62 protein-coding genes and 1 tRNA gene (2 of these 63 only partly in view) are annotated in these 54880 nt (G+C 73.2%); 40 read left to right on the top strand and 23 right to left on the bottom strand.

What is annotated here, in order from left to right; translation table 11 throughout:
* The 6 genes from L6241_RS05460 to L6241_RS05435 form a co-directional block, all read left to right on the top strand.
* Window positions 1–847 carry the 3' portion of a DUF445 domain-containing protein gene (locus tag L6241_RS05460; RefSeq protein ID WP_368245287.1) on the top strand. It extends 410 nt beyond the left edge of the window, so the window shows 847 of its 1257 coding nt (coding positions 411–1257); its start codon lies off the left edge, out of view; the stop codon is at window positions 845–847.
* A 56-nt stretch (window positions 848–903) separates the two neighbouring features.
* Window positions 904–1341 (top strand): VOC family protein, encoded by a 438-nt coding sequence (locus L6241_RS05455; RefSeq protein ID WP_368245286.1) that lies wholly within the window; start codon window positions 904–906, stop codon window positions 1339–1341.
* Window position 1342: 1 nt separating this feature from the next.
* Window positions 1343–1942 carry a helix-turn-helix domain-containing protein gene (locus tag L6241_RS05450; protein WP_368245285.1) on the top strand — a complete coding sequence of 200 codons (600 nt, stop codon included), beginning with the start codon at window positions 1343–1345 and terminating at the stop codon, window positions 1940–1942.
* 75 nt (window positions 1943–2017) lie between these two features.
* Window positions 2018–2956, top strand: coding sequence for a hypothetical protein (locus L6241_RS05445; RefSeq protein WP_354588406.1), 939 nt, complete (start codon window positions 2018–2020; stop codon window positions 2954–2956).
* Window positions 2957–2958: 2 nt separating this feature from the next.
* Window positions 2959–3321: a hypothetical protein gene (locus L6241_RS05440; protein WP_368245284.1), complete on the top strand. Its 363-nt coding sequence runs from the start codon at window positions 2959–2961 to the stop codon at window positions 3319–3321.
* Window positions 3322–3372: 51 nt separating this feature from the next.
* Window positions 3373–3445: transfer RNA gene (locus tag L6241_RS05435), tRNA-Lys, on the top strand.
* A gap of 15 nt (window positions 3446–3460) precedes the next feature.
* Here L6241_RS05435 and L6241_RS05430 read toward each other — a convergent pair.
* Window positions 3461–4192 (bottom strand): FadR/GntR family transcriptional regulator, encoded by a 732-nt coding sequence (locus L6241_RS05430; protein WP_368245283.1) that lies wholly within the window; start codon window positions 4190–4192, stop codon window positions 3461–3463.
* Window positions 4193–4338: 146 nt separating this feature from the next.
* Here L6241_RS05430 and L6241_RS05425 point away from each other — a divergent pair, with 146 nt between their 5' ends.
* The 9 genes from L6241_RS05425 to L6241_RS05385 all read left to right on the top strand — a co-directional run bounded on the left by L6241_RS05425 (window position 4339) and on the right by L6241_RS05385 (window position 12490).
* A complete protein-coding gene (locus L6241_RS05425; protein ID WP_368245282.1) occupies window positions 4339–6099 on the top strand; it encodes an L-lactate permease in 1761 nt (586 codons plus the stop codon).
* Window positions 6096–6896 carry a (Fe-S)-binding protein gene (locus tag L6241_RS05420; protein WP_251718145.1) on the top strand — a complete coding sequence of 267 codons (801 nt, stop codon included), beginning with the start codon at window positions 6096–6098 and terminating at the stop codon, window positions 6894–6896. The genes L6241_RS05425 and L6241_RS05420 overlap by 4 nt, the downstream gene beginning before the upstream one ends.
* Window positions 6893–8356: a lactate utilization protein B gene (locus L6241_RS05415; RefSeq protein WP_368245280.1), complete on the top strand. Its 1464-nt coding sequence runs from the start codon at window positions 6893–6895 to the stop codon at window positions 8354–8356. Before L6241_RS05420 ends, L6241_RS05415 begins: the two co-directional genes overlap by 4 nt.
* Window positions 8353–9003, top strand: a complete 651-nt coding sequence (locus L6241_RS05410) for a lactate utilization protein C (RefSeq protein WP_368245278.1) — start codon at window positions 8353–8355, stop codon at window positions 9001–9003. Before L6241_RS05415 ends, L6241_RS05410 begins: the two co-directional genes overlap by 4 nt.
* 14 nt (window positions 9004–9017) lie before the next feature.
* Window positions 9018–9749: an enoyl-CoA hydratase/isomerase family protein gene (locus tag L6241_RS05405; protein WP_163562421.1), complete on the top strand. Its 732-nt coding sequence runs from the start codon at window positions 9018–9020 to the stop codon at window positions 9747–9749.
* A 59-nt stretch (window positions 9750–9808) separates the two neighbouring features.
* Window positions 9809–10357: a hypothetical protein gene (locus L6241_RS05400; protein ID WP_368245276.1), complete on the top strand. Its 549-nt coding sequence runs from the start codon at window positions 9809–9811 to the stop codon at window positions 10355–10357.
* A 237-nt stretch (window positions 10358–10594) separates the two neighbouring features.
* A complete protein-coding gene (locus tag L6241_RS05395; protein ID WP_368245274.1) occupies window positions 10595–10792 on the top strand; it encodes a hypothetical protein in 198 nt (65 codons plus the stop codon).
* A 78-nt stretch (window positions 10793–10870) separates the two neighbouring features.
* Window positions 10871–11494 carry a DUF47 domain-containing protein gene (locus tag L6241_RS05390; RefSeq protein ID WP_068269979.1) on the top strand — a complete coding sequence of 208 codons (624 nt, stop codon included), beginning with the start codon at window positions 10871–10873 and terminating at the stop codon, window positions 11492–11494.
* Window positions 11495–11497: 3 nt separating this feature from the next.
* Window positions 11498–12490 carry an inorganic phosphate transporter gene (locus L6241_RS05385; RefSeq protein ID WP_191562964.1) on the top strand — a complete coding sequence of 331 codons (993 nt, stop codon included), beginning with the start codon at window positions 11498–11500 and terminating at the stop codon, window positions 12488–12490.
* A 102-nt stretch (window positions 12491–12592) separates the two neighbouring features.
* Here the strand turns inward: L6241_RS05385 and pstB are convergent, their stop codons facing one another.
* From pstB to L6241_RS05345, 8 genes are all read right to left on the bottom strand, one after another.
* Window positions 12593–13372 carry a phosphate ABC transporter ATP-binding protein PstB gene (pstB, locus tag L6241_RS05380; RefSeq protein ID WP_123093575.1) on the bottom strand — a complete coding sequence of 260 codons (780 nt, stop codon included), beginning with the start codon at window positions 13370–13372 and terminating at the stop codon, window positions 12593–12595.
* 28 nt (window positions 13373–13400) lie between these two features.
* Window positions 13401–14519, bottom strand: a complete 1119-nt coding sequence (gene pstA, locus L6241_RS05375; protein ID WP_368245271.1) for a phosphate ABC transporter permease PstA — start codon at window positions 14517–14519, stop codon at window positions 13401–13403.
* Window positions 14519–15463, bottom strand: coding sequence for a phosphate ABC transporter permease subunit PstC (gene pstC, locus L6241_RS05370; RefSeq protein WP_368245269.1), 945 nt, complete (start codon window positions 15461–15463; stop codon window positions 14519–14521). Before pstC ends, pstA begins: the two co-directional genes overlap by 1 nt.
* Window positions 15464–15558: 95 nt before the next feature.
* A complete protein-coding gene (pstS, locus tag L6241_RS05365; RefSeq protein WP_368245267.1) occupies window positions 15559–16671 on the bottom strand; it encodes a phosphate ABC transporter substrate-binding protein PstS in 1113 nt (370 codons plus the stop codon).
* Between the two features lie 201 nt (window positions 16672–16872).
* Window positions 16873–17832 (bottom strand): NUDIX domain-containing protein, encoded by a 960-nt coding sequence (locus L6241_RS05360; protein ID WP_368245265.1) that lies wholly within the window; start codon window positions 17830–17832, stop codon window positions 16873–16875.
* Window positions 17832–20081, bottom strand: a complete 2250-nt coding sequence (locus tag L6241_RS05355; RefSeq protein ID WP_368245263.1) for an RNA degradosome polyphosphate kinase — start codon at window positions 20079–20081, stop codon at window positions 17832–17834. The genes L6241_RS05360 and L6241_RS05355 overlap by 1 nt, the downstream gene beginning before the upstream one ends.
* 7 nt (window positions 20082–20088) lie before the next feature.
* Window positions 20089–20976, bottom strand: coding sequence for a mycothiol synthase (mshD, locus tag L6241_RS05350; RefSeq protein ID WP_368245261.1), 888 nt, complete (start codon window positions 20974–20976; stop codon window positions 20089–20091).
* Complete coding sequence (locus tag L6241_RS05345) at window positions 20973–21665, bottom strand: response regulator transcription factor (RefSeq protein ID WP_068269953.1); 693 nt, start codon at window positions 21663–21665, stop codon at window positions 20973–20975. The genes mshD and L6241_RS05345 overlap by 4 nt, the downstream gene beginning before the upstream one ends.
* A 42-nt stretch (window positions 21666–21707) precedes the next feature.
* On the opposite strand from L6241_RS05345, the gene L6241_RS05340 reads away from it, so the two are divergent.
* Together L6241_RS05340 and L6241_RS05335 are read left to right on the top strand one after the other, a co-directional pair.
* On the top strand, window positions 21708–22535 hold the full coding sequence (locus tag L6241_RS05340) for a hypothetical protein (RefSeq protein WP_368245257.1): 828 nt from the start codon (window positions 21708–21710) through the stop codon (window positions 22533–22535).
* 81 nt (window positions 22536–22616) lie between these two features.
* A complete protein-coding gene (locus L6241_RS05335; protein WP_368245255.1) occupies window positions 22617–23111 on the top strand; it encodes an FABP family protein in 495 nt (164 codons plus the stop codon).
* A gap of 30 nt (window positions 23112–23141) precedes the next feature.
* On the opposite strand, the gene L6241_RS05330 is transcribed toward L6241_RS05335, so the two are convergent.
* Complete coding sequence (locus L6241_RS05330) at window positions 23142–24161, bottom strand: LCP family protein (RefSeq protein ID WP_229299900.1); 1020 nt, start codon at window positions 24159–24161, stop codon at window positions 23142–23144.
* 55 nt (window positions 24162–24216) lie between these two features.
* On the opposite strand from L6241_RS05330, the gene L6241_RS05325 reads away from it, so the two are divergent.
* The 7 genes from L6241_RS05325 (at window position 24217) to L6241_RS05295 (ending at window position 28821) form a co-directional block, all read left to right on the top strand.
* Window positions 24217–24654 (top strand): Fur family transcriptional regulator, encoded by a 438-nt coding sequence (locus tag L6241_RS05325; protein WP_368245253.1) that lies wholly within the window; start codon window positions 24217–24219, stop codon window positions 24652–24654.
* A complete protein-coding gene (locus L6241_RS05320) occupies window positions 24651–25679 on the top strand; it encodes a folate-binding protein YgfZ (RefSeq protein ID WP_368245252.1) in 1029 nt (342 codons plus the stop codon). The genes L6241_RS05325 and L6241_RS05320 overlap by 4 nt, the downstream gene beginning before the upstream one ends.
* Window positions 25680–25874: 195 nt before the next feature.
* Entirely contained in the window at window positions 25875–26399 is a 525-nt protein-coding gene (locus L6241_RS05315; RefSeq protein ID WP_229299902.1) for a helix-turn-helix domain-containing protein, read from the top strand.
* A gap of 23 nt (window positions 26400–26422) precedes the next feature.
* The gene (locus tag L6241_RS05310) at window positions 26423–27040 is read left to right on the top strand and encodes a hypothetical protein (protein ID WP_368245251.1); all 618 of its coding nucleotides are present in this window, start codon (window positions 26423–26425) and stop codon (window positions 27038–27040) included.
* A 34-nt stretch (window positions 27041–27074) separates the two neighbouring features.
* Window positions 27075–28055 (top strand): asparaginase, encoded by a 981-nt coding sequence (locus L6241_RS05305; RefSeq protein WP_368245249.1) that lies wholly within the window; start codon window positions 27075–27077, stop codon window positions 28053–28055.
* A 2-nt stretch (window positions 28056–28057) separates the two neighbouring features.
* Window positions 28058–28516 carry a D-aminoacyl-tRNA deacylase gene (gene dtd / locus L6241_RS05300; RefSeq protein ID WP_368245247.1) on the top strand — a complete coding sequence of 153 codons (459 nt, stop codon included), beginning with the start codon at window positions 28058–28060 and terminating at the stop codon, window positions 28514–28516.
* The gene (locus L6241_RS05295) at window positions 28513–28821 is read left to right on the top strand and encodes a DUF2516 family protein (protein ID WP_068269924.1); all 309 of its coding nucleotides are present in this window, start codon (window positions 28513–28515) and stop codon (window positions 28819–28821) included. Before dtd ends, L6241_RS05295 begins: the two co-directional genes overlap by 4 nt.
* On the opposite strand, the gene L6241_RS05290 is transcribed toward L6241_RS05295, so the two are convergent.
* Complete coding sequence (locus L6241_RS05290; RefSeq protein ID WP_368245246.1) at window positions 28810–29613, bottom strand: class I SAM-dependent methyltransferase; 804 nt, start codon at window positions 29611–29613, stop codon at window positions 28810–28812. The two genes, L6241_RS05295 and L6241_RS05290, sit on opposite strands and share 12 nt — an antisense overlap.
* 33 nt (window positions 29614–29646) lie before the next feature.
* On the opposite strand from L6241_RS05290, the gene L6241_RS05285 reads away from it, so the two are divergent.
* From L6241_RS05285 to L6241_RS05270, 4 genes are read left to right on the top strand one after another with little or no spacing between them, the layout of a single operon-like run.
* The gene (locus L6241_RS05285) at window positions 29647–30435 is read left to right on the top strand and encodes a hypothetical protein (protein WP_368245244.1); all 789 of its coding nucleotides are present in this window, start codon (window positions 29647–29649) and stop codon (window positions 30433–30435) included.
* A 20-nt stretch (window positions 30436–30455) separates the two neighbouring features.
* Window positions 30456–31697 (top strand): D-inositol-3-phosphate glycosyltransferase, encoded by a 1242-nt coding sequence (gene mshA / locus L6241_RS05280; RefSeq protein ID WP_368245601.1) that lies wholly within the window; start codon window positions 30456–30458, stop codon window positions 31695–31697.
* Window positions 31694–32254 (top strand): YbjN domain-containing protein, encoded by a 561-nt coding sequence (locus L6241_RS05275; RefSeq protein ID WP_368245243.1) that lies wholly within the window; start codon window positions 31694–31696, stop codon window positions 32252–32254. Before mshA ends, L6241_RS05275 begins: the two co-directional genes overlap by 4 nt.
* Window positions 32255–32263: 9 nt before the next feature.
* Window positions 32264–32995 carry a phosphoglyceromutase gene (locus L6241_RS05270; protein WP_068269912.1) on the top strand — a complete coding sequence of 244 codons (732 nt, stop codon included), beginning with the start codon at window positions 32264–32266 and terminating at the stop codon, window positions 32993–32995.
* 186 nt (window positions 32996–33181) lie between these two features.
* Here L6241_RS05270 and phoU read toward each other — a convergent pair whose 3' ends face one another.
* Complete coding sequence (gene phoU, locus L6241_RS05265) at window positions 33182–33841, bottom strand: phosphate signaling complex protein PhoU (RefSeq protein ID WP_191680643.1); 660 nt, start codon at window positions 33839–33841, stop codon at window positions 33182–33184.
* A 165-nt stretch (window positions 33842–34006) separates the two neighbouring features.
* On the opposite strand from phoU, the gene L6241_RS05260 reads away from it, so the two are divergent.
* Window positions 34007–35185 carry an ATP-binding protein gene (locus L6241_RS05260; protein ID WP_354588426.1) on the top strand — a complete coding sequence of 393 codons (1179 nt, stop codon included), beginning with the start codon at window positions 34007–34009 and terminating at the stop codon, window positions 35183–35185.
* Window positions 35182–35862, top strand: coding sequence for a response regulator (locus tag L6241_RS05255; RefSeq protein WP_368245240.1), 681 nt, complete (start codon window positions 35182–35184; stop codon window positions 35860–35862). Before L6241_RS05260 ends, L6241_RS05255 begins: the two co-directional genes overlap by 4 nt.
* Window positions 35863–35963: 101 nt before the next feature.
* Here the strand turns inward: L6241_RS05255 and L6241_RS05250 are convergent, their stop codons facing one another.
* The gene (locus L6241_RS05250) at window positions 35964–36488 is read right to left on the bottom strand and encodes a hypothetical protein (protein ID WP_123093556.1); all 525 of its coding nucleotides are present in this window, start codon (window positions 36486–36488) and stop codon (window positions 35964–35966) included.
* A gap of 127 nt (window positions 36489–36615) precedes the next feature.
* On the opposite strand from L6241_RS05250, the gene L6241_RS05245 reads away from it, so the two are divergent.
* Window positions 36616–37098, top strand: a complete 483-nt coding sequence (locus tag L6241_RS05245; protein WP_068269899.1) for a CarD family transcriptional regulator — start codon at window positions 36616–36618, stop codon at window positions 37096–37098.
* 10 nt (window positions 37099–37108) lie between these two features.
* Window positions 37109–37822 carry a 2-C-methyl-D-erythritol 4-phosphate cytidylyltransferase gene (ispD, locus tag L6241_RS05240; RefSeq protein WP_368245238.1) on the top strand — a complete coding sequence of 238 codons (714 nt, stop codon included), beginning with the start codon at window positions 37109–37111 and terminating at the stop codon, window positions 37820–37822.
* Here the strand turns inward: ispD and L6241_RS05235 are convergent.
* Window positions 37761–38882 carry an NAD(P)-binding domain-containing protein gene (locus tag L6241_RS05235; protein WP_368245236.1) on the bottom strand — a complete coding sequence of 374 codons (1122 nt, stop codon included), beginning with the start codon at window positions 38880–38882 and terminating at the stop codon, window positions 37761–37763. The genes ispD and L6241_RS05235 overlap by 62 nt on opposite strands.
* A gap of 57 nt (window positions 38883–38939) precedes the next feature.
* Here L6241_RS05235 and ispF point away from each other — a divergent pair, with 57 nt between their 5' ends.
* From ispF to L6241_RS05220, 3 genes are all read left to right on the top strand, one after another.
* Window positions 38940–39425, top strand: a complete 486-nt coding sequence (gene ispF, locus L6241_RS05230) for a 2-C-methyl-D-erythritol 2,4-cyclodiphosphate synthase (RefSeq protein ID WP_368245234.1) — start codon at window positions 38940–38942, stop codon at window positions 39423–39425.
* 76 nt (window positions 39426–39501) lie between these two features.
* Complete coding sequence (locus L6241_RS05225) at window positions 39502–40563, top strand: hypothetical protein (protein ID WP_368245232.1); 1062 nt, start codon at window positions 39502–39504, stop codon at window positions 40561–40563.
* Entirely contained in the window at window positions 40560–41219 is a 660-nt protein-coding gene (locus L6241_RS05220) for a hypothetical protein (protein WP_368245230.1), read from the top strand. The genes L6241_RS05225 and L6241_RS05220 overlap by 4 nt, the downstream gene beginning before the upstream one ends.
* Window positions 41220–41222: 3 nt before the next feature.
* Here L6241_RS05220 and L6241_RS05215 read toward each other — a convergent pair whose 3' ends face one another.
* Entirely contained in the window at window positions 41223–41942 is a 720-nt protein-coding gene (locus tag L6241_RS05215) for a type 1 glutamine amidotransferase (RefSeq protein WP_368245228.1), read from the bottom strand.
* Window positions 41935–42291, bottom strand: a complete 357-nt coding sequence (locus tag L6241_RS05210; protein ID WP_123093549.1) for a hypothetical protein — start codon at window positions 42289–42291, stop codon at window positions 41935–41937. Before L6241_RS05210 ends, L6241_RS05215 begins: the two co-directional genes overlap by 8 nt.
* 129 nt (window positions 42292–42420) lie before the next feature.
* Between L6241_RS05210 and L6241_RS05205 the strand changes: the two genes are divergently transcribed.
* On the top strand, window positions 42421–43509 hold the full coding sequence (locus L6241_RS05205) for an S-(hydroxymethyl)mycothiol dehydrogenase (protein ID WP_368245227.1): 1089 nt from the start codon (window positions 42421–42423) through the stop codon (window positions 43507–43509).
* Entirely contained in the window at window positions 43509–44159 is a 651-nt protein-coding gene (locus L6241_RS05200; protein WP_368245226.1) for an MBL fold metallo-hydrolase, read from the top strand. The genes L6241_RS05205 and L6241_RS05200 overlap by 1 nt, the downstream gene beginning before the upstream one ends.
* Window positions 44160–44385: 226 nt before the next feature.
* Here the strand turns inward: L6241_RS05200 and L6241_RS05195 are convergent, their stop codons facing one another.
* The 4 genes from L6241_RS05195 to L6241_RS05180 are packed head-to-tail and all read right to left on the bottom strand — an operon-like array spanning window position 44386 to window position 48525.
* Window positions 44386–44646, bottom strand: coding sequence for an HPr family phosphocarrier protein (locus tag L6241_RS05195; protein WP_368245225.1), 261 nt, complete (start codon window positions 44644–44646; stop codon window positions 44386–44388).
* 18 nt (window positions 44647–44664) lie between these two features.
* A complete protein-coding gene (locus L6241_RS05190; protein ID WP_368245223.1) occupies window positions 44665–46758 on the bottom strand; it encodes a fructose-specific PTS transporter subunit EIIC in 2094 nt (697 codons plus the stop codon).
* Window positions 46759–46798: 40 nt separating this feature from the next.
* Complete coding sequence (locus tag L6241_RS05185) at window positions 46799–47761, bottom strand: 1-phosphofructokinase family hexose kinase (protein ID WP_368245222.1); 963 nt, start codon at window positions 47759–47761, stop codon at window positions 46799–46801.
* On the bottom strand, window positions 47758–48525 hold the full coding sequence (locus L6241_RS05180) for a DeoR/GlpR family DNA-binding transcription regulator (protein WP_068269863.1): 768 nt from the start codon (window positions 48523–48525) through the stop codon (window positions 47758–47760). The genes L6241_RS05185 and L6241_RS05180 overlap by 4 nt, the downstream gene beginning before the upstream one ends.
* 199 nt (window positions 48526–48724) lie before the next feature.
* Here L6241_RS05180 and ptsP point away from each other — a divergent pair, with 199 nt between their 5' ends.
* The 3 genes from ptsP (at window position 48725) to rlmB (ending at window position 52868) form a co-directional block, all read left to right on the top strand.
* Window positions 48725–50422 (top strand): phosphoenolpyruvate--protein phosphotransferase, encoded by a 1698-nt coding sequence (gene ptsP, locus L6241_RS05175; RefSeq protein ID WP_368245220.1) that lies wholly within the window; start codon window positions 48725–48727, stop codon window positions 50420–50422.
* A gap of 62 nt (window positions 50423–50484) precedes the next feature.
* Window positions 50485–51918 (top strand): cysteine--tRNA ligase, encoded by a 1434-nt coding sequence (gene cysS / locus L6241_RS05170; protein WP_368245218.1) that lies wholly within the window; start codon window positions 50485–50487, stop codon window positions 51916–51918.
* Window positions 51918–52868, top strand: a complete 951-nt coding sequence (gene rlmB / locus L6241_RS05165; protein WP_368245216.1) for a 23S rRNA (guanosine(2251)-2'-O)-methyltransferase RlmB — start codon at window positions 51918–51920, stop codon at window positions 52866–52868. Before cysS ends, rlmB begins: the two co-directional genes overlap by 1 nt.
* Window positions 52869–52892: 24 nt before the next feature.
* On the opposite strand, the gene L6241_RS05160 is transcribed toward rlmB, so the two are convergent.
* From L6241_RS05160 to L6241_RS05150, 3 genes are all read right to left on the bottom strand, one after another.
* Complete coding sequence (locus L6241_RS05160; protein ID WP_251718216.1) at window positions 52893–53495, bottom strand: RDD family protein; 603 nt, start codon at window positions 53493–53495, stop codon at window positions 52893–52895.
* Window positions 53492–54739, bottom strand: coding sequence for a DUF4032 domain-containing protein (locus L6241_RS05155; RefSeq protein WP_368245214.1), 1248 nt, complete (start codon window positions 54737–54739; stop codon window positions 53492–53494). Before L6241_RS05155 ends, L6241_RS05160 begins: the two co-directional genes overlap by 4 nt.
* 105 nt (window positions 54740–54844) lie before the next feature.
* On the bottom strand, window positions 54845–54880 hold the end of the coding sequence (locus tag L6241_RS05150) for an ABC transporter ATP-binding protein (protein WP_368245212.1). Its footprint extends 1068 nt past the window's final position; 36 of the gene's 1104 nt are visible here — the last part of the coding sequence; its start codon lies beyond the right edge, outside the window; it ends in the stop codon at window positions 54845–54847.

Genomic DNA, 54880 nt, shown 5'->3' with positions numbered 1-54880 from the left:
GCTCACGGGGATCGCCCGCGCCGGTCGCCCGGCCCTGGAGCGCATGTCCGACGAGGACGTCGAGGACTTCCTCACCTCGCTGCTCCTGCCGCGCCTGGCCCGCGAGCCGATCAGCCCGATCGCGGGCTCGCTGCTCGACTCCGTCGTCGCCCACGGCACCCACGCCGGGCTCGTCGACCTCGGGCTCGACCAGGTCGGTGCCTGGCTGGCGGAGAACCCCGAGGCCTTCGCCGACGTCGTCGGCGAGAAGGCCCCGTGGTGGACCCCGCCGTGGCTCGACGACCGCGTCATCGGCTGGGGCTACAAGCAGGCCGTCGAGTGGCTCGCCGAGGTGCGCAGCGACCGCGACCACCCCGCCCGCAAGGCGCTCGACGACCTCCTGCGCCGGCTCGCCGACGACCTCCAGCACGACCCCGACGTGCAGGCCAGCGCCGAGCGGCTCAAGGAGGCGCTGCTCGCCCACCCGCAGGTGCCCCGCAGCGCCGTCGCGATCTGGCAGTCGCTCAAGGTCGCGCTCGTCGGCGCGATGGAGGACCGCGACAGCTACTTCTGGTCCCGCGGCGAGGAGCTGCTCGCCCACCTCGGCGAGCACCTCGAGCAGGACCCGGCCTGGCGCGACCGGCTCGAGGGCCATCTCGGCGAGGCCGTCGCCTTCGCCGTGAACACCTACGGCGACGAGCTCGCCCAGGTCATCTCCGTCACCGTCGGCCGGTGGGACGCCGACGAGGCGAGCAGCCGCATCGAGCTCTACGTCGGGCGCGACCTGCAGTTCATCCGGATCAACGGCACGGTCGTCGGCGCCCTCGTCGGTCTCGTCATCCACGCCGTGAGCCAGCTCGTCACGTAGACCGGAGGACGGATGCGCACTGGTGTGCGCACGTGATGTGCACTAACGTGCTCGTCATGAGCGAGAACGAGCGCACCCGTCCCCCCTTCCACCTGGCCATCCCGGTCCACGACATCGAGGTCGCCCGGCACTTCTACGGCGAGGTCCTCGGCTTCGGTCGCGGCCGTGAGGACGAGCGCTGGACCGACTGGGACCTCGAGGGTCACCAGCTCGTCACGCACATGGTCGACGACCACTCGAACGCGGTCGCGGGCCACAACCCCGTCGACGGGAAGATGGTCCCGGTGCCGCACTTCGGCCTCGTGCTGCCGGTCCCGCGCTTCCAGGAGCTCGCTGCGCGCCTCCAGGGCGCCGGTGTCCAGTTCGTCATCGACCCCTACGTCCGCTTCGAGGGCACCCCCGGCGAGCAGTGGACGATGTTCTTCCTCGACCCCTCCGGCAACGCCCTCGAGTTCAAGGCCTTCGCCGACCTCGACCAGCTCTTCGCGGTCTGACGTGGGTGCGGAGCGGACCGACGAGGGGGCGCTGAGCGAGGGCTTCCTCGCGCAGGTCGGCGCCCGGGTGCGGTCCGCCCGCACCGAGCAGGGCCTCACCGTCCAGCAGCTCGCCGACCGCGCCGAGATCAGCCGCCGTCTGCTCACCCAGGTCGAGCACGGCCAGGCCAACCCGAGCCTCGTCTCGATCACCCGGGTCGCCCGGGCTCTCGGGACCGAGCTCACCGAGCTGCTCGACCCCCTTCGCCCCAGCGGTGCGATCTCGGTCGTCGAGGGGGGCGCGGAGGTCCTCGTGTGGTCCGACGAAGGGGGCAGCAGCGCCCACCTTCTTGTCGCGACGAGCCACGGGCGGGCCGCCGACCTGTGGCGGTGGCGTCTCGAGCCCGGCGCGGGCTACCAGGGGCTGGCCGACCCGGCCGGCTCGCAGGAGCTCTTCCACGTCCTCGAGGGTGAGCTCACCCTCACCGCGGACGACGACCGGGTCGTCGTCCGTGCCGGCTCCTCCGCCCGGCTGCTCAGCGACCGGGCCTACCGGTACGCCAATGCCGGCGCGACGGCGTGCGTCTTCGTGCGCACCGTCGCCCTGTCCGGCGCCCGCTGAGCCGCTCGCCGGTCGAGGTGGCACGGCCCTGTGAGCCTCGAGACCACGACCTGTCCCTCCTGAGAGACTGCCGCCATGGGGCTCTTCGACCGATGGCAGCGACCGACCCCGCCCCCGACGGGCGGCCACGAGGGGTCGGTGCTGCCGGCGCTCGCCCCTGACGCCGCGGACCGGCTGCTCGCCCTTACCCGATCGGAGCTCGCGAGCCGCGGGCTGGAGGCGACGATCGACGCCGGGGCCCTGCAGCTGGCGGGCGGTCAGGTCTTTGGGCTGCACAACCTCTCCGTCGTCGCCGCCGGCACCCGTGAACGCCGGTGGCCGCAGGTCGTCGCCTCCCACCTCGACGCGCTGCTCAACCCGCCCGACACGAGCGGCCCGCCCGACCCTGGTCAGGTCCTCGCTCAGCTGCGGACCCGCACCGAGATCCCGACCCAGCCGGCCTACCCGGCCCAGGAGCCGCTGCCGGGGGTCATCGCGATGATCGCCCTCGACTTCCCGGACCACGTCGTCGAGTCCGTCGACCTGCCCGACGGCATCCCCGACACGGCGACCGCGATGACGCTGGCGCGCAGCAACCTGCGCGAGCTGCCTCCGCCGGAGCACCAGAGCTACTGCCCCGAGGAGGACGACCCCACCTCGCAGGTGCACCTCTTCGTCACCGACGACTTCTTCGGCGCCGCGCGCCTGCTCGTCCTCGACGAGCTGCTCGAGCGGGCCGGGGTCGAGGTCGGCCCGGGCGGCGTCCTGCTGTGCGCGCCCTGCCGCCACGTCCTCGTCGTCCACCCGCTGGTCGGGCCTGGCGTCCTGGCCGCGCTGCGCTGGATGGTCGCCTTCGCCCGCGGTGAGCACGAGACCCAGCCCGGCCCGGTGAGCCCCCACGTCTTCCACCGGGCCGCCGACGGGCAGGTCGTCCAGGCGACCCAGGTCGACGAGGCGGGGCACATCTCCGTCGTCGCCGAGGACGGTCTCGCCGACGCCCTCACCGAGATCCTCGGCGAGCCCGAGGACGACTAGCGATGGACGAGCCGGCCCCGACCAGCTCCTTCGCGGCGCTCGGGCAGGGCACGTGGTGGGTCGACGTCGAGGACCGGCCGCACCGGCTCGCCGAGATGAGCGACGAGTACCTGAGCAACGTCATCGGCCACCTCCTCGTGCACGCCGACACCTATCGCACGTGGTGGCAGGTGGGTGCGACCCATGACGACACGGCGACGATCGCCGAGGGCCGGTGGGCTGCCGAGCTCGTCGCCCGGTCGGCCGGTGCGCCGGCCCCGTGGGAGATCACCTCGGCGGCCTGGCTCGAGGCCACACCGCTGGTGCGGGCGCTGCGCGGCGAGCTGCGCAGACGCCACCCGGAGCCGCCGCCGGTCCTCGACTAGGCTCGGCCGCGCGGCTCGGGGAGCCCGGCCCAGATCGGCCCGGTGCCGCAGGGGCCTCTAGCTCAGTTGGTAGAGCTACGGACTTTTAATCCGTTGGTCGTCGGTTCGAGCCCGACGGGGCCCACCGGCGACGGGGTGGTCACGCCCCCGTCGACAGCGCCGCCCAGGCGGAGCGGATGTGGGTCTCGACCTGCTCCTGCGCGGCGTCCCCGTCGCCCGCCGCCACGGCGTCGAAGATCGCCTGGTGGTCGCGCCGCAGCTTGTCGGCGACGTCGTCCCAGGACGCGAGGGTGCGGAAGCGGTCGAGGATGGGCAGCTGCATCGACTCGCGGATCGCGGCGGTGAGGTCGGTCGCGAGCCGGTTGCCGGCCGCCCGGGCCAGCGCGACGTGGAAGGCCGTGTCGTGGTCGTTGAAGACCCGGCGGTCGACGTCGGGGTCGGCCATCGTCTCGAGCAGACCGCGCATCGTCTCGAGGTCGTCCTCGGTGGCGTGCGCGGCGGCGAGCCGCACGCTGAGCCGCTCGAGCGCGATGCGCACCTCGAGCACGTCCGGCAGCTCGAAGTGGGTGAGCGAGACGTGCAGGCGCAGCAGTCGCCCGAGGGCGTCGCTCGGGACCGAGGTGATCGTCGTCCCCCCGGCCGCCCCCGCCCCGACGGACGAGCGCACGACGCCCTGCGCCTGGAGGGTGCGCACGGCCTCGCGGACCGCGGAGCGGCTCACCTCGAGCTGCTGGGCCAGCTCGCGCTCGGCGGGCAGCTGGTCGCCGACGCCGAGGTCGCCGGCGAGGATCCGCTCCTCGACGCAGGCGAGGACGACCTCGAAGGCGCGTCGGCTCTCGCGGGCCTCGGGCAGGGGATGAGCGGTCGTCACCGACCGATCATCGCACGACGAGCGGTCAATGGTCCGACCATTCTTGACGGCGGGACGCGGCGACCCCTACCGTCTTCTCCAGTCGAATGGTCTGACCATTCGGTGCGCCGACTCAACGCCGCGTCCAGCGCCCTTCGGAGGCCCCCATGACCGCACCAGCCGCATTCCAGCCCGACCTGTCACCGGTCGCCGACAGCCTCCTGCTGTCCGCGCTCGCCGCCCTGCTGCCGCTCCTGACCGTCTTCACCACCCTCGGGGTGCTTCGGTGGAAGGCCCACTGGGCCGGGCTCAGCGCCGTCGCGGTGGCGGTCGCCGTCGCCGTCCTCGCCTTCGAGATGCCGGTCCACCTCGCGGTGCTCTCGGCATCAGAGGGAGCGGTCTTCGGCCTCTTCCCCATCATGTGGATCGTCTTCACCGCGATCGTGCTCTACCAGGTGACGGTGAGGTCGGGCCGCTTCGAGGACCTGCGGGCGACCTTCCACCTCATCTCCGACGACCCCCGGGTGCAGGCGATCATCATCGCCTTCTGCTTCGGCGGCCTGCTCGAGGCGCTCGCCGGCTTCGGCGCACCCGTCGCCATCACCGGCGTCATGCTCATGGCGGTCGGCTTCTCGCCGCTGCGCGCCGCCGCCGTCGTCCTGCTCGCCAACACCGCGCCCGTCGCCTTCGGCGCCATCGGCACCCCGATCATCACCGCCGGCGCCCTGACGAAGATCCCCTACACCGAGATCGGTGCCTACGTCGGTCACCAGACCCCGGTCATCGCGATCTTCGTGCCGCTGCTCCTCGTCCTCATGGCCGACGGCCGCCGCGGGGTGCGCCAGACCTGGCCGATCGCCGTCGTCGTCGGTCTCGCCTTCGCCGTCGCCCAGTGGGTCTCGGCGACGTGGATCTCCGTCGAGCTCGCCGACATCGTCGCGGCGCTAGCCGGCCTGGCCGCCGCCGTCGTCTTCCTGCGCGTGTGGCAGCCCACCGGCCGTGAGGAGGCCCTCGAGGCGCTCGAGGTCGAGCGGCAGCGCGACCTCGCCCTCGTCGGGGCGAAGGGGGACGCGTCGACCGGCACCGCGTCGACGGGCACCCCCTCGACCGGCGCGGTCGACAAGGCCGGCACCGACCACTCGGTCTCCGTCGCCGAGCTCGACGCCCGCGCCCGCTCCCTCACCCCGGGCCGCATCGCCATGGCGCTCTTCCCCTACGTCCTCGTCATCGCCGTCTTCTCCGTGGCCAAGCTCGTCCCCGTCGTCAAGGAGTGGCTCCTCGGCACCGACGTGAAGATCGCCTGGCCGGGCTTGTCCGGCGAGGTCCTCACCGCCGCCGGCACCCCGAGCACGGCGACGACGTACACCTTCGCCTGGCTCAGCTCGCCCGGCACGCTCCTGCTCCTCACCGCGCTCGTCGTCGCCCTCGTCTACCGGGTCGGCGTGAGCGGGCTCGGCGCGGAGATGGCGGCGACGGCCCGCCAGATGCGCTTCGCCTTCCTCACCGTCTCCAGCGTGCTCGCCCTCGCCTACGTCATGAACCTCTCCGGCCAGACCATCGCCATCGGCACGTGGATCGCCGGGGCGGGCGGGGCCTTCGCCTTCCTCTCCCCGCTCCTGGGCTGGATCGGCACCGCCGTCACCGGCTCGGACACGAGCGCGAACGCGCTCTTCGCCACCCTGCAGCAGGCCGCCGCGCAGGAGGCCGGGCTCGACCCGACCCTGCTCGTCGCCGCCAACACCTCCGGAGGAGTCGTCGGCAAGATGATCAGCCCGCAGAACCTCACGATCGCGGCCACCGCCGTCGGTCTCGTCGGCCGCGAGGCCGACATCCTGCGCAAGGTGCTGCCGTGGAGCGTCGGGCTCATCCTCGCCGTCTGCCTCCTCGTCGGGCTTCAGTCGACGATCCTTGCTTGGATGCTGCCATGAGCGCGCGCACCCCTCAGCAGGCGACCGGGCAGCCCGGCACCCCGACGACCACCGGTCTGCGGGTGGGGCTCTTCGCCACCTGCTTCAACGACACGATGTGGCCCGAGACCCCCAAGGCCACCGTTCGCCTCCTCGAACGGCTCGGCTGCGAGGTCGACTTCCCGCAGGCACAGACGTGCTGCGGCCAGATGATGACGAACACCGGGTACGCCGACCGCGCGCTGCCCCTCGTGCGCCGCTTCGTCGACGTCTTCGGCGGCTACGACGCGGTCGTCGCCCCCTCCGGGTCGTGCGTCGGGTCGGTGCGCCACCAGCACCGCACCATCGCGGCGGCTGCCGGTGACGCCGACCTCGTCGCGCAGGTCGACGCCGTCGCCCCGAAGGTCTACGAGCTCTCCGAGCTGCTCGTCGACGTGCTCGGCGTGACCGACGTCGGCGCGTACTACCCGCACCGCGTCACCTACCACCCGACGTGCCACTCGCTGCGCATGCTGCGGGTCGCCGACCGGCCCCTGCAGCTCCTCCGTGCGGTGCGCGGGATCGACCTCGTCGAGCTCCCGGGCGCGCAGGAGTGCTGCGGCTTCGGGGGGACCTTCGCGATGAAGAACTCCGACGTCTCGGTCGCGATGGGCACGGACAAGGCCCAGCACGTCGTCGAGACCGGCGCCGAGGTCGTCGTCGCCGGCGACAACTCCTGCCTGGCCCACATCGGCGGGATCCTCGGCCGTCAGCGCACCGGGGTGCGCACGATGCACCTCGCGGAGATCCTCGCCTCGACCGAAGGGGACCCCGCATGAGCGCCGGACCGGTCCAGCAGACCTCGCCGACCTTCGTCGGCATGCCGGCCTTCCCCGAGGCCGCCCGCGAGGCGCTGGCGAACACCCAGCAGCGCGCCAACCTCCACCACGCGACGCGCACGATCCGCGCGAAGCGCGCCGGCGTCGTCGGCGAGATCGAGGACTGGGAGGCCCTGCGGGTCAGCGGCGCCGAGGCCAAGGACGAGGCGCTGCACCACCTGGGCGACTACCTCGAGCAGCTCGAGGCGAGCCTCACCGCCGCCGGCGCCACCGTGCACTGGGCTCGCGACGCGGCGGAGGCCAACGCGGTCGTCGTCGAGATCGCCCGCGCGAAGGGGGCCGACGAGGTCGTCAAGGTCAAGTCGATGGCCACCCAGGAGATCGAGCTCAACGAGGCGCTCGAGGAGGCCGGGATCAGCGCCTGGGAGACCGACCTCGCCGAGCTCATCGTCCAGCTCGGCCACGACCGGCCCAGCCACATCCTCGTGCCCGCGATCCACCGCAACCGCAGCGAGATCCGCGAGATCTTCGCCCGTGAGATGGGGGAGGTCGGGCGCCCGGCGCCCGACGACCTCACCGACGACCCTGCCCGGCTCGCCGAGGCCGCCCGGCTGCACCTGCGCGAGAAGTTCCTCCGCGCGAAGGTCGCCGTCTCGGGCGCGAACTTCGCCGTCGCCGAGACCGGGACGCTCGTCGTCGTCGAGTCCGAGGGCAACGGCCGGATGTGCCTCACCCTGCCCGAGACGCTCGTCAGCGTCGTCGGCATCGAGAAGGTCCTCCCCACGTGGGCCGACCTCGCCCCGATGCTCCAGCTGCTGCCGCGCTCGAGCACGGGGGAGCGGATGAACCCGTACACGACGATGTGGTCCGGGGCGCACGACGGCGACGGGCCGCAGGACGTCCACGTCATCCTGCTCGACAACGGTCGCAGCCACGTCCTCGCCGACGCCCTCGGTCGTCAGGCCCTGCGCTGCATCCGCTGCTCGGCCTGCCTCAACGTCTGCCCGGTCTACGAGCGCACCGGCGGGCACGCGTACGGCTCGGTCTACCCCGGACCGATCGGCGCGGTGCTCAACCCCCAGCTGCGCGGCACGGCGAGCGAGGTCGACCAGTCCCTGCCGTACGCGTCGAGCCTGTGCGGGGCGTGCTTCGACGCCTGCCCGGTGCGCATCGACATCCCCGAGATGCTCGTCCAGCTGCGCGGCGAGGTCGCCCAGCAGGGCGGCCACCGCGTCGAGTCCGCGGCGATGAGCGCCGCGGCCTGGGTCCTGTCGGACCCGCGCCGGCTCGCCGCCGCGCAGAAGGCCGCAACGGTCGCCGGACGGCTCGTCGGCGACCGCACCATCCGCTCGGTCCCGGGCCTGGGCGCGTGGAGCGACGCCCGTGACGTGCCGACACCGCCGAAGGAGACCTTCCGTCAGTGGTGGGAGCGCGAGCGCGCAGAGGGGGGCGACCGATGAGCGCCCGTGACGAGATCCTCGCCCGCGTGCGGGCGGCGACCGCCGACATCACGACGACGAAGGGGGAGCGACCCGCCCCCGTCGCCGTGGAGGAGACCGCGTCGAGCCCGGAGGCGACGCTCGAGCTCTTCGTCGAGCGGGTCGCCGACTACCGCGCGAGCGTGCTGCGCGCCCAGGAGCACGAGGTCGCCCACGTCGTGGCCGGCGCGCTGCGCGACCTGGGCCGGACCTCGGTCGTCCTGCCCGACGGGCTCGACCCCGCCTGGCGGGCCGCGCTCGAGCAGGTCGCGACCGTCGTCCCCGAGGGTCGGGGGGCCTCGGCGGGCGCGCTGGACGCCGTCGACGCGGTCGTCACCGCGAGCGCTCTGGGCATCGCGGTGACCGGCACGATCGTCCTCGACCACGGGCCCGACCAGGGCCGCCGGGCGCTCACCCTCGTGCCCGACTGCCACGTCTGCGTCGTCCGCGCCGACCAGCTCGTGCACGACGTGCCCGAGGCCGTCGAGCGCCTCGGCGGCGAGGCCCACCGGGGCCGCCCGCTGACCTGGGTGAGCGGGCCGAGCGCGACGAGCGACATCGAGCTGCAGCGGGTCGAGGGGGTGCACGGGCCGAGGACCCTCGTCGTCGTGCTCGTCGAGCACTCCTGACTAGGCTGTCCGACGTGTCTGACAACCGCGCCTACGTGACCTACTCCGCCTCCGACGGCGTCGCGCACATCGAGCTGGCCCGGCCGGAGTTCGGCAACACGCTCGACCTGACGATGACCCACCAGCTGCGCGACGCGGTGCAGCGCGCGCTGCGCTCGCACACGGTGGACGTCCTCGAGCTGACGTCGACCGGCGGCGACTTCTGCGTCGGCACGGACACCGAGGCCGCCCGTCAGGCGGACGACCCGACGACCCAGGTCTTCGAGCAGGCCGCCGCGCTCGACGAGATGTTCGGCATCCTCAACGCCTCGACCAAGCCCGTCATCGCCGGGGTGCAGGGGCTGGCCGCCGGCTCCGGCCTCGGCATCGCGCTCGCGGCGGACATCTGCCTGTGCACGCCCGACGCGACCTTCCGCGTCGCGCCCCACGGCGGTCTCGGCGCCCCCGACCCGGGCCTGGCCTGGCAGCTGCCGCGCGCCATCGGCCAGCAGCGCGCCCTCTCCTTCGCCCTCGGCCGGCGCACCATCGACGCGACGACCGCGGAGAGCTGGGGCGTCGTCACCGTCGTCGAGGGCGACCTCCCGGCCGCGGTCGACGGGATCGCCCGCTCGCTCACCGGCGAGGGCCTGTGGGCCAACGGCGAGACCCGTCGCCTGCTCCGGGCGTCGTGGGACACCGACCGCACCTCGCTGGCCCAGTCCGAGGCCGCGACGATGGTCCGCGCGATGCTGCGGGCGAAGGTCTGACCCTGACCGGCGAGGAGCCCCGGCGCCCGCGCCGTCCGCTGCACTACGGACCGCAGGCCATGGAGGCGCACGGCGGCACGACCCCCGGCCCGGCCGAGGCGGCCGAGGCCGCTCACGCCGCGGCGATGCTCGTCGTCGACGCGGGCCGCAGCGCCGACCCGCAGGTCGGCGCCCGGCTCGTCGGGCTCGTCCAGGAGGTCGGGCTCGACACCCTCGCCGAGCTGTGGTCGCACCGCCCGGCCCGCAGCCTGCCGGGTGCGCTGTGGCGGCTCTACCTCGTGCGGGAGTGGGTGCAGCGCAGCCCCGACAGCGCCAGCCGGGAGTACGCGACCGGCATGCACGTCGCACCCGTCGAGCACGTCATCGCCGGTGTCCCCGACCCGCCGGAGCCCGGCGAGGTGCGCGAGATGATCGACGGCGTCCTCGGCGGGGCCTTCCACCGCGACCTCGACGTCGCCCTCGACCGGTGCGCGGCCTTCTGCTCCGTCGCCGCGACCGGGCGGGCCGCCGACGAGCGCTCCGACGTCGGGTCGGCCGCGGCCCTGGCGACCACCGCCGACGACCTCGCGGCCTGCGCCGTGCTCTGGCGGGCCGGCCAGCTGCTCTGACGGGGGTGCGCGTCCGACCGGCTGGAGGCCGGTCACCCCCGTCCGGGAATGCTCCCCGGGGGAGAGGCGTTAGTCTCGTCTGTGCGCCGGGTCGCGGTAGCCCCGGGTCCCAAAAATAGCCGCCACGAGCGGCCTCGTGCCGAGAGGCGCTCCCGGCCCGGCGCACATCAGACCGTTCGCCGCACGGAGGGGCCGTCGCGACGCCGACGCCCCGCAGCAGGCTCCTACCGTGGTCGCATGTCCACGACAGAGCAGGGTGCCGACGAGGCAGATCCCGGTGTCGTCGCCCCGGGCCATGACCGAGAGCTCGTCCGAGCCCTCATCGAGGTCGCGCGTGACGCCGACCACCCGCTGAGCCAGTCCGAGATCGACGCGGCGCTCGGCGTGCAGCCCGGCAGCAGCCCCGACGGCCGGCCCCGGACGACCTCCGGCTGAACTCCGGGTTAGCAGGAGGTGTCGGGGAGCGCCTACGCTTGCGACGACCGTCTGCCCCTCACGCACCGGAGCTCCCCCGTGGCCTTCCGCCTCACCCCGTCGGACACCTCTTTCTTCGACCTCCTCGCGACGGCCGCGCAGCACGGCGTCGAGGCCTCGCGCCTGCTCACCGACCTCCTCGGGGCGCGCGGCGAAGAGGCGCTGCGGATCACCGAGCAGCTGCGTGACGTCGAGGCCGCGGCGGACGAGACCACCCACGAGGTCGTCCGCAAGGTCAACGCCGCCTTCATCACCCCCTTCGACCACGTCGACATCGTCGAGCTCGCCGCGGCGATCGACACCTGCGTCGACGAGATCGAGAGCGTCGGCTTCCTCATCGGGCTCTACCGGATCCCGGACCTGCCCGCGGACGTCGTCGCGGTCATCGAGATCATCTCTCGCATGGCGCAGGTGACCGCCGACGCGATGCCCCGGCTCCAGTCGATGAAGTCGCTCGACGACTACTGGATCGAGGTCAACCGCCTCGAGAACCAGGCCGACCAGCTCTACCGCCGGCTGCTCACCCAGATCTTCGACGGGTCGATCACCGACCCGATCCAGGTCGTGCAGCGCAAGGACCTCATCGAGGGTCTCGAGCGCGCGGCCGACTCCTTCGAGGTCGTCGCCCAGCACGTCGAGATGATCGCCGTCAAGGAGTCCTGACCGGTGGACTGGCTCCCCGTCGCCCTCGTCGTGCTGCTCGCGATGGGGTTCAACTACACGAACGGCTTCCACGACGCGGCGAACGCGATCGCGACCTCGGTCTCGACCCGCGCGCTCACCCCGCGCGCCGCGCTCGCCATGGCTGCCGTCGCCAACCTCTTCGGCGCCTTCTTCGGCACGAAGGTCGCCCAGACCGTCGGCAAGGGCATCATCGACGCGCCCTCCGGCACCCTCGGCCTGAAGATCTGCGCCGCGGCCCTCGTCGGCGCCATCGTCTGGAACCTCCTCACGTGGTGGTTCGGCCTGCCGTCGTCCTCCTCGCACGCGCTCATCGGCGGGCTCGGCGGCGCGGCCCTCGTCGGCGGCGGCGTCGTGCACTGGCTCGGGATCTTCGAGAAGGTCGTCGTCCCGATGGTGCTCAGCCCGATCATCGGCGTCATCGTCGGCTACCTCGTGATGACGACGATCCTGTGGGCCTTCCGCCACTCCCACCCGGGCCGCACGCGACGCGGCTTCCGCATCGCGCAGACCGGGTCAGCTGCCGCCATGGCCTTCGGCCACGGCATGCAGGACGCCGCGAAGACCGCCGGCGTCGTCGTCCTCGCCCTCACCGTCGGCGGCTTCCAGACCGTCGGCGACGACTCGATCCCGCTGTGGGTGCTCGTCATGAGCGCCGTCGTCATCAGCGCGGGCACCTACGCCGGCGGGTGGCGGATCATGCGCACCCTCGGCCGCCGGATCATCGACCTCGGGCCGCCGCAGGGCTTCGCCGCCGAGGCGACCGCCGCGGCGATCCTCTACACGGCGACCGCGCTGCACGCCCCCATCTCGACGACCCACGCGATCACCTCGGCGATCATGGGCGCCGGCGCGACCAAGCGCCTCAAGGCCGTGCGCTGGGGCGTCGCGAAGTCCATCGTCGGCGGCTGGGTGCTCACCTTCCCCGGCGCCGGCATCTCCGCCGCGGTCACCATGGGCCTGCTGCGCCTCTTCTGAGACGACGGGGGAGCGAGCTCCCCGTCGCCCGCCGGCACGACAAGAGGGCCGGTCGCACCTCCCTGCAGGTGCGACCGGCCCTCGGCCTGGGTGCCGGCCCGGTCAGCCGAAGCGGCCCGAGATGTAGTCCTCGGTGGCCTTCTGGGACGGGTTGTTGAAGATGTGGGTCGTCTCGTCGTACTCGACGAGCTGGCCCGGCTTGCCCGTCGCCTCGAGGTTGAAGAAGCCGGTCATGTCCGAGACGCGCGCCGCCTGCTGCATGTTGTGCGTGACGATGACGATCGTGTACTCGTCCTTGAGCTCGTGGATGAGGTCCTCGATGGCGAGGGTCGAGATCGGGTCGAGGGCCGAGCACGGCTCGTCCATGAGGACCACGTCGGGCTTGACCGCGATCGTCCGCGCGATGCACAGGCGCTGCTGCTGGCCGCCGGACAGGCCCGAGCCGGGCTTGTCGAGCCGGTCCTTGACCTCGTTCCACAGGTTGGCGCCCCGTAGGCTCGACTCGACGAGCTCCTCGGCGTCCGCCTTCTTGATCTTCTTGTTGTTCAGCTTGACCCCGGCGAGGACGTTCTCGCGGATCGACATCGTCGGGAAGGGGTTGGGGCGCTGGAAGACCATGCCGATCTTGCGTCGGACGTTCACCGGGTCCACCCCCTTGCCGTAGAGGTTCTCGTCGTCCATGAGGACCTGCCCGTCGACGTAGGCGCCGGGGATGACCTCGTGCATGCGGTTGAGCGAGCGCAGGACGGTGGACTTGCCGCAGCCGGACGGGCCGATCATGGCGGTGACGCTGCGGGGCTGGATGACCATGTTGACCCCTGCGACGGCCTTGAAGTCGCCGTAGTAGATGTCGAGGTCGCGGATGTCGATGCGCTTGGACACGTCGTTTGTCTTCCTTCTGCAGGCCGGGTCAGCGGCCGGTCTTGGGGGCGAAGTACTTGCTGATGAGCCGGGCCACGATGTTGAGCAGCATGACGATCGCCATGAGCGTCAGCGCAGCGGTCCACGCGAGGTCGAGGCTGTCCTGCTTGTTCAGGCCCGGGCTGGAGTACGAGCTGTAGGCGAAGAGCGGCAGGGCCGACATCGAGCCCTCGAAGGGGTTGAGGTTGACCCCCTTCGCCGCGCCCATCGTGATGAGCAGCGGCGCGGTCTCGCCGATGACGCGCGCGATCGCGAGGGTGACGCCGGTGGCGATCCCGGCGATGGCGGTCGGGAGGACGACCTTGGTCACGGTGAGCCACTTCGGCACGCCCAGCGCATAGCTCGCCTCACGCAGCTCGTTGGGCACGAGGCGCAGCATCTCCTCGGTGGAGCGGACGACGACGGGGATCATGAGCACCGCGAGCGCGACCGCACCGACGATCCCGGCCTGGTAGGCCGGCCCGAAGAAGAGGGTGAAGAGCGAGATGGCGAAGAGGCCGGCGACGATCGAGGGGATGCCGGTCATGACGTCGACGAAGAAGGTCAGCGCCTTGGCCAGCCTGCTGCCCCGCCCGTACTCGACGAGGTAGATCGCCGCGAAGATCCCGATCGGGATCGAGATGACGGCCGCCAGGCTCGTGACGATGAGGGTGCCCATGATCGCGTGGTAGGCACCACCGATCTCGCCCGCCCCGACCCCGCGCATGGAGAAGGTGAAGAACTCGCCGTCCAGCCGGTTGACCCCCTTCGAGACGATGGTCCAGATGACCGACAGCAAGGGGGTGAGCGCGAGGAGGAACATCGTCGTCACCACCGCGGTGACGAGGCGGTCGGTCGCATGCCGGCTCCCCTCGGTCACCCGCGAGGCGGTGTAGATCGCGACCGCGTAGACGAGCGCGGCGACCGCCATGACGCCGAGGAGGTTGAAGCCCCACACCAGGGTCACGAGAGCGGCACCGGCGAGGACGGAGCCTGCCAGGACGGCCCAGCGGACTGCCTGGCTCAGTCCGCCGGCCTGCGTGCCGGACCCAAGGCCGCTCGACCCGGTGAGCGTCTGGCCGGTGGTCGTCGGGGCCGCGTCGGGGGCCTTGTCGTCGATGTCGGTCATCAGTTGGCTCCGGAGAACTCGGACCGGCGCGAGATGATCCACCGGGCGAAGATGTTGACGAGGAGGGTGACGGCGAAGAGCGCCAGCCCGGAGACGAAGAGCGTGCTGCGCTCGACGCCGAAGGACTCGGGGAAGTTCAGTGCGATGTCCCCGGCGATCGTGCCCGAGGCGTTGGAGCTGAGGAGCTCCCACGAGATGACCGAGCCGCTTGCCGACAGCACGATGGCCACGGCCATCGTCTCGCCGAGGGCCCGGCCGAGACCGAGCATCGCCCCGGAGATGACGCCGGACTTGCCGAAGGGGATGACCGCCTGGCGGATCATCTCCCAGCGGGTCGCGCCGAGGGCGAGGGAGGCCTCTTCGTGCAGCCGCGGCGTCTGGAGGAAGACCTCTCGGTTCACCGCGGTCATGATCGGCAGGATCATGATGGCCAGGACGATCCCGATCATGAGCATCGTGCGACCCGTCACCGTGACGTCGCCGCCGAAGGGCGGGAACCACCCGAGGTTGCGGTTCAGCCACCCGAAGGCCGGCACGGCGTTGCCGGCGATCTGCAGGCCCCACAGACCGAAGATGATCGACGGCACGGCCGCGAGCAGGTCGATGACGTAGCCGAGACCGGCGGCCAGACGACGCGGGGCGTAGTGGGTGATGAAGAGCGCGATCCCGATCGACAGGGGCATCGCGATGAGCAGCGCGATGATCGACGAGTACAACGTGCCGAAGATCAGGGGCGCGACATAGCTCGGCAGGCCCTCGCCCCCGCGCACGTCGGCCGAGTCGGCGGTCACCGCGGGAAGCGCCATGTAGACGAGGAATGCGGCGACGGCGGCGAGGGTCAGGAGGATGAGGATGCCGGACCCGACGGACAGGCCGGAGAAGATCCGGTCGCCGCGGCGGGTCACCGCCTTCGCGGGGCCGCTGGTGGGGGTTGTCGTGCTCACGTGGGGTCCTCAGGGGATCAGGGAGAGGGGCAGACCGACGGCCCCGGACGGGTGTCCGGGGCCATCGATGCGTGGTCGAGGAGCGTCCAGGGGACTCAGTCGACCTTGATGTTGCTCAGCGCGCTCTTGGCGTTCTCCTGCGCGGTCTCGGAGAGCGGGGCGTTGCCGGCAGCCTCGGCGGCGGCGTCCTGGCCCTCCTGCGAGGAGATGTACTCGAGGTAGGCCTTCGTCGTGGCGGCCGCCTCGGCGTCGTCGTAGTCGGTGCACGCGATGGCGTAGGACACGAGGACGACCGGGTAGACGCCGTCCCCGGCGTTGGCCTGGTCGAGCTCGACGGCGAAGTTGGTCTTGCTGCCCTCGTCGGTGCGCTTCGCGGTCTCGAGGACCCTCGCCGCGGCCTCGGGGCTGTACTCGATGAACTCGTCACCGGCCTTCACCTTGGCCGCGCCGAGGTCACCGATCTGCGAGGCGTCCGCGTAGCCGATGGTGCCCTCACCGGCGCCGATGGCGTCGACGACACCAGAGGTGCCCTTGGCCGCCTCGCCGCCCTTGACCGGCCAGGCGTCACCCGGCTCGTGCGGCCAGTTCTCCGGCGCAGCAGCGGCGAGGTAGTTCTGGAAGTTCTCGGTGGTGCCCGAGTCGTCAGAGCGGTTGACCGTCGTGATCTTCGTCGAGGGCAGCTCGGCGTCGGGGTTGTCCGCCTTGATCTTCGCGTCGTCCCACTGGGTGATCTTGCGGTTGAAGATGTCGGCCATGACCTCCGGCGAGAGGTTGAGCTCGTCGACGCCCTCGAGGTTGTAGGCCACGGCGATCGGGGAGACGTAGACCGGGAACTGGATGGTCTCGCCGGTGCACCCCTTGTCCTTCGCCTGCGCCATCTCCTCCTCGTCCATCGCCGAGTCGGAGCCGGCGAAGTTCACCGCGCCGTTGATGAACTTCTCCCGGCCGGTGCCGGAGCCGTCCGGCGAGTACTCGACGGTGGCGTCGGGGTTGGTGTCGGTGAACTTGGCCATCCACTCGCCCTGGGCCTTCTCCATCGAGCTGGCGCCCGCGCCCTTGATGGACCCGGCGGCAGAGGAGCCGGAGCTCTCGCTCGAGCCGCCGGCGCTGGAGGAGGTCTCGTTGGCGGCGCCGCAGGCGGCCACGCCGAGGACGAGGGACATCGCGGCGAGGGACATGCCACCGCGCTTCATCGTGGAGCTCTTCACGAAAGGGCCTCTCTGAGGTTCTCGCCCGGTCCTGGGCGAAGGGAGTATGAGGACGGCACCCGTGCCGTACACCGAGGACGCTAGGGAGCGTCGGTGACCGGATGGTCGGTCGACGGTGAACGAGCAGTGAACGGTGGTTGCACAGAGCATCCCCAGGCCGCCCTCAGGAGGCGGGACCACCCGCACCTGGGGTATCGCGGCTCAGGCGCGGTCCTCCGGGTGGTGCCGCTCGGCGGCGACGACCCGGGCGTCCGCCCCGGTCCCGACGACGTGGCAGACGAGGACCTCCCCCTTCGCCATCCCGTCCTCGGCGTGGTCCTGCAGGACCGCGCGGGCCAGCGTGCGCTGACGCCTCGGCCCGTCGACGCGGGCGAGGAGGGCGGTGACGAGGTCGGGCAGGACGGGTCCGTGCGAGACGAGGGCGGCGGGCGTGCCGCGCTCGAGCAGCCGCTCGAGGTGGTGGACCGCGCGGGTCGGGTCCTCGGCGTAGCCCTCCTCCGACAGGCCGGGCTTGAGCCGCAGCCGGGTGCCGGTGCTCTGCACGAAGGGGGAGACGGTGCCGGCGGCGCGTACGGACGGCGAGCTGACGACCCGCTCGACCCCGAAGGCCCGCAGCAGGGGCACGAGCTCGTCGGCCTGACGCAGCCCGCGCTCGTCGAGAGGGCGAAGGGAGTCCTCCCCGGTCCACCGGGAGCGGGGGTGGGCCTTCGCGTGCCGTACGAGCGCGAGCGGCCACGTCGTGAGGGTGCGGGCGGCGTCGGCCTCGACGAGGGCCTCGAGCTGGTCGAGGTCGCGGCGGTAGGTCAGCCGGCGCCGGGCGTCCTCGACGCCGAGCCAGGCGATCTCGTCGATCTCGTGCTCGAGCAGGCCGCGCCCGCCGACGACCTCGGCGCACCAGTACCGGACGTCCTTGACGACCGGCTCGCCGCAGCGGTCGCGCATGCGGTAGGTCGAGGAGGGCAGCGGCCGGCCGAGGCGCACCTCGAGACCGGTCTCCTCGTGGGTCTCGCGGGTCGCGGCGACGGGGAAGATCTCGCCCGGGTCGAGCTTGCCCTTCGCCCACGCCCAGTCGTCGTAGCGCGGGCGGTGGACGAGCGCCACCTGCAGGTGCCCGCGCCGACGACGCCACGGGAGCGTGCCCGCGGCGCAGACGACGGGCATCAGCGGCGCGCCTTGCGGCGCCGCTTCGCGTACATCGCGATGAGCTGGGCCTGCACGTCGGGCAGCAGCTCCTCCTCGCCGCGGTGCTGGCGGGTCCACCGGCCGTCGCCGCGCAGGCTCCAGTGCGCGTAGTCCCTGGACATCCCCTTCGCCATGAGCTCGAAGAGCTCGTCGACGTGCCGCGGGTCGCGCATCCGCACGAGCGCCTCGACCCGGCGGTCGAGGTTGCGGTGCATCATGTCGGCGCTGCCGATCCACGCCTCGCGGTGCTCGTCGGTGCCGAAGACGAAGACCCGGCTGTGCTCGAGGAAGCGCCCGAGGACCGAGTGGACCCGGATGTTCTCCGACAGGCCCTCGACGCCGGGGCGCAGCGCGCAGATGCCCCGCACCCACACGTCGACGCGGGCGCCGGCCTGACTCGCCCGGTAGAGCGCGTCGATGAGCTCCTCGTCGACCATCGAGTTGACCTTGATGCCGACGTAGCCGTCCTCGCCGGCACGGGCGCGCTCGGCCTCGCGCTCGATGCGCTCGACGAGACCGGGTCGCAGCGAGCGGGGGGCGACGAGGAGGCGCTTGAACTTGCTGCGCGGCGCGAGCCCGGAGAGCTGGTTGAAGAGGCGGGTGAGGTCCTCGCCGACCTCGGGGTCGGCGGTGAGCAGACCGAGGTCCTCGTACAGGCGCGCGGTCTTGGGGTTGTAGTTGCCGGTGCCGATGTGGCAGTAGCGGCGCACGCCCTCGGCCTCCTGGCGCACGACGAGCGAGAGCTTGCAGTGGGTCTTCAGCCCGACGATGCCGTAGACGACGTGCACCCCGGCGTGCTCGAGCTTGCGGGCCCACTCGATGTTGGCCTGCTCGTCGAAGCGCGCCTTGATCTCGACGACCGCGAGGACCTGCTTGCCGGCCTCGGCGGCGTCGATGAGGGCGTCGACGATCGGGGAGTCGCCGCTCGTGCGGTAGAGCGTCTGCTTGATCGCGAGGACCTTCGGGTCCGCGGCCGCCTGCTCGACGAAGGCCTGGACCGAGGTCGAGAAGGAGTCGTAGGGGTGGTGGAGCAGGACGTCCTGGCGCGAGATCTTCGCGAGGATGTCGCGCGGCTTGGCCGACTCGGTGGGGGCCAGCTCGGCGTTCGTCCGTGCGACGAAGGGGGCGAAGTGCAGGTCCGAGCGGTCGATGTCGGCGATCGTGTTGAGCCCGCGCAGGTCGAGCGGGGCGGGCAGGCGGTAGACCTCGTCCTCGTGCACGGCGAGCTCGCGGGTGAGCAGCTCCATGACGTGGTCGTCCATGCCCTCCTCGACCTCGAGGCGCACCGGCGGCCCGAAGCGGCGCCGGGTGAGCTCGCGCTCGAGCGCGGTGAGGAGGTTCTCGTTGTCGTCCTCCTCGACCTCGAGGTCCTCGTTGCGCGTCACCCGGAAGGTGTAGTGCTCGTGCACCTCCATGCCGGGGAAGAGCTGGTCGAGGTGCGCCGCGATGACCTCCTCGAGCGCGAGGAAGCGGGCCTCGAAGAGCTCCGCGGTGACGCTGGTCTGGGCCGGGCGGACGGCGAGGAAGCGCGGCAGCGACGGCGGGACCTTGATCCGGGCGAAGTGCTCCTTGCCCGTCTTGGGGTTGATGAGCACGACGGCGAGGTTGAGCGAGAGCCCCGAGATGTAGGGGAAGGGGTGCGCCGGGTCGACGGCGAGCGGGGTGAGCACCGGGAAGATCTCGTGGGTGAAGATCTCGCTGACGCGGGCCTGCTCGGCGTCGTCGACCTCCGACCACGTGATGATCGAGATGCCCTCCTCGACGAGGGCGGGGCGCACCGACTCCTCGAAGATCCGGGCGTGGGCGGCGGTGAGGTCGTGCGAGACCTTCGAGATCTGCTCGAGGACCTCGCGCGGCTCCAGGCCCGAGGCGCTGCGCACGGCGATGCCGGTGGCGATACGGCGCTTGAGCCCGGCGACCCGGACCATGAAGAACTCGTCGAGGTTGCTCGTGAAGATCGCGAGGAAGCGGGCCCGCTCGAGCAGCGGCATGTCGGGGTCGGCCGCCATCTGCAGGACCCGCTCGTTGAACTGCAGCCACGAGATCTCGCGGTCGAGGAAGCGGTCGGCCGGCAGGCCGTCGGGGGCGGGCGGCGTCGCGCCGGTCGCGCGCACGAAGCGCCCGTTGGCGGCGCGGGGACGCAGGTCGGGGCTGTCGCCGGGGGAGGAGGTGACGGTCGAGATCTCGCTGCGACCCGTCTCGGACTCGGTCGAGGGCTCCGCGCTCATGCGCCCATCATGGCAGCGCGTCAGCGGTGGCACGCGCGTACATCGAGTGCACCGCGTGACGACCGAAGCCGGCGCTCGCGTAGGTCGCCAGCGCCGGCGCGTTGTCGCCCTCGACGTAGAGCTCGACGGTGCTCAGGCCGAGGCCCGCGAGGTGCGCCAGACCCACGGCGGTGACGTAGCCGCCGAGGCCGTGGCCCTGGTGCTGCGGGCTCACCCCGACGACGTAGACCTCGCCGATGCCGCTCGCCGGGTCGGCGACCTTCGTCCAGTGGAAGGCGGCGAGGTCACCCGTCGCGTCCTCGACGAGGAAGAGACCGGCGGGGTCGAACCACGCCTGCTCGGTGCGCTGCGCCAGGCCCGCCCGGTCGAGGCGTCCCTGCTCGGGGTGGTGGGCGAAGGCCGCGGCGTTGATCGCGAGGAGGGCGTCCTCGTCCTGCCCGGGGCGGAAGGTGCGCAGGGCGAAGCCCTCGGGCGGGGGCGGCGCGTCGGGCACCCCGGCGAGCGGGCGGCGCAGCACGAGCAGCTCGCGCACGCGGGTCAGCCCGAGCCCGGCGGCGAGGGCCTGGGCGGCGGGCAGGTCGCCGTGCGCCCACAGCCGGGCCTGCGGCTCGCGGTCGAGGACCGCGCGGGCGAGCTCGGTGCCGAGACCGCGCCCGCGCTCGTCGGGGTGGACGACGAGCTCGGCGGCGCCGTCGGGGGCGATCCCGGCGTACCCGGCGAAGGGGGGACCCACCGGGCTCACGAGGTGGGTGCCCTCCTCGGTGCCCAGGCGCAGGAGGAAGTCCTCGCCGAGCGGTGCGACGCCGTCGGCCTGGGCGGCCGCGTCCGCGAGGGCGCGCACGCCCTGGGCCCCGGTCTCGTCGAGGGTCGTCGGGCGAGGGCTCTCGCGGGTCATGAGGTGGTCTCCATCTCCTCGGCATCGGTGGCGTCCGGCACGAAGCGGTACCCGACGTTGCGCACGGTGCCGATGAGCACCTCGTGGTCGACGCCGAGCTTCGCCCGCAGCCGGCGCACGTGGACGTCGACGGTGCGGGTGCCGCCGAAGTAGTCGTAGCCCCAGACCTCCTGCAGCAGCTGGGCGCGGGTGAAGACCCGCCCCGGGTGCGTCACGAGGTACTTGAGCAGCTCGAACTCCTTGTAGGTGAGGTCGAGGGGCGTGCCGTCGAGGCGCGCGGTGTAGCTCGCCTCGTCGATGCTCACGCCGCCCGCGGCGATCTCGTCGTCGACGTCGGCGTTGGCGCGGCCCATCGCCAGGCGGATGCGCGCCTCGACCTCGGCCGGCCCGGCGGTGTCGACGACGACGTCGTCGACCGACCACTCGGCGGTGACGGCGGTCAGGCCCCCCTCGGTGAGGATCGCGATGACCGGCGCGGAGGACCCGGTGGCGTCGATGACGCGGCACAGGGTGCGCGCCTGGATGAGCTCACGGCGGGCGTCGACGAGGCAGACGTCGATCTCCGGGGCGTCGACGAGGGCGGACGCCTCCGCGGGGAGGGTCCGTACGTGGTGCCCGAGCAGCGCCAGCGCCGGCAGCACCTCGGCGCTCGGCGCCAGGTCGTCGGTGAGGAGCATGAGCCTGGCCATCACGCGTCAGTCTACGAAGGGGGCGTCGGATATGGTCGGCGCGTGTCGAACCCGGAGACCGCGCCGACCCGCGCCTCGCGCCGAGGTCAGCACGCGACCCGCTCCGAGCTGCCCGCCAGCGAGCCCTCCCGGCCCCGTCCGGTCGTCGCCGCGGCGAGCATCGTCCTCGGTCTGGCGCTCGCCCTCGCCGCCGGTGCCGCGTCCCCGATCGGTCTCGTGCTCGTCGTCACCCTCGCCTCGCTCGCCGTCGCCGCGGGCCTGCCCCGGCTCGCCGGGGTGCTCGCCCCGACGGCCTCCGGGCTCGTCGTGGCTGCGACCGCGATCGGCCTCGCGGGCGCCCGGCTGGCCACCGACACCGAGCCGCTGCTCGAGGTGGCGCCCGTCGCCGCCGGCATCGGCATCGTCCTCATGTGCCTCGTGCCGCTCGTGCACGCCCGCGCCCGTGCCCAGCTCACGCCGTGGCTCACGGCGACGGCCATGGGCATCGCCGTCGCCCTGTGCGGCATCGTGCTGACGATCGTCGAGAGCGACGAGCGAGCCCCGGTCGTCGTCGCCGGCGTGGCCGTCGCCGTCTCGGCGCTCGTCGACCTCGCGCTCGAGCGGCCCCGGCTGCACGTGTGGATGCTGCCCGTCGCGATGGTCGCCGGCGGTGCCGCCGGGCTCCTCGTCGAGCTCGTCGTCAACGGCGAGGTGCTCCTGTGGGCCGTCCTCGTCGGTGTCCTCAGCGCCGGTGTCGCGCTCGCGGTGCGCCGTCTCGTCTCGCGCCAGCAGGCCCTCGAGCACCCCGTCGCCGCGCTCGCCGCCGGGGCGACCTCCGTGCTCGTCGTCGGCCCGGTCGTCCTCACCCTCGCCCGCACCTTCCTGGGCTGACCCCCCTTCGCCCGAGATCTCGACACGCGCGCTGGTTGCAACCCGGGCGGCTGCCAACTTCTCGGGTCCTAGGCTGGCGCCGTGTTCACCATCGACCCCACCCTGCACCCGGACATCGCCCCCCTGGCCTGGCTCGTCGGCCGGTGGGAGGGGGCCGGCGTCGTCGGCTACCCGACGATCGAGTCCGCGAACTTCGGGCAGGAGATCATCTGCACCCACGACGGGCGGCCCTTCCTGCGGTGGGAGTCGCAGACCTGGCTGCTCGACGACGCGGGCGCCCGGGTGCGCCCGCTCGCGACCGAGCTCGGCTTCTGGCGGCCGGGCGGGCAGGGCGAGGCCGAGCTGCTGCTCAGCCACCCGACGGGCATCGTCGAGATGTACTACGGCAGCGTCGAGCCGGCCCGCGTCGAGGTGCGCACCGACGGCGTCATCCGCAGCCCGCACGCGAAGGAGTACGCGGCGGCCTCACGGATGTACGGCTACGTCAACAGCAACCTCATGTGGGTCATGGACATGGCCGCGGTCGGCCAGCAGCTGCAGAGCCACGTCTCTGCCGAGCTCAAGCGCGTCGACTGAGGCGCTCGTCCCACCCCGGCGACGGGGGGATCAGCGCGCCTCGTAGGTGTCCATCTCGTCGGCCTTGAGGGCGTCGCCGAGCTCGGCCATGCCCTCCTCGTCGAGGACGTCGATGGAGGCCCCGCCCGGGCTCGTGCCGTAGCCGGAGAAGGGCGCGGTGATGAAGTGGATGTCGTCGCCGCGGATGCTGCGCAGGGCGAGCGCCTGGTCGCGGATCTCCTTGCTCGTCAGGGTGTCGTCGACGACGGAGTTCGACGTGCCGGCCTCGACAAAGCTGGAGAACTTCATCGGGTTGAGCAGGACGCCGGGGGAGAGGGCCTTGGTCATGATCGCCTTCATCCAGGCCTGCTGGCGCTGGCCGCGCGAGATGTCGCCCTCGCTCAGCTGGTAGCGCTCGCGCACGAAGCCCAGGGCCTGCTCGCCGTCCAGGTCGTTCCACCCCTTCGTGATGGCCACCCCGCCGTTGCCGCTGGAGCCGCTCGCCTCCTCGGCGTAGACGCGCACGCCGCCGACGGCGTCGGTCATCTGCTTGAAGCCCTCGAAGTCGGTCTTGGCGACGTGGTCGATCTTCACCCCGACGAGGTCCTGGATGGTGCGCACGAGCAGGGGCGCCCCGCCGTAGGCGTAGGCCGCGTTGATCTTGTCCTCGCCCTTGCCGGGGATCGGCACGTACAGGTCGCGGGGGAAGTGCACGAGGTAGACGCCGCTGCTGTCGGCCGGCACGTGGACGAGCTGGATGACGTCGGCGCGCGACGCGGACTCGCCGGGGCGGGCGTCGGAGCCGATGACGAGGTAGTTGGTGCCGCGGCCGCTCACGAGCTTCGTGCCCTCGCTCGTCGTGCCCTCCTGGCCGTCCTCCTGCGTCGGCAGGAGCGGCTCGCGGGCGATGTCGTCGACCTTCGTGCTGAGGTAGCCGACGTAGCCGGCGACCCCGGCGAGGACGAGGACGACGACGCTGGCGATGACCAGCAGGGCGCGTCGCAGCCGCCGCTTCTTCTTCGGCGGCGGGTCCCGCTGGTCGTCGGGCTCGTCGAGGAGGTCGTCGATCACCCGGCCGAGTCTAGGTGCGGCACCTGGGATCTCGTCGGCGTCTAGATTTGTCGGCATGGCTGCCACCGACCCGCTCGGCGCGCTCGTCCGCTCTCGCGGGCTGCGGCTCACCGCTCCGCGCCGCCGCGTGCTCGGGGTGCTCGCGCGGGGCGAGCACCTCACACCCGAGGTCCTCACCCACCTCGTCGGACGCGACGGTGGCGCCGAGCTGCCGCCCTCGACGATCTACCGCACGCTGCAGAGCCTCGAGGACGTCGGCATCGTCACGCACACGCATCTCGACCACGGCCCGCCGACTTACCACCTCGCCCGCCCGCACGGCCACCTGCACCTCGTCTGCCGCAGCTGCAAGGCCGTCCTCGAGGCCGAGGTGCAGCGAGCCGACCCGCTCGTGGCAGCCTTGAGGCAGGAGACCGGCTTCCGCGCCGACCCGACGCACATGGCGATCCACGGGTACTGCGCCAGCTGCTCCGCGAGCGAAGGAGACAGATGAGCACCCCCAGCCCCCTGCTGCAGTCCCCGGGAGCCGTCGCCGGCGAGGGCCGTGACAGCGCCGTCGCCGCCCACTACGGCGACCCGATGCGCGAGCAGCGCCTGCTCGCCGAGGGCCTGGCCGCCGTCGACCTCGGCCACCGCGGTGTCATCACCCTCGCCGGGTCGGCCCGCCTGTCCTGGTTGCACTCGCTCACCACGCAGCAGGTCGCCGACCTCGCGCCGCGCACGAGCGCCCAGACCCTGATCCTCACGCCGAAGGGCCATGTCGAGCACGACCTGCACGTCGTCGACGACGGCGAGCAGACGTGGATCACCGTCGAGCCGGGCACGCACGAGGCGGTCGCCGGCTGGCTGGACTCGATGCGCTTCATGCTCGACGTCTCGGTGACCGACCGCACGGGCGAGTACGTCGTCCTCGGCGAGGCGGGGTCGCGCGAGAGCGGCGAAGGGGAGCCCCTCGCCTGGGTCGACCCGTGGCCGGGCCCCGTGGGTGACACCTTCGAGTACGGGCCGCCGAGCGAGGAGCACCCGGGCCGGCTGTGGCGCACGCGCGAGCTGCTCGTGCCCGCCGGCGAGGTCTCGTCGGCCGTCGGCGACCGCCAGCTCGCCGGTCTGTGGGCCTGGGAGGCCCTGCGCGTCGCGGCCTGGCGCCCCCGGCTCGGCGCCGAGACCGACCACCGCACCATCCCGCACGAGGTCGACTGGCTGCGCAGCGCCGTGCACCTGCACAAGGGCTGCTACCGCGGCCAGGAGACGGTCGCCCGGGTGAAGAACCTCGGCCGCCCGCCCCGCCGTCTCGTCGCGCTGCACCTCGACGGCTCCGGGCACCTCCTGCCCTCGGCCGGCGAGCCGCTGCGCCTCGGCGAGAAGGTCGTCGGCCACCTCACCTCCGTCGCCCGGCACCACGAGGACGGCCCGATCGCGCTCGGGCTGGTCAAGCGCAACGTCGACCCCACCGCGACCCTCGCCGCCGGCGAGGAGCATCCCGTCGCCGCCGCCCAGAGCGTCGTCGTCGCCCCCTGACCTCACCCCCTTCGCGGGTCGAGGTGATCGGGCGAGCCCGGGCTCACCCGGATACCTCGACCCAGGCGAGGCGCGCTCGCGGCCCGGCCCGGCCCGCCGAGCGGCACGACCGACGTCCAGCGGCCCAGGGTGAGGTCGGTCACGTCGGGTGCCTGGAGTTTGCATTGTGCTTGCTCTGGCAAGCACACTGGGGTCATGGCACGAAATCCGTTGGGAGACCTGGGCAACGGCCTGGGTGACTACCTCCGCGAGCAGCGGCTCAGCGCCCGCCTGTCGGTGCGCCAGCTGAGCGAGCTCGCCGGGATCTCCAACCCGTACCTCTCGCAGATCGAGCGGGGGCTCAAGCGACCCAGCGCCGACATCCTCCAGCAGATCGCGAAGGGGCTGTCGATCAGCGCCGAGACCCTCTACGTGCAGGCGGGCCTGCTCGACCCGGACGAGGAGGCCCCGGCCGAGCGCCCGACCGCCCGTGAGGCGATCGCCGCCGACCTGCGGCTCACGAGCCGGCAGCGCCAGACCCTCATCGACATCTACGACTCCTTCGTCGGGTCGCCGGCGGACGCCCCGGCGCCGCCCCGCCCGGAGAAGACCGCCGCCCGCTCGCGGGAGGCCACCCCTTCGTCGACGACGCCGAAGAAGCGCACGACCACGCCCCGGAAGCGCACCAGCGCCACCCGGACCTCGAGCGCGACGTCGCGCTCCACGAAGACCACGTCCTGATCACAGCAGCAAGGAGCACCACCATGACTGTCACCACCACCGTCAAGAAGGTCGTCACCGACTACCCGTACGCCGCCCTCGGCGCCACCGACCTCGCGGTCGAGCGCGTCCGCACGGCGAGCGCCCGCGTGGAGTCGCTGCGCGACGAGGCCCCCGCGAAGGTCCAGGCCCGCATCTCCGGCGCCCCCGCCGCGGCCCAGAAGTCCTACGCCGACCTCGCCGCCCGTGGCGAGAAGCTCGTCGAGCGCGTCCGCAAGCAGAAGGCCACCCAGGACCTCGCCGGTCAGGCCCGCGCCACCGTCGCCCTCGGCAAGGGCCTGGTCACCACGGCCCGCGACGCGGTCGCCGAGGTCGAGCGCTCCGCCAAGGCCACGCTGACGATCGGTCGCAAGGAGGCCGCCAAGGCCGCCGACGCCGTCGCCGAGTCGGTCGAGGTCACCGTCGACACCGACGCCGCGCAGAAGGCCGTCAAGGACTCCGCGAAGCGCACCCGCACCGCCGCCAAGCGCACGACGACGACGGCGAAGAAGGGCGCGACCCGCACCCGCTCCACCGCGAAGTCCACCTCGACGAGCGCCCGCAAGACCGCGGCCAAGGCGACCACCGCCACCAAGAAGGCCGCCGAGAAGGTCGGCGACTGACGCCCTTCGCACCGGGCGGTTATCGTCAGGGCCCGTGAGCACCACGACCCCTGACACCACCGCCCTCGACGAGGCCCCCGTGCTGGTCCACGTGACCCGCGGGGGCCTCGTCGAGTCCGCCCACCACGGCCGCGTCGCCGCGGTCGACGCCGGCGACCGGACCCGCCTCGCGGTCGGCGCCACCGCGGCGGCGGTCTACCCGCGCTCCACCCTCAAGCCGATCCAGGCGCTCGCGATGGTCGAGCACGGCCTCGACCTCGCCCCCCACCACCTCGCGACGGTGTGCTCGAGCCACTCCGCGCAGGAGCGTCACCTCACCGCGGTGACCGAGATCCTCGCGAGCGTCGGGCTGGAGATCTCCGCCCTGCAGAACACCCCCGCCCTGCCCATCGGCGAGCTCGAGCACGCGCAGTGGCTCGCCGCCGGTCGCGCCCCCGAGCCGATCGCCCAGGACTGCTCCGGCAAGCACGCCGGCATGCTCGTCACCTGCGTCGTCAACGGCTGGTCGACGCACGACTACCTCGACCCCGAGCACCCGCTGCAGCAGGCCGTCATGGAGGTCGTCACCCGCGAGATCGGCCCGATCACGACGGCGAGCGTCGACGGCTGCGGTGCCCCCCTGCCTGCCATCCCGCTCGACGGGCTCGCGGCAGCCTTCGGCCGGCTCGCCGGGGCCGAGGAGGGCACGGCTCGTCGCCGCGTCGCCGACGCGATGCGCGCCCACCCCGAGCACGTGGGCGGCGACGGCCGCGAGGTCACCGACCTCATGGCTCGCACGCCCGGCCTCGTCGCCAAGGACGGGGCCGAGGCGGTCTTCGCCGCGGGCACGGCCGACGGTCTCGGCGTCGCCGTGAAGATCAGCGACGGCGCCCCCTTCGCCCGTGCGCGCACCGCGGTCCTCGCGGCCGCGCTGCTGCGCCTCGGCGTCGACTCGCCGGCCACCCGAGAGCACTCCACCTCGCCGACGCTCGGCCACGGCCGCCGCGTCGGCGAGGTCCGCGTCGTCGGTCTCTGAGCGTGCGCACCGTCCTGCAGCGGGTGACCTCGGCCCAGGTCCGCGTCGACGACGAGGTCGTCGGCGCGATCGGCCCCGGTCTCGTCGCGCTCGTCGGCGTCACCCACGGGGACGGGCCGGACGAGGTCGCGACGACCGTGCGCAAGATCGCCGAGCTGCGCCTCTTCGCGCCCGAGGGCGACGGGGGAGAGCGCTCGGTCGAGGAGACCGGCGGCGAGGTCCTCGTCGTCAGCCAGTTCACCCTCCACGCCGACGTGCGCAAGGGGCGGCGGCCGTCGTGGGGCGCCGCCGCGCCCGGCCCGGAGGCCGAGCCGGTGGTCGCGGCCGTCGCGGACGGCCTGCGCGAGCGCGGGATCGGCGTCGCGACCGGTCGCTTCGGCGCGATGATGGAGGTCTCGCTCGTCGGGGACGGCCCCGTCACCATCGTCGTGGACGTGCCCCCCGTAGGCTCGCCCGCATGAACACCGTCGCGATGATCCAGGGGCTCGTCGTCATGGGCCTCGGCGTGATCGCCGTCGCCATCGAGGTCTACGCGCTCGTCCACGCGGCGACGCAGCGCGCCGACGCCTTCGTCGCTGCCGGCAAGCAGACCAAGCCGATCTGGCTGGGCATCCTCGCCGTCGCGGTCCTGCTCGGGGTCGCCACCTTCGGCGGCCTGGGTCTCTTCGGGCTCATCGGCGTCGTCGCCGCCGGGGTCTACCTCGCCGACGTCAAGCCGGCCATCGACCAGGTCATGGGACGGGGCAGCGGGCGCTCACGCTGGTGACGCCGGCGCGACCGGCTCCCACGCGAGCGTGAGCTCGCCGAGCCGCCAGCGCCGCGGCCCGTCGAGCACCGGCCAGCGCCGGGCGAGCAGCCCGAAGGCCTCGACCGCGTGCGCCCGGGCGCCGTACGTCGCCCACCCGGCGGTGCGCGCCCAGGCGTCGTCGAGGTCGCGCAGCAGGTCGTGGACCCCCTCGCGGGGGACGTTGCGGTGGATGAGCGCCTTCGGCAGGCGCTCGGCGACGACCGACGGGGGCGTCGCGTCGAGGTCGAGGTCGCGCAGCCGCCACGAGAGGGTGAGGCTGCGCGGTCCCTCGCGGTCGAGCATCACCCACGAGCCCAGCCGGCCGAGCTCGCTGCACGTGCCGTCGACGACGACCCCGTTCTCGTCGAGCGCCGCCTGCAGACCGGCCCACGCCTGGCCGACCTCGCCCTCGTCGTACTGGCGCAGGACGTTGAAGGCCCGGATGACGCGCGCGGGCGGCGTCGGCACCTCGAAGCCGCCGAGGACGAAGCGCAGACCGGGCCGGGCGAGCGGCTGGGCCGCCGCGACGCGGTCGGGCGAGATCTCGACGCCGACGACGTCGAGGTCGTCGCGCACCGTGGCCAGCCGGTCGGCCCACTCGCGGGTCGTCGTGCCGAGCCGGCCGTAGCCGAGGTCGACCATGACGGGAGGGTCGTCACCGAGCCGGATGCGTGCAGCCTGGGTGCCGACGAGCCAGCGGTCGGCCCGGCGCAGCCTGTTCGGAGCCGTCGTGCCGCGCGTGGGGGACCCGACGGGGCGCTGGCTGGGCACGGGACCAGGGTAGGCGGCGCCTATGGTGGCCTGGTGCGTGTCAGGGAGCGTCGGGTCAGCTGGAGCATGCTCGCGCTCGTCGCCTCCCTCGCCGGGGCCGCGCTGCTCGGCGCGATCGGCTGGGTGCCCTCGCTCATCGGCAAGGACAGCGGGGTGCAGGCGGTGACGCCCGGCATGCTGACGATCGCCGACGGCGTCGGCGGGGTGATCACCCTGGGCGAGGGCCGAGCCGTCGCCCTCGACCAGAGCGGCCTGCGGATCACCGACGGCGACGACGTGCTCTACCGCACCGTCCGCGGCGGGTCCCCGGTCTCGGCGCTGCGCGGCAGCCTCGACGACTCCGGCGACTCGCCGCGCGAGGACGTCGAGGAGGCCGTGTCCGACCTGCGCATCGACCGGGTCGGCGTCTCGCCCGGCATCGCGCGCTACACCGGCACGCTGTCCTCCGACGGGCGCTCGCTGCCGACTGTCATCACCGTGACCTTCGACGACCGCTGGGTGCGCCTCTACGTCGACGTGCAGGGGGCCGACGCGGTCGTCCTGCACGGCGCCGAGGAGCTCGGCTCGCTCGGCTACCCGCCCGCGCTCCCCGACCGGCTGCTGCGCGGTCGTGCGTGGTGGGTCGAGCCCGGCATCGGCCGGGCCACCCCGGTGATGACGAGCGACCGCCGCACCGACCAGGCCCTCGGCCCCGACGGGGTGGCCCGCGCGGTCGACCTGCGGCGTCGGGGCCACACCGACCTGCACGCGTGGGGGTCTGTGCTCGACCTCAGCGTCACGAGCTCGGCCCGGCCCGAGCCGGAGCCCGAGGAGGAGTCGTGAGCCGGCTGCGCCGCGTCGCGATGCTCAGCGTCCACACCTCGCCCCTCGCCCAGCCCGGCACGGGCGACGCGGGCGGGATGAACGTCTACGTCCTCGAGACCGCCCGCGAGCTCGCCCGGCGCGGCGTCGAGGTCGAGATCTTCACCCGGCGCACGGCGGCGGCCGACGACGACGTCGTCCACGTCGAGCCGCGCGTCGTCGTCCGTCACGTCCTCGCCGGGCCGTACGAGGGGCTGGCGAAGGAGGACCTGCCCGGTCAGCTGTGCGCCTTCACCGCCGGTCTCATGCGCGAGCTCGCCGCGCGCGAGGAGGGCTACTACGACGTCGTCCACTCGCACTACTGGCTCTCGGGGCAGGTGGGCTGGCTCGCCGCGGAGCGCTGGCAGGTCCCGCTCGTGCACACGATGCACACCATGGCGCGGGTGAAGAACGCCAGCCCGGCGCAGGGCGACGCCCTCGAGCCCCCGGGTCGCGAGATCGGCGAGGCGCAGGTCGTCGCCATCGCCGACCGGCTCGTCGCGAACACGCAGACGGAGGCCCGCCAGCTCGTCGAGCTCTACGACGCCGACCCCGACCGCGTCGCCGTCGTGCCCCCGGGGGTCGACCTGCGCACCTTCGTGCCCGGTGACCGCGACGCCGCTCGCGACCACGTCGGGGTCGCCCGTGACGCCGTGCTCCTGCTCTTCGTCGGCCGGATCCAGCCGCTCAAGGCGCCCGACGTGCTCGTGCGCGCGGCCGCCCGCGTCGCCGAGCAGCGCCCCGACCTGCGCGACCGGCTCGTCGCCGCCGTGCTCGGCGGGGCGTCGGGCAGCGGGCTGTCGGCACCCACGTGGCTCGGCGACCTCGTCGACGAGCTGGGGCTGCGCGACGTCGTGCGGCTCGCGCCGCCGGTGAGCCGACCCGATCTCGCGCGATGGTTCCAGGCCGCCGACGTCGTCGCGGTGCCCTCCTACAACGAGTCCTTCGGCCTCGTCGCCGTCGAGGCCGCGGCGAGCGGGGCGCTCGTCATCGCCGCCCGGCGCGGCGGGCTGCCCGACGCCGTGGGCGACGGCGGCGTCCTGCTCGACTCGCACGACCCCCAGGTCTGGGCCGACGCCGTCCTCGGGGTCGTCGACGACCCGGACCGGGCCCGCCGGATGCGCGAGCGCGCGGTCGAGCGCTCGTCGAAGATGGGCTGGGAGCACACCACCGACGCCCTCGTGGGCGTCTACGAGGACGCGATCGCCGCCGCCCGCCAGGCGCGGCACGAGGAGGCCCGATGAGCACGCCAGGCACCACGCCCGAGGACCGGGGCGACGACACGGCCGCGGCCCGTGCCGCCGTCGAGTCCTACCTCGCCGGGGGCGACGTCGAGTGGGAGCGCGGGGCGCGCGACGGCGAGTTCGTCGTCACCCTGCCCGGCGAGCACAAGCTGCGCACCGTCGTCTCCCTCGTCGTCGGGGAGCGGGCGCTGTCGGTCTCCGCCTTCGTCATCCGCAACCCCGACGAGGGGCACGAGCAGGTCTACCGCTACCTGCTGCGCCGCAACCTGCGCATGCCGTGGCTCGCGTACTCGGTCGACTCCTCCGGTGACGTCTACGTCTCCGGGCGGCTCCCCCTTCGCTCCGTCGACGACGAGCTCCTCGACGGGCTGCTCGGCGTCGTCCTCGAGGCGGCCGACGGCCCCTTCGACGAGCTGCTCGTCATGGGCTTCCTGTCCTCGATGCGCAAGGAGTGGGACTGGCGGGTCAAGAACGGCGAGTCGCTGCGCAACCTCGAGGCCTTCCGCTCGGTCCTGCAGCGCCCGGACGACCCGGCGCCCGCTGCACCCGGTGACTAGGCTGGCGTCATGCCGACACTGATCCTGCTGCGCCACGGGCGCTCGGACTGGAACGAGAAGAACCTCTTCACCGGGTGGGTCGACGTCGACCTCATCGACCGCGGCCGTGAGGAGGCCGTGCGCGGCGGGCAGCTGCTCGCCGAGTCGGGGATCCTGCCCGACGTCGTGCACACCTCGGTGCTGCGCCGGGCGATCACGACCGCCAACCTCGCGCTCGACGCGTGCGACCGGCACTGGGTCCCGGTGCGCCGCGACTGGCGTCTCAACGAGCGCCACTACGGCGCGCTGCAGGGCCTGGACAAGGCCGCGACCCGCGAGAAGTACGGCGACGAGCAGTTCATGCTGTGGCGCCGCAGCTTCGACACCCCGCCGCCGCCGATCGAGCCCGACGACGAGTACGCGCAGACCGACGACCCGCGCTACGCCGGCATCGACGTGCCGCGCACCGAGTGCCTCAAGGACGTCATCGAGCGCTTCATGCCGTACTGGGAGGGCCCGCTGGCCGAGGACCTGCGCGCCGGGCGCACCGTGCTCGTCGTCGCCCACGGCAACAGCCTGCGCGGTCTCGTCAAGCACCTCGACGGCATCAGCGACGAGGACATCGCGGGGCTGAACATCCCCACCGGCATGCCGCTCGTCTACGAGCTGGGCGACGACCTCATGCCCACGGGTCCCGGCCGCTACCTCGACCCCGAGGCCGCCGCCGCCGAGGCCGCCGCGGTCGCCAACCAGGGTCGCTGACCCCTTCGCCTCGTCGCCTCACCCGTCACCCGTTTCTCGGGTCACCCGATAAACCCCGGCTTCGCATGAGTAAGAAACTCGTGCGAAGCCGGGGTTTGTCATGTCGAGCGGTCCCGACCCCACCGATGGCGAAGGGGTGGCCCCGGGAGATCCCGGGGCCACCCCTTCGTCGTGCGGCGGTCTGCGTCAGTCCGCGAGGTCGGTGTGGACCTCCTGGCCGGTGACGAGGAAGCGCACGCGCTGCGAGATCGAGACGGCGTGGTCGCCGAAGCGCTCGTAATAACGGGCGAGCAGCGCCATGTCGACGGCCGCCTCGGTGCCGTGGGTCCACTGGCCGTCGGCGAAGTGGGCGTAGAGCCGGCGGTGCAGCTCGTCGAGCTCGTCGTCGACGAGCTGGATCTCGTCGACGAGCTCCATCGACTGGCTGATCAGGCAGTCGGCGACCTTCGCGACGATCCGCTCGCACACGAGGGACATGTCGGTGACGATCTCGCGCAGCTCGGTGGGCACGGCCGGCTCGGGGTGGCGCAGCCGGGCGAGCTTGGCCACGTGGCGGGCGAGGTCGCCCATCCGCTCGAGGTCGGCGGACATGCGCATCGAGGTGACGATGGTGCGCAGGTCGGTGGCGACCGGCGCCTGACGGGCGAGCAGGTCGATGGCGTGGGCGTCGAGGTCGTTGCGCTTGAGGTCGATCGCCTCGTCGGCGTCGATGACCTGCTCGGCGGTCTGGATGTCGGCGTCGAGCAGCGCGGTCGTCGCCTGCGTGACCGCCGAGGAGACGAGCCGGGCCATGCCGACGAGGTCCTCGGTGATCTGGGCGAGCTCGTCGTGGAAGACAGTGCGCATGGTGTCCTTCTCGGGTGGGCGCGGGGCCCGTCGGGTGCATCAGCGTGCCACTCTGCCCGGGATCTGTGAACGCGTGCTGGCGGGCAGGTGAACAACACCCAGCGCCCCGGAGCCCGGACGTGTGCGCTCCTCAGTGTGCCCGCCCCGACGCGTACTCTCGGTGACGTGGACCCGACGACAGCGGCAATTCTCGGTGGCCTCGCCGGTGTCGTCATCGTCTGTCTCGCCTGGGCGGGCATCGCCTGGAGCGATCACGAGCGGTCGGCCCCGCCGGCCCCCGAGCCCGAGCTGCCCTCCGGGGTCGGCGACGTCCTCGCCGTCCTGCGCTCGAGCGGCATCGTCGTCGACGCCGACAACCGGGTCGTCAACAACTCGCCCGCCGCGGTCGCCCACGGGCTCGTGCGGCACGGCCGCCTGGCCCACCCGTCGCTGTCCGATCTCGCCGGGGCCGTGCGCGCCGACGGCGTCATCCGCGAGGTCGAGCTCGAGCTCCACCGCGCCGACCAGCGCGCGGAGTCCCACGGCGCCGGCACCTTCGTCCACGCCCGGGTCGCCCCCCTCGGCGACAAGCACGTCCTGCTCCTCGTCGAGGACATGACGCAGGCCCGCCGCGTCGAGCAGGTGCGCCGCGACTTCGTCGGCAACGTCTCGCACGAGCTGAAGACCCCCGTCGGCGGTCTCGCCCTGCTCGCCGAGGCCGTCCTCGACGCCGCCGACGACCCCGTCGCCGTGCGCCGCTTCGCCAGCCGGATGCAGGTCGAGGCCGAGCGTCTCTCGGCCCTCGTCAAGGAGATCGTCGACCTCTCGCGCCTGCAGGCCCAGGAGGTCCTCATCGACCCCGAGCTCGTCGACGTCGAGGACGTCGTCGACGAGGCCCTCGACCACCTGCGGGTCGCGGCCAACGCGAAGGGGGTCAGCCTCGCCGACAAGTGCGCGGACGACCTCTACGTGCTCGGCGACCACACCCTGCTCGTCACCGCGGTGCGCAACCTCGTCGGCAACGCCGTCGCGTACTCGGGGGAGGGCACCCGGGTCGGGGTCGGCGCGCGCCTCGTCGGCGACCGGGTCGAGATCGCGGTCTCGGACCAGGGCCCGGGGATCCCCGCCGAGGAGCAGGGCCGCATCTTCGAGCGCTTCTACCGCATCGACGCCGCGCGCAGCCGCGCCACCGGGGGCACCGGCCTCGGGCTGTCGATCGTCAAGCACATCTGCGCCAACCACGGGGGCGACGTCTCCGTCTGGAGCTCGGGCGGTCACGGCTCGACGTTCACCATCCGCCTGCCCGCCGCACAGGAGACTCTCGCCGCCGAGCGAGAGCCGCACGAAAGGGAAACCGCACGATGACCCGCATCCTCGTGGTCGAGGACGAGATCTCCTTCTCGGACCCGCTGTCCTACCTGCTGAGCAAGGAGGGCTACGACGTCGAGGTGGTCGACAACGGCCCCGCCGCGCTCGTCGCCTTCGACAGCAACGGCGCCGACCTCGTCCTGCTCGACCTCATGCTCCCCGGGCTGTCCGGCATCGACGTGTGCCGCTCGATCCGGCAGCGCTGGAACGTGCCGGTCATCATGCTCACCGCGAAGGACGGCGAGATCGACAAGGTCGTCGGTCTCGAGATCGGCGCCGACGACTACGTGACGAAGCCGTACAGCTCGCGCGAGCTGCTCGCCCGGATCAAGGCCGTCCTGCGGCGCAACGCCGAGCCCGAGGAGCTGCTGCCGTCGACCGTCGAGGGCGGGCCCGTGCGGATGGACGTCGAGCGCCACGTCGTCTCGATCGACGGCACCCCGACCCCGCTGCCGCTCAAGGAGTTCGAGCTGCTCGAGATGCTCCTGCGCAACGTCGGGCGGGTGCTCACCCGCGTGCAGCTCATCGACCGCGTGTGGGGCAGCGACTACGTCGGGGACACGAAGACCCTCGACGTCCACATCAAGCGCCTGCGCGCGAAGATCGAGCCCGACCCCGGCCACCCGGTGCACATCATCACGGTGCGCGGTCTGGGCTACAAGTTCGAGGGCTGACACCCCCAGGGGGACGACGAAGGGGGCCGGTGACCCGGCCCCCTTCGTCATGCGTTGTCCTCGAGGCTCAGTGCTCCTCGAGGCTCAGTGCCCTACGAAGCTCAGTGCTCCTCGGACTCCGTCTCGGACTCCGACGGCTCGGCCGGCGGGGTGTAGCCGGGGGGAGCGAACTCCTCGTAGTAGCCGGTGGGGGGCAGCACGGGCACGCTCACCGGGGTGACGTCGGAGGAGCCGGTGGCCACGGTCATCTCGGCCATCGCGCCGGGGGGTGCGGGGACCTTCGAGAGCTTGACGGCGTCGGAGCCCTCGCCGAGCAGGACGACCTCGCCCGGGGGCACGTCCGCGGTGACGGGCTCGCCGCCGTCGGCGACCGCGACCTGCAGCTGGACGTCCTTCGACCCGGTGTTGACCGCCGTGCCCGTGAGGGTGCCCTCGCCGCCCTCCTCGCCGCTCACGACGACGAGGTTGCGCAGCTCGAGGTCGCCGACGTCGACGGGCACGCCGTCGCCCAGCGACATCGTCTCGTCGGTCTGGAAGGGGGAGGTGTAGCTGCACCCGGTGGTCGCAGCGACGGCCAGGAGCGCGGCTGCACCCGCGCGTGCACGCGTGGTCTGGGAAGGCTTCACGAGGCACAGCGTACCGGCCGCCGGATCGCCCGCAGCGGGGCGCCCAGGGGGCCCGTCGATCTCGTGAGCCCAGGAGTCAAGCGACACGCCGTGATATCCTGAGGGTCGCGAAAGGGGTTTCCTCCATATGGTTTTCAAGGTCGGCGAGACGGTCGTGTACCCCCACCATGGGGCCGCACTGATCGAAGAGATCAAGACCCGTTCCATCAAGGGTGTCGAGAAGCAGTACCTCAAGCTCAAGGTCGCCCAGGGCGACCTGACGATCGAGGTCCCGGCGGAGAACTGCGACCTCGTGGGTGTCCGCGACGTCGTCGGCAAGGAGGGTCTGGACAAGGTCTTCCAGGTCCTGCGCACGCCGCACGCCGAGGAGCCGACCAACTGGTCGCGCCGCTACAAGGCCAACCTCGAGAAGCTCGCCTCCGGCGACGTCATCAAGGTGGCCGAGGTCGTCCGCGACCTGTGGCGCCGCGAGAAGGACCGCGGCCTGTCCGCGGGCGAGAAGCGGATGCTCGCCAAGGCGCGGCAGATCCTCGTCTCCGAGCTCGCGCTCGCGGAGAAGACCGACGAGGACCGGGCAGAGGTCATGCTCGACGAGGTCCTCGCGTCCTGATCCACGACGCATGCTGACGCAGCACGTCACGCACGACGCCCGCACCGATGACGGTGCGGGCGTCGTCGTCGTGGCGGCGGGCTCGGGCACCCGCCTCGGCGCGCACCGCCCCAAGGCGCTCGTCGAGGTCGCCGGCGCGACCCTGCTCGAGCACGCGCTCGTCGGGGCGACCGGCTCGGGCGCGGGGCACGTCGTCGTCGTCGCCCCGGCCGACCACCTCGCGCAGGCCGAAGGGGTCGTGGCCCGAGTGCGCACCCAGGCCGTCGTCACCGTCGTGCCCGGTGGGGCCGAGCGCACCGACTCCGTCGCCGCCGGGCTCGCGGCGCTGCCGCCGGGTCTCGACGTCGTGCTCGTCCACGACGCGGCGCGCTGCCTCGCCCCGGCCTCCCTCTTCGAGCGGGTGACCGCCGCGGTGCGGGCGGGGGCTGCCGGCGCCGTCCCCGGTCTCGCCGTCGTCGACACGATCAAGGTCGTCGACGAGCGCGGGGCGATCACCGCGACCCCGGCCCGCGCGAGCCTGCGGGCCGTGCAGACGCCGCAGGGCTTCCGCGCCGACCTCCTGCGGGCGGCGCACGCCACGGGCGTCCAGGCCACCGACGACGCCGCGCTCGTCGAGGCGCTCGGTCACGAGGTGCTCGTCGTCGAGGGCGACGAGCGGGCCCTCAAGGTGACGACGGTCGAGGACCTGCGGCGGGTCGAGCGCTGGCTCGTCGAGGGGCGCTGACCTCCGTCAGCTCGGCGTCGAGCCGGTCCCGGACCGCCCGTGCCGCGGCGCGACCGGCCCGGTTGCCGCCGATGGTGCTCGCGGACGGCCCGTACCCGACGAGCTGCACCCGGGGGTCGAGCACGCTCGTCACCGTCGTCTGCACGTCGGACCCGCCCCGGCGAAGGGGGATCCCTCCCCTCGGGCCGCGCAGGCCGAGCGGCGCGAGGTGGCGCAGGGCCGGCCGGAAGCCGGTCGCCCACACGATCGCGTCCACCCGCTCGAGCCGCCCGTCGGCCCAGCGCGCCCCGTCGCGCTCCAGCCGCTCGAAGATCGGCAGACGCCGCTCGTAGACCCCCGTGCGGGCGGCTGCCTCCTCCTGCGGGCGCAGGTGCAGACCGGTGACGCTCACGACGCTCGCCGGGGGGAGCCCGGCATCGAGCCGCTCCTGGACCGCGGTGATCGCCGCGCGCCCGGAGAAGTCCCCGCCGGACCACCGCGGCGGCCGCCGGGTCGCCCACACGACGTCCGCGACGGTCGCGATCTCGCCGATGAGCTGCACGGCCGAGGCGCCCGCCCCGACGACGAGCACGCGCATGCCCGCGAAGTGCTCGCGGCCCGGGTAGGACACGGTGTGCCACTGCTCGCCGGCGAAGTCGCGCTGACCCGGGTAGGTCGGGACGAAGGGGTGGGTCCACGTCCCCGTCGCGTTGACGAGCGTGCGGCTGGTCCACGAGCGTCCGCCCGAGCGCACGACGAGCAGCCCGTCCTCGTCGGTGACGGCGTCGACCCGCACGGGGCGCAGCACCGGCAGCTCCTGGGCCTGCTCGTACTCGTCGAACCACGAGGCGATGACCTGGTTGGCCGGCTCGTCGCCGCGGCCCGGGGCGGGGGCGTCGGGCAGGTCGGCGACGCCGTGCACGTCGTCCATCGTCAGCGAGTCCCAGCGGTGCTGCCAGGCGCCACCGGGACGCTCGTCGGCGTCGAGGACGACGTGCTCCACGCCGAGCCGGCGCAGGTGGTAGGACGTCGACAGGCCCGCCTGCCCCGCGCCGATGACGACCGACTCCCAGATCTGCACGTCGGGTGCAACACCGGCCCCCGCCTGGTTGTGCCCGGGCTGGGGGAGACTGGCGCCATGACTGCGCTGCCCCGCACCGGCATCGGTTTCGACGTCCACGCCCTCGCCGACCCCGCGAGCGGCCGCGAGCTGTGGGTGGGCGGGCTGCTGTGGCCGGGCGAGACCGGCCTCGCGGGCCACTCCGACGCCGACGTCGCGTGCCACGCCGCGTGCGACGCCCTCTTCTCCGCTGCCGGCATCGGTGACCTCGGCGCGCACTTCGGCACCGACCGGCCCGAGCTCGCGGGCGCCTCCGGGCTCACCCTGCTCGCCGAGGCGGCGCGTCTCGTGCGCGAGGCGGGCTTCGAGATCGGCAACGTCGCCGTGCAGGTCGTCGGCAACCGCCCGAAGATCGGCTCCCGGCGCGACGAGGCGCAGCGGGCGATGAGCGACGCGTGCGGTGCGCCGGTCTCGCTCGCCGGCACGACGACCGACGGGCTCGGGCTCACCGGCCGGGGCGAAGGCGCCGCCGCGATCGCGACGGCTCTCGTCGTCAGCGGGTAGTCCTCCCCATGGGCGCCGCCGTCGGGTCTGGCTAGCATCGGCCGGGACCGCGACGACAGGGGAGGTGCGCGGCGCGATGAGCCTCACTCACGGTGGTGACCCGCAGCAGATGCGGGAGGTGGCCCGCCAGCTCGTCGAGTCCGGACGCCGGATCGGTGACTGCGGGCAGGTCATCGCGCACTCGGCCGGGGTGCTCGACGGCGGCTGGCAGGGCCCGGACTCCGCGTACCTGCTCCAGGCGGCGCGCGACTCGCAGGGCCGTCTCGACGGCGCTCAGGAGGCCCTCATCGCCTTCGCCGCGCGGCTCGTCGACCAGGCCGACCAGCAGGACGAGGCGTCGGGCGCGCGGGCCGGTGGCGCGGGCGCGGGCACCGGCGGCGGTCCCCGGCCGCAGGACACCGGCGGCCCCGGTGGCGACGCCCGGGCCGACAACAACGACGCCCGCGACAACCGCTGGTGGTGGGACCGCAAGGACGAGGCCGACTACGAGACGGACGGCGACCCCGGACCCGACGTCGAGATGCCCGACGGTCTCGACCCGGACTCGCAGCTCGCCCGCGACCTCATGGCCACGCCCTCGGGGCGCGAGATGCTCGAGTGGCTGCGGATCAACGACATCGAGATCCGCTACGACGACGGCGAGACCGGCGCCTGGTACGACCCGGGCTCGAACTCCATCACCTTCGGCGTCGACGACCCGAGCCTGCCGGAGGACGAGCGGCAGTACAACGACACCCCGGACACGCTCATCCACGAGGCCAACCACGCGCAGTGGGACGCCCGCGACGAGGGTCTCGAGATCAGCCACGACGACCGCGACGAGTACGTGCAGTCACAGGTCGACGAGGAGATCGAGGGCCAGGTCGACCGGTGGACGTGGAACGAGGAGGCCCGCCAGGAGGGCATCGACGTGCCGGTCGGCGCGGACGAGCAGGCCTGGCGCGACGCCTACGACGCGGCCCTGGCGGGCGGGGCCTCGCAGGAGGAGGCCGCTCAGGCCGGGCACGACGAGATCGAGCTGATGTTCCGCGGCGAGCACCCCAGCGTCAACTACTCCCAGTCCACCGACGGCCAGAACTACTACGACCGGCACCGCGAGGACTGGGACGACCGGCACGACTGGTGGCCCTGGTGGTGAGCCGCCGGGTCGCGGCGCTCGTCGTCGCGGGCGGGCTGCTGGCAGGGTGCGGTGGACAGGACACGAGCACGGAGGGCACGCAGATGATGCAGGAGCGCACGGTCGAGGCCTTCGAGAGCAGCGACCCCTCGGTCGCCTCTCTCGCCCGCTCCGACGAGACGAGGCCGCGCCCGATCGCGACCCCCTTCACCGACCGGTGGCTCGTCATCCAGCTCGAGGCGCGTCACCGGCTGCAGGTCGTCGCGGTGACGCGCGAAGGGGAGCCGCGCGGCGTCGTCCTGTCGGGTCACCCCGAGCGCTGGGCCGAGGTCGTCGAGGGCGTCACCGTCGCGGACGAGGAGACGGCGACCCAGGTCGCCGACGCGTACTCTGCGGCGCTGCGCCCGACCACCGGGGGGGCCAGGCTGCTCGACTCGATCGACGACCTCGACCTGCCCTCCGGCGCCGCGGACCAGGCGCAGGAGCTGCAGCGCGAGCACGGTGCGGACGTCGCCGACCGGTCGGTGACGGCGCTCGACGGCGGCTGGCGCACCCAGCGCTGGTCCACCGAGGACCGCGACCTCGTGCGGCACGTCCTCACGGTCGCGACCGACGGGACGGTCGAGGACGAGCGCACCGTCGTCGAGCAGGACCTCCCGCTGCCGATCCCGCTCTAAGGATCAGCGCGGGCCGAGCAGGCCCGCCCAGGCCGCGACGACGGGCTGCCAGGCCGCGTCCGTCTCGGGCTGGCGACGGGCGATCTCCTCGAGCACGGCGGGCAGCTCGTCCTCCGAGGCGCCGGTCAGGCCCCCTTCGGCCAGGTCCGTGCGCGCCCAGACCTCGACGACCTCCTTCGTCGCCTCGGGGTGGCCCTGGATGCCCCAGACCGAGCCCGCGAGCCGGGCGAGGAGCACGTCGGCGCGGTCGTTGACGGCCACGACGCTCGCACCGGGCGGCAGGGCGACGACGGTGTCGTCGTTCCACTGCGGCACGTGGCAGTCCTCCGGCAGCGCCGCGCCGAGCGGGTCGTCGGCGAGCACCCGGGTCACCGCGCGCGCCCCGACGGTCTGGCCGAGGGGGTTGCGGGTCACCTCGCCGCCGAGGGCCACCGCGGCGAGCTGGTGGCCCAGGCAGATGCCGAGGACCGGTCGCCCCGCCTCTGCGTGGTCACGGATGAGCGCTCGGACCGCGGGCAGCCAGGGCGCGCGGTCGTCCTGCTCGGCCCCCATCGACCCGCCGAGGACGAGCAGGCCGTCGTGGGTGAGCGCGCTCGGCACGCTCTCGCCGAGGTAGGGGCGCACGACGTCGAGCGTGGCACCGGCGTCCTCGAGCCACCGACCGACGAGGGCCGGCGGGCAGGACTGCTGGTGCTCGACGACGAGGACGCGGCGCTCAGGCACGGGGCGGGGGCGGGACGGCGCCGGGGGCCCTGGTGGTGCCCGCCGCGCGGGGCCGGTCGACGAGGACGGCGCCGAGCAGCAGGCCGAAGGTCACGAGCGTGAGGATCGTCTGGGGGGCCGAGAGGATCCACCACGGCAGGCCCGTCCGGTACAGGCGCGGGGTCGCGAGGACGGAGATCACCTGCCACATCTGCGAGACGAGCATCATCACGCCGGCGCCGGCGAGCAGCTGCCACCACCGGCCGGAGTCGCGGCGCATGAGCGCCACGGCGATCATGCCCGCCCCGAGCAGCAGGAACGGCGCGGACCACATGAACCAGCGCGTGATCTCGTGGAGGTGGATGCCCATGGCCGCGATCGTAGGCCGCGGGGGCGGGCCGTGCCCGCCGGTCCGGCGACGGGGTCGGACCCGCCCGCCCGTGGCCACCCCCTTCGCGACAAGATGGGGGCAGACCACCCGCCCGAGCAAGGAGTCCACATGCCGCAGACCGTCAAGGCCGTCATCGCCCGCACGAAGGGGGCCGACGTCGAGCTCGTCGACATCGTCGTGCCCGACCCCGGACCGGGGGAGGCGGTGGTCGCGATCCAGTCGTGCGGGGTCTGCCACACCGACCTCCACTACCGCGAAGGGGGGATCAACGACGAGTTCCCCTTCCTCCTCGGCCACGAGGCCGCCGGTGTCGTCGAGGCCGTCGGCGACGGGGTCACCGAGGTCGCGCCCGGCGACTTCGTCGTCCTCAACTGGCGCGCCGTCTGCGGGCAGTGCCGCGCCTGCGCCAAGGGCCAGCCGTGGTACTGCTTCGCGACGCACAACGCCGAGCAGAAGATGACCATCGCCGAGACCGGCGAGGAGCTCACCCCGGCGCTCGGGATCGGGGCCTTCGCCGAGAAGACGCTCGTCGCCGCCGGCCAGTGCACGAAGGTCGACCCCGACGCCGACGCGGCAGCCGTGGGCCTGCTCGGCTGCGGTGTCATGGCCGGCTTCGGCGCGGCCGTCAACACCGGTGGCGTGACCCGCGGCGACTCGGTAGCGGTCATCGGCTGCGGCGGTGTCGGCGACGCGGCCATCGCCGGCGCGCACGTCGCCGGTGCGACGACGATCATCGCCGTCGACGTCGACGACCGGAAGCTCGAGACCGCCAAGGGCTTCGGCGCGACGCACACCGTCAACGGCGAGGACGAGGACGTCGTCGAGCGGATCCGCGAGCTCACCGGCGGCTTCGGCGCCGACGTCGTCGTCGAGGCGGTGGGCCGTCCCGAGACCTACGAGCAGGCCTTCTACGCGCGCGACCTCGCCGGCACCGTCGTCCTCGTCGGCGTCCCGACGCCCGACCTCGAGGTCACGCTGCCCCTCATCGAGATCTTCGGTCGCGGCGGCGCGCTGAAGTCGAGCTGGTACGGCGACTGCCTGCCCAGCCGCGACTTCCCGATGCTCGTCGACCTCTACCGCCAGGGACGCTTCGACCTCGACGCCTTCGTCACCGAGCGGATCGGCATCGAGGACGTCGAGGCCGCCTTCGCCAAGATGCACTCCGGCGAGGTCCTGCGCTCGGTGGTGACGATCTGATGGCCGAGCAGCAGCTGCCCACCTCGCCGATGGGGGTCCGCGTCGAGCGGGTCCTCACCTCGGGGACCTTCGAGCTCGACGGGGGCTCGTGGGAGGTCGAGAACAACGTGTGGGTCATCGGCGACGACGAGCAGTGCGTCGTCGTCGACGCCGGCCACCAGGCCGGGCCGATCCGCGACGCCGTCGGCGACCGGACCCTCGACGCGATCATCTGCACCCACGCGCACAACGACCACGTCGACGTCGTCGTCGAGCTCGCCGAGGCGCTCGGGGCCCCGATCTGGGTGCACCCGAAGGAGCGCGAGCTGTGGGAGATGACCTACCCGCAGCGGGTGCCCGACGCCGACCTGTCCGACGGGCAGGTGATCGTCGTCGGCGACCTCGAGATGCACGTCATCCACACGCCCGGGCACTCGCCGGGAGCGTGCTGCCTCTACCTGCCGGCGCTCGGGCTGCTCGTCTCGGGCGACACGCTCTTCAACGGCGGTCCCGGGGCGACGGGACGCTCGTACTCCGACTTCGGGACCATCGTCGAGTCCATCACCGAACGCCTGCTCACCCTGCCCGACGAGACCGTCGTCCTCACCGGACACGGCGACTCCACGACGATCGGCGCCGAGGCCGCCGGCCGGGACAGCTGGGGCGAGTAGCCCCCTTCGTCGATCGGTGCGACGACGGGGTCGCGTTCTTCGCTGGTCGAGGTGCGACGGAGGAGCCTCGAGACCACCGGCGCACGTCCGCCCGGTGCCTGACGTCGATGTGTGCGCCTGGTACGCGACATGCCCCGTGCCAGGTGCAGGTATCGCCGTCAGGCGGGGCGGTGGAGCATGACGAAGGCCCCCGCGTCAGGGACGCGGGGGCCTTCGTCGTGCGGGGTCACTCCGCGTCGAGGTCCTGACGCACGAGGTCGGCGATGACGTCGACGGCCTCCTGGCTGTCGGACTCGACGGTGACCTCGGTGCCCTTCTCGGCACCCAGGGTCATGATGAGCAGCGCGGAGGCGGCGTCTACCGGCTCCTCGCCGTCGACCGCGAGGGTGACCTCGGCGTCGAGGGTCTCAGCCCGCTCGGCGATGATCCCGGCGGGGCGGGCGTGGAGTCCGACGGCGGAGCCGACGACGACCTTCGTGCTGGGCATGTGGTGTCTCCTCGGGGGTCAGGCCGCGGCGGTCGCGGGCTCGGGGGTGGTGCTCGACGCGGCCGGCTGGCCGCGCTTCCAGACCTGCTTGAGCGCGAGCACGCTCACGCATGCCACGACCGTACCGATGGCGATGGCCAGGGCGAAGAGCAGGAAGCGGTCGATGGCGAAGAAGACGAAGATCCCGCCGTGCGGGGCGCGGGAGGCCGCGCCGAAGATCATCGACAGCGCGCCGGTGACGGCGCCGCCGAGCATCATCGAGGGGATGACGCGCAGCGGGTCGGCCGCGGCGAAGGGGATGGCCCCCTCGGAGATGAAGGACGCGCCGAGCAGCCAGGCCGCGCGACCGTTCTCCTTCTCCTGCTTGCTGAAGAGCGCCGGGCGGATCGTCGTCGCGAGCGCCAGGGCGATCGGGGGGACCATGCCGGCGGCCATGACGGCAGCCATGATCTTCAGCGAGGCGGGGTTGTCGGGGTTGAGACCGGTCGTGGCGAAGAGGTAGGCCGCCTTGTTGACCGGACCGCCGAGGTCGAAGCACATCATCAGGCCCAGGACGATGCCGAGGACGGCCAGCGAGCTGCCGGTCATGCCGTTGAGCGTGTCGGTGAGGCCCTCGGTGATCGCTGCGAGCGGGCGGGCGAGGAAGAGGTACATGAGGCCGCCGACGACGAGCGAGGTGGCCAGCGGGATGATGACGACCGGCATGAGCCCGGCGAGCCAGCGCGGCGGCCGCAGCGTCGTGAACCAGTACGCGACGAGACCGGCGAGCAGACCGCCGACGAGACCGCCGATGAAGCCCGCGCCCGTGGCGACGGCGACGGCGCCGGCCACGAAGCCGGGGGCGATGCCGGGCCGGTCGGCCAGGCCGAAGGCGATGTAGCCGGCCAGCGCCGGGACGAGGAAGCCGAAGGCGAGCCCACCGAGGGTGAAGAGGACCGCACCGATGTAGGTCATGAGCGCCGACCCGAAGAGGGCGTGCTCGCCGGCGGCCGGCAGGTTGGTCAGGCTGTTGCCGGAGACGATGTCGCCGGCGGTGCCGGTGATGTCGTAGCCGCCGAAGAGGAAGCCGAGCGCGATGAGCAGACCGCCCGCGGCGACGAAGGGGATCATGTAGCTGACCCCGGTCATGAGCGCCTGCTGGATGCGCTTGCCCCAGCCGAGCTGGCGACCGGTGGACCCGATCGCCTCGTCCCCGCTGCCGCTCGCCGCGGCGACGCGCGGGGCGGAGGGGTTGTCGGCGGCCGCGACGGCCTCGTCGAGCATGACGCCGGGCTCGTTGATGGCCCGCTTGACTCCCGACTCGACGACCGGCTTGCCGGCGAAGCGTTCGCGGCCCTTGACTCCCACGTCGGTCGCGAAGATCACGGCGTCGGCGGCCGCGATCTGCTGCGCCGAGAGAGGGTCGGTCACCGAGCTGCCCTGGGGCTCGACGTGGACGTCGATGCCCTTCTCCTGGCCGGAGGCGACGAGGTAGTCGGCGGCCATGTAGGTGTGCGCGATGCCCGTCGGGCACGCGGTGACGGCCACGACCGAGCGTCGGCGGGCCGGCTCGGCGGAGGTGACGGCCGCCGCGGCAGGGGCTGCGGCGGCCGCACCGGCCGTGGTGCTCCCCGTCGTGCTCGACGCGGGGGCGGACCCCCCTTCGGGGGCCGGGTTGACGACGCCCTCGACGAGCGCGACGACCTCCGCGTCGCTGCCGGCGGCGCGCAGCGAGGCGACGAAGTCCTTCTTGACCATCGCGCGGGCGAGCTTGGTGAGCAGCTTCATGTGGTCGCTGCCCCCGCCCTCGGGCGCGGCGATGAGGAAGACGAGGTCGGCCGGGCCGTCCTTCGCGCCGAAGTCGACGGCGGGGGAGAGACGGGCGAAGGCGAGCGAGCCCTGCGTCACCGCGGCGGAGCGGCAGTGGGGGATCGCGATGCCGCCCGGCAGGCCGGTGGCCGACTTCTCCTCGCGGGCCATCGCGTCGGCGACGAGCCCCTCGGTCGAGGTGGCGCGGCCGGCGTCGGCGACGAGGCCGGCGAGAGCGGCGATGACCTCGTCCTTGCTCGCCCCGAGGGGCTGGTCGAGACGGACGAGGTCCGTGGTGATGAGGTCTGGTGACGGCGTTGTCATGACTGGCCTTCCATGAGTGGTGCCCCGGGCGGAGCGGGTGTCAGAGGTGGATGTCGGAGGTCTCGACCCCGGAGGGGTCGACGTGGTCGGGGCCGGGCAGGCCGGTGCCGGGCAGCTGCGCGGCGGCCGAGCCGTAGGCGACGGCGAGCGCGACGCGGTCGCGCTCGGGCAGGCCCCGCAGGGAGCCGAGGAGGTAGCCGGAGAGGGCGGAGTCGCCCGCGCCGACGGTGCTGCGGACCGTGATCTTCGGGGCCCGGCCGAACCAGGCGCCCTCGGCGGTGACGAGGACGGCGCCGGAGCCGCCGAGCGTGGTGAGGACGGCGCCCACGCCCCGCTCGAGGAGCCGGCGGGCGGAGACGACGGTGGGGCGCAGGTCGCCGGCTGCCGCCGCGGCCTCGAGCTCCTCGGGGTCGCCCCCGCCGAGCTGCGTGAGCTCCTCGGCGTTGGGCTTGAGCAGGTCGGGGGCGGCCTGCGGGCCGGCCTCGGCGAGCGCGAGGAGGGGGGCGTCGGAGGTGTCGACGGCGACGGAGACGCCGGCCGCGCGCAGCTGCGGCACGAGCCGGGCGTACCAGTCGGTGGGGGCGCCGGGGGGCAGCGAGCCGCACAGGGCGGCCCAGCGGGACCCGGTCGTGCGCTCGAGCAGGAGGGTCTCGAGGGCCGCGACGTCCTCGGCGCGAAGGGGGGCGCCCGGCTCGTTGAGCTTCGTCGTCGTGCCGTCGGGCTCGGTGATCGTGAGGTTGGTGCGCACCGGGTGGGCGGTGCGGTGCTCGGCGTACCCGACGCCCGCGGCGTCGAGCAGCCGGTGCAGCGGGTCCTCGGACCCGACGGGCAGCACCGCGGTCGCCGCGACACCGGCCATTGTCACGACGCGGGCGACGTTGACGCCCTTGCCGCCCGGCTCGTCGTGGACCTCGGCGAGGCGCAGGACCGCGCCGCGCGACAGCGGCCCGGGCAGGGCGGCCGAGCGGTCGACGCTGGGGTTGGCGGTGAAGGTGGTGATCATGCGATGACGACCTCGATCCCGGTCTGCTCGAGTGCGGCGACGGTGCGGACGTCGACGTCGCGGTCGGTGACGAGCACGTCGACGTCGGAGAGGCGGGCGAAGGAGTAGAGCAGCTCGCGCCCGACCTTCGAGGAGTCGACGAGGGCGACGACGGTGCGCGCCGCCAGGCGCATGGCCCGCTTGACCGAGGCCTCGCTCTGGTCGGGCGTGGACAGGCCGTGCTCGACGGTCAGCCCGTCGGAGCCGAGGAAGGCGACGTCGGTGCGCAGGCGCTGCAGCTGGCGCACCCCGGTCTCGCCGACGGTCGCCTGGGTGACCCCGCGGACGCGACCGCCGAGGAGGTGGACCTCGCCCGGGTGGTCGCTCGCGAGCTGGGCGGAGATCGGCACGGAGTTGGTGACGACGAGCAGCTCGGGGCGGGCCGGGAGCACGGCGGCCAGCTGGGCGGTCGTCGTGCCGGCGTCGAGGACGATCGAGGTGCGGCCCTGGGGGATGAGGGCAAGGGCGGCCTGGCCGATGCGGGCCTTGGCCTCCGAGCTGACCTCGGCGCGGTGGTCGACGCTCGCCTCGCGGCCGGAGGTCTCGTCGACGGGGACGGCGCCGCCGTGCACCCGCCGCACGAGGCCCTGGGTGGCGAGGGCGTCGAGGTCGCGGCGCACCGTCTCGGGCGCGACGTCGAGCTCGGCCGCGAGCGCGGTGACGACGACTCGGCCGTCCCGGCGGGCGAGGTCGGCGATGAGCTGCTGACGTTCGTCGGCGAACACGACGCCTCCTTGCGTGTGCGGCGGCCGGGGTGTCCCGGGCGAGAGTCCGAAACGGTCACCGGTTGTGCCCGTTCATGTGGACTTAGAGATATTTGTATGCCCGTATGTGTGGCTTTGTCAAGGGTTGGGGAGTAAGGTCGGGCTCACGACCCTCAACGGCGCCGTCGTCGGCGCCGACCTGTGACCTCACGGAGGCGAGATGACGACGACGTCCGAGACCGCGACGAGCCCCACGGCCGTCCAGGGCACCGGTGTGGTGCCCGGGGTGGCCTACGCCCGGGCCGTGTGGGCCAAGCCCCAGCCGGAGGTGCCGGTGCGCACCGAGGAGGTGCCCGCCGAGCAGCGCGACGCCGAGGTCGAGCGCCTCGTCGCCGCCGCCGACGCCGTCGCCTCGCGGCTCGAGGAGCGCGCCGGGCGCGTCACCGGTGTCGCCGCCGAGGTGCTCAGCGCGACCGCCGGGCTCGCCCGCGACAAGGGCTGGATCGCCGAGGCGCGCAAGCGCGTGACGAAGGGGGCGGACGCTACCGCCGCGACCGTCGGCGCCGTCGACCACTTCGTCGCCCTCTTCGAGAAGCTCGGGGGCGTCATGGCCGAGCGCACCACCGACCTGCGCGACATCCGCTCGCGGGTCGTCGCCGAGCTCGAGGGGCTGCCCGAGCCGGGCGTGCCCCACCCCGACCACCCCTTCGTCCTGCTCGCCGAGGACCTCGCGCCGGCCGACACCGCCGACCTCGACCCGGCCCTCGTCCAGGCGCTCGTCACCTCGCTCGGCGGGCCGACGAGCCACACGTCGATCATCGCGCGGCAGCGCGGCATCCCGTGCGTCGTCGCCGCCTCGGGGCTCGACGTCGTCGCCGAGGGGTCCTACGTGCTCGTCGACGGCGAGACCGGTCTGCTCGAGGTGGAGCCGGACGCCGAGCAGGCGCGCTCCCGCGCCGAGGTCTCCGCGCAGGAGATGGAGCGCGTCCGGGCCTGGCGGGGCCCGGCCGCCACGAGCGACGGGCAGCGCGTCGACCTGCTCGCCAACGTCCAGGACGGCGACTCCGCCGCGGTCGCCGCGCGCGGCCAGGCCGAGGGCGTCGGCCTCTTCCGCACCGAGCTGTGCTTCCTCGGCCGGGACACCGAGCCCTCCGTCGAGCAACAGGCGAGCATCTACGCCGGGGTCCTGCGCGCCTTCCCCGACGGCAAGGTCGTCACCCGCACCCTCGACGCCGGCTCGGACAAGCCGCTGGCCTTCGTCACCCAGCCCGACGAGCCCAACCCGGCGCTCGGCGTGCGCGGTGCCCGGATCGTCCAGCTCGACGCCGGCATGATGACCCGTCAGCTCGACGCCCTCGCGCAGGCGGCCGGCGAGGTCGGCCGGCCGCTCGAGGACACGTGGGTCATGGCCCCGATGATCGCCACGCCGCAGGAGGCCGCCGACTTCGCGGCGCTCGTGCGCGAGCGCGGGATGAAGCCCGGTGTCATGGTCGAGGTCCCCTCGGTCGCCCTGCAGGCCGAGCAGGTCCTCGAGCACGTCGACTTCCTCTCGATCGGCACGAACGACCTCTCGCAGTACACGATGGCCGCCGACCGCATGGCGCCCTCGCTCGCCGGTCTCACCGACCCGTGGCAGCCCGCGGTCCTGCGCCTCGTCGCGATGACGGCCGCCGCCGGGACCGCGGCGGGCAAGCCGGTGGGCGTGTGCGGCGAGGCCGCTGCGGACCCGGCGCTCGCCGTCGTCCTCGTCGGTCTCGGCATCACCTCGCTGTCGATGGCCGGCGGAGCCCTGCCCGGCGTCGGTGCCCGCCTCGCCCAGGTGTCGCGCGAGCAGTGCGCGACGGCGGCCCGGGCCGCGCTCGCCGCGTCCTCCCCGGCCCAGGCCCGCGAGGCGGCCACCGCCGCCCTCGCCGGGTGAGCGGGGCTGCCCCTGCTCCGCAGTGGCAGGGGCAGCCCCGACCCGCCGGTAGCCTTGCGCGGGTGACTCTTCGCCTGCACGACACCGCGACCCGCGAGCCGCGCGACTTCGAGCCGCTCACCCCTGGCCACGTCGGCATGTACATCTGCGGGCTGACCACCCAGGGCGCCCCCCACATCGGCCACCTGCGCTTCGCCGTCGCCTTCGACGTGCTGCGCCGATGGCTCGTGCGCGGCCACGGCTACGACGTCACGCTCGTGCGCAACGTCACCGACATCGACGACAAGATCCTGCGCCGCGCCGCGGACTCCGACGAGCAGTGGTGGGCGCTGTCCTACCGCAACGAGCGCCTCACCTCAGAGGCCCTCGACACCCTCGGCGTCCTGCCGGCCACCTACGAGCCGCGCGCCACCGGTCACATCACCGAGATGGTCACCCTCGTCGAGATGCTCGTCGAGGCGGGCCACGCGTACGCCGCCGAGGACGGCAGCGGCGACGTCTACTTCGACGTGCGCAGCTGGCCGACGTACGGCCAGCTGTCCAACCAGTCCCTCGACGACATGGTCGCCGCCGACGACGCCGACCCCCGGGGCAAGCGCGACCCCCGTGACTTCGCGCTGTGGAAGGGCGCGAAGAGCGACGAGCCGGCGACGGCGAGCTGGCCGACCCCCTTCGGCGCGGGTCGTCCCGGCTGGCACCTCGAGTGCTCCGCGATGGCGCGCAAGTACCTCGGCGACGCCTTCGACATCCACGGCGGCGGCATCGACCTGCGCTTCCCGCACCACGAGAACGAGCAGGCGCAGTCGCACGCCGCGGGGCTGGGCTTCGCCCAGTACTGGCTGCACAACGGCTGGGTCACGGTGCGCGGCGAGAAGATGGGCAAGTCCCTCGGCAACGCGCTCGAGGTCTCCGCGCTCATCCGCACGTACGCACCGCTGACGATCCGCTACTTCCTCACCGCCGCCCACTACCGCTCGATGATCGAGTACCACGAGGGCTCGCTCGAGGAGGCCGGTGCCGCCGTCGAGAGGATCGAGGGCTTCCTGCGCCGGGCGCTGCCCGACGAGACGACCCTCGAGGCCGACCCGACCGTCGCGATCCCCGACGACTTCGCGGCGTCGATGGACGACGACCTCGGGGTCGCGGGTGCGCTCGCCGTCGTGCACGAGCACGTGCGCCGCGGCAACATCGCCCTCGACGACGGCGACCGCGAGGAGGCCGCCGTCATCGCCCGCACGGTCGTCGCGATGACCGACGTCCTCGGGCTCAACCCCCTCTCGGCCACGTGGGGCCGCGGAGCGGGCAGCACCGACCACGAGCTCGTCGACGCCCTCGACGCGCTCGTCCAGCTGCAGGTCGAGACCCGTGAGCAGGCTCGCGCCGCCCGCGACTTCGAGACCGCAGACAAGATCCGTGACGCGTTGACCGCAGCCGGCATCACCGTCGAGGACACCGCCCGCGGTGCCCGGTGGAGCCTGGCGAAGAAGGAGAGCTGATGGCAGGCAACAGCCAGCGCCGGGGCGCGGTGCGCCGCACCGGGTCCAAGAAGGGTGCCCAGGTCGGCTCCGGCGGCCAGCGCCGTCGGGGTCTCGAGGGCAAGGGACCGACGCCCAAGGCATCGGACCGCCCGAACCACAAGGCGTACACGAAGCCCGACCGCTCGAGCTCGCGCTCGAAGCCCGGCAGCGGTGGGCGCAAGAAGTCCGGCGGGTCCGAGATCGTCGCCGGTCGTAACCCCGTCATCGAGGCGCTGCGTGCCGAGGTGCCGGTCTCGACGATGTACGTCGCGGGCCGGGTCGAGAGCGACGACCGGGTCCGCGAGGCGCTGACCATCGCCGCGTCGCGCGGTCTGCCCGTCCTCGAGACGCCGCGCACCGAGCTCGACCGCATCACCGACGGCGCGACCCACCAGGGTCTGGCCATCCAGGTGCCGCCCTACGAGTACGCCCACCCGAGCGACTTCGTCCAGGTCGCCGGCACCGATGCCCCGCTCGTCGTCGCCCTCGACGGCATCACCGACCCACGCAACCTCGGGGCGATCATCCGCTCCGTCGCCGCCTTCGGCGGGCACGGCGTCGTCGTGCCGAGCCGTCGCTCGGTCGGCATGACCGCGAGCGCGTGGAAGACCTCCGCGGGCGCCGCGGTGCGCGTGCCCGTCGCGCAGGCGAGCAACCTCACCCGCGCGCTCGAGGACTACCGCAAGGCCGGCTTCTTCGTCGTCGGTCTCGACATGGACGGGGACGTCGAGCTGCCGGGCCTGTCCCTGGCGACCGAGCCGCTCGTCGTCGTCGTCGGCAGCGAGGGCAAGGGCCTGTCGCGTCTCGTGCGCGAGACGTGCGACCAGATCGTCTCGATCCCGATGAGCAGCGCCGTCGAGTCGCTCAACGCCGGCATGGCCGTCGGCGTGACGATGTACGAGATCTCGCGGCGGCGCGCCGACGACTGACCCTCGGGTCGGGCGAAGGGGGAGTCAGCGGGTCCGCAGGACCGCGGCGTCGGCGACCTTGTCGCTGAGGGTGCGGCCCTCGTCGTCGAAGAGCATCCACACGGCGCTGATGAGACCGGCGAAGCCGGCGACGAGCGCCTTGAGCAGGGCCTGCCCGAAGGTCGGCAGCTCACCGGTGCGGGCATTGACGACCCGTAGGCCGCAGATCTTGCGGCCGAGGCTCTGCCCAGTGCGCGAGACGCGGTAGGCCTGGTTCCACAGCTCGAAGGCGAGCGCGAGCACGACCGAGAGCAGCATGGCCAGGACGCCGAGGGCGACGAGCGCGCCGTTGCCGGTGCCCGGCACCGTGCACGTGCCGTCGTAGCTCCCGCACGGGACCTGGTCGGGGCTGCCGGCGACGACGAGCCAGGTGCCCAGGAGCACCGGCACGAGGACGACCGGGAGGGTGAGGAGGCTGTCGAGGAGCGAGGGCAGGATCCGCTCGACGAAGGTCGCCTGCCGCCCGAAGCGGGCCTCGACGTAGGCCTTCGTGCCCGGGACCTGGGCCGGGTCGCCCATCGCCATGGCGAGACCGGGCGCCGGGATCGGCTGCCCGGGGCGGGGCGGGACCGGCGGGGTGTCGCTCACGGGCTCTCCTTCGTGGTGACGGGCAGCATCTGGGTGTCGGTGCCGAGGACGGCGCGCTCGTCGGGCTTGCCGGGCAGGACGTCGCGCAGGTAGTCCGCGACGGCCTCGTCGATGGGCACGTCGTGGCCGAGGCGCTCGGCGAGGTACCACCGGTGCTCGAGGACCTCGTGGAAGAGCTCGGCGGGCTCGAGCTTGCCGCGCAGCGTCGCCGGGATGGCGCGGGTCGTCGGCTCGTAGATCTGCGAGAGCCACGCGTGGGCGACGATCTCCTCGTCCTCGCCCTGGCGGTCGGCCCCGGCGCGGTAGCTGTCGAGGTCGTTGAGCAGGCGGCGGGCCTGGTTCTCCTCGACGTCGAGACCGGTGAGGCGCAGCAGCCGTCGGCTGTGGTGCCCGGCGTCGACGACCTTGGGCTGGATCTGCAGCCGGGTGCCGTCGAGGTCGGTCGCGATGGACAGCTCGTCGACGTCGAAGCCAAGGGCGTTGAGCCGCCGCACGCGCTGGTCGACCCGCCACGTGTCCCCGCTGTCGAACCACTCGTCCTCGGTGAGCTCGGCCCACAGCGCGTGGTAGCGGGTGACGATCTGCTCCGAGACCGCGACGGGGTCGACGCCCTCGGGCAGCACGCCCGAGGCCTCGAGGTCCATGAGCTCGCCGGCGATGTTGACCCGGGCGATGTCGATGTCGTGCTCGCGCTGGCCGCGGGTGAGCGCGTTGTGGAGCTCACCGGTCTCGGCGTCGACGAGGTAGGCGGCGAAGGCCCCCGCGTCGCGCCGGAAGAGCGTGTTCGACAGCGAGACGTCGCCCCACCAGAAGCCGATGAGGTGCAGGCGCACGAGGAGGACGGCGAGGGCGTCGAGCAGGCGGGTCGCCGTGTCGGCGCGCAGGTGCTGGCTGAAGACGGCGCGGTAGGGCAGCGAGAACTGCAGGTGCCGGGTGAGCAGGCAGGCGTCGAGCGGCTCGCCGTGGGAGTCGACCCGGCCGGTGACGACGCCGAGCGGCTCGACGCACGGCTGGTCGAGACGGCGCAGCTGGCGGAGCATCTGGTACTCGCCCCGGGCGAGCTCGGCCTTGATCTCCTTGACGGCGATGACCCCGCCGGAGAGGCGCACGAAGCGCACGACGTGCCGGGAGATGCCTCGGGGGAGCGCGGCGAGGCGGTCCTCGGGCCACTCCTCGAGCGGGGTGCTCCAGGGCAGGCTCAGCAGGGCCGGGTCGGGCTGGGCCGCAGAGATCTCGAGCGTCACGACCTCATCGTGGCACGCAGGAGGGCTGCCGGTCCGTGGTCGGAGGACGCAGAGACGGGCCGGCACCCGTGGAGGTGCCGGCCCGTCGTCGCGTGCTGCGCGTCGTCAGTCGCCGATCCGCAGGCCGGACTCGCTGTTGAA

It is taken from the genome of Janibacter sp. Y6 (assembly GCF_040900765.1).
In the GTDB taxonomy this organism is placed as follows: domain Bacteria; phylum Actinomycetota; class Actinomycetes; order Actinomycetales; family Dermatophilaceae; genus Marihabitans; species Marihabitans melonis.
The sequence above is the reverse complement of the archived record's forward strand: the minus strand, read 5'-3'. Positions and strand labels throughout refer to the sequence as shown.

Excerpts from the sequence above, each read along its gene's own strand:
- L6241_RS05455 (WP_368245286.1), top strand. The coding sequence starts at position 904 with ATGAGCGAGAACGAGCGCACCCGTCCCCCCTTCCACCTGGCCATCCCG.
- L6241_RS05445 (WP_354588406.1), top strand. The coding sequence starts at position 2,018 with ATGGGGCTCTTCGACCGATGGCAGCGACCGACCCCGCCCCCGACGGGC.
- L6241_RS05440 (WP_368245284.1), top strand. The coding sequence starts at position 2,959 with ATGGACGAGCCGGCCCCGACCAGCTCCTTCGCGGCGCTCGGGCAGGGC.
- L6241_RS05425 (WP_368245282.1), top strand. The coding sequence starts at position 4,339 with ATGACCGCACCAGCCGCATTCCAGCCCGACCTGTCACCGGTCGCCGAC.
- L6241_RS05420 (WP_251718145.1), top strand. The coding sequence starts at position 6,096 with ATGAGCGCGCGCACCCCTCAGCAGGCGACCGGGCAGCCCGGCACCCCG.
- L6241_RS05415 (WP_368245280.1), top strand. The coding sequence starts at position 6,893 with ATGAGCGCCGGACCGGTCCAGCAGACCTCGCCGACCTTCGTCGGCATG.
- L6241_RS05410 (WP_368245278.1), top strand. The coding sequence starts at position 8,353 with ATGAGCGCCCGTGACGAGATCCTCGCCCGCGTGCGGGCGGCGACCGCC.
- L6241_RS05400 (WP_368245276.1), top strand. The coding sequence starts at position 9,809 with ATGGAGGCGCACGGCGGCACGACCCCCGGCCCGGCCGAGGCGGCCGAG.
- L6241_RS05395 (WP_368245274.1), top strand. The coding sequence starts at position 10,595 with ATGTCCACGACAGAGCAGGGTGCCGACGAGGCAGATCCCGGTGTCGTC.
- pstA (WP_368245271.1), bottom strand. The coding sequence starts at position 14,519 with ATGACCGACATCGACGACAAGGCCCCCGACGCGGCCCCGACGACCACC.
- L6241_RS05360 (WP_368245265.1), bottom strand. The coding sequence starts at position 17,832 with ATGCCCGTCGTCTGCGCCGCGGGCACGCTCCCGTGGCGTCGTCGGCGC.
- L6241_RS05355 (WP_368245263.1), bottom strand. The coding sequence starts at position 20,081 with ATGAGCGCGGAGCCCTCGACCGAGTCCGAGACGGGTCGCAGCGAGATC.
- mshD (WP_368245261.1), bottom strand. The coding sequence starts at position 20,976 with ATGACCCGCGAGAGCCCTCGCCCGACGACCCTCGACGAGACCGGGGCC.
- L6241_RS05345 (WP_068269953.1), bottom strand. The coding sequence starts at position 21,665 with ATGGCCAGGCTCATGCTCCTCACCGACGACCTGGCGCCGAGCGCCGAG.
- L6241_RS05325 (WP_368245253.1), top strand. The coding sequence starts at position 24,217 with ATGGCTGCCACCGACCCGCTCGGCGCGCTCGTCCGCTCTCGCGGGCTG.
- L6241_RS05320 (WP_368245252.1), top strand. The coding sequence starts at position 24,651 with ATGAGCACCCCCAGCCCCCTGCTGCAGTCCCCGGGAGCCGTCGCCGGC.
- L6241_RS05315 (WP_229299902.1), top strand. The coding sequence starts at position 25,875 with ATGGCACGAAATCCGTTGGGAGACCTGGGCAACGGCCTGGGTGACTAC.
- L6241_RS05310 (WP_368245251.1), top strand. The coding sequence starts at position 26,423 with ATGACTGTCACCACCACCGTCAAGAAGGTCGTCACCGACTACCCGTAC.
- L6241_RS05295 (WP_068269924.1), top strand. The coding sequence starts at position 28,513 with ATGAACACCGTCGCGATGATCCAGGGGCTCGTCGTCATGGGCCTCGGC.
- mshA (WP_368245601.1), top strand. The coding sequence starts at position 30,456 with ATGCTCAGCGTCCACACCTCGCCCCTCGCCCAGCCCGGCACGGGCGAC.
- L6241_RS05275 (WP_368245243.1), top strand. The coding sequence starts at position 31,694 with ATGAGCACGCCAGGCACCACGCCCGAGGACCGGGGCGACGACACGGCC.
- L6241_RS05270 (WP_068269912.1), top strand. The coding sequence starts at position 32,264 with ATGCCGACACTGATCCTGCTGCGCCACGGGCGCTCGGACTGGAACGAG.
- phoU (WP_191680643.1), bottom strand. The coding sequence starts at position 33,841 with ATGCGCACTGTCTTCCACGACGAGCTCGCCCAGATCACCGAGGACCTC.
- L6241_RS05255 (WP_368245240.1), top strand. The coding sequence starts at position 35,182 with ATGACCCGCATCCTCGTGGTCGAGGACGAGATCTCCTTCTCGGACCCG.
- L6241_RS05245 (WP_068269899.1), top strand. The coding sequence starts at position 36,616 with ATGGTTTTCAAGGTCGGCGAGACGGTCGTGTACCCCCACCATGGGGCC.
- ispD (WP_368245238.1), top strand. The coding sequence starts at position 37,109 with ATGCTGACGCAGCACGTCACGCACGACGCCCGCACCGATGACGGTGCG.
- ispF (WP_368245234.1), top strand. The coding sequence starts at position 38,940 with ATGACTGCGCTGCCCCGCACCGGCATCGGTTTCGACGTCCACGCCCTC.
- L6241_RS05225 (WP_368245232.1), top strand. The coding sequence starts at position 39,502 with ATGAGCCTCACTCACGGTGGTGACCCGCAGCAGATGCGGGAGGTGGCC.
- L6241_RS05210 (WP_123093549.1), bottom strand. The coding sequence starts at position 42,291 with ATGGGCATCCACCTCCACGAGATCACGCGCTGGTTCATGTGGTCCGCG.
- L6241_RS05205 (WP_368245227.1), top strand. The coding sequence starts at position 42,421 with ATGCCGCAGACCGTCAAGGCCGTCATCGCCCGCACGAAGGGGGCCGAC.
- L6241_RS05200 (WP_368245226.1), top strand. The coding sequence starts at position 43,509 with ATGGCCGAGCAGCAGCTGCCCACCTCGCCGATGGGGGTCCGCGTCGAG.
- L6241_RS05195 (WP_368245225.1), bottom strand. The coding sequence starts at position 44,646 with ATGCCCAGCACGAAGGTCGTCGTCGGCTCCGCCGTCGGACTCCACGCC.
- L6241_RS05190 (WP_368245223.1), bottom strand. The coding sequence starts at position 46,758 with ATGACAACGCCGTCACCAGACCTCATCACCACGGACCTCGTCCGTCTC.
- L6241_RS05185 (WP_368245222.1), bottom strand. The coding sequence starts at position 47,761 with ATGATCACCACCTTCACCGCCAACCCCAGCGTCGACCGCTCGGCCGCC.
- ptsP (WP_368245220.1), top strand. The coding sequence starts at position 48,725 with ATGACGACGACGTCCGAGACCGCGACGAGCCCCACGGCCGTCCAGGGC.
- rlmB (WP_368245216.1), top strand. The coding sequence starts at position 51,918 with ATGGCAGGCAACAGCCAGCGCCGGGGCGCGGTGCGCCGCACCGGGTCC.